General features: G+C 70.9%; 40 protein-coding genes and 1 pseudogene (2 of these 41 only partly in view). 31 read left to right on the forward strand and 10 right to left on the reverse strand.

All coding sequences use genetic code 11. From position 1 onward, the window contains the following. The 3 genes from ACF08F_RS31330 to hflX form a co-directional block, all read left to right on the forward strand. A protein-coding gene (locus ACF08F_RS31330) for a RelA/SpoT family protein (RefSeq protein ID WP_392301902.1) crosses the window boundary here: on the forward strand, nucleotides 1-2,198 show its 3' portion. 43 nt of this gene lie to the left of the window's left edge; only the last 2,198 of its 2,241 coding nucleotides appear in the window; the start codon falls outside the window, past its left edge; it ends in the stop codon at nucleotides 2,196-2,198. Nucleotides 2,199-2,310: 112 nt separating this feature from the next. Next, nucleotides 2,311-3,801 (forward strand): M1 family metallopeptidase, encoded by a 1,491-nt coding sequence (locus ACF08F_RS31335; protein WP_392301903.1) that lies wholly within the window; start codon nucleotides 2,311-2,313, stop codon nucleotides 3,799-3,801. A gap of 140 nt (nucleotides 3,802-3,941) precedes the next feature. Then, nucleotides 3,942-5,438, forward strand: a complete 1,497-nt coding sequence (gene hflX, locus ACF08F_RS31340) for a GTPase HflX (RefSeq protein ID WP_392301904.1) — start codon at nucleotides 3,942-3,944, stop codon at nucleotides 5,436-5,438. 99 nt (nucleotides 5,439-5,537) lie between these two features. Here the strand turns inward: hflX and ACF08F_RS31345 are convergent, their stop codons facing one another. Together ACF08F_RS31345 and ACF08F_RS31350 are read right to left on the reverse strand one after the other, a co-directional pair. Beyond that, nucleotides 5,538-6,710: a trypsin-like serine peptidase gene (locus ACF08F_RS31345; protein ID WP_392301905.1), complete on the reverse strand. Its 1,173-nt coding sequence runs from the start codon at nucleotides 6,708-6,710 to the stop codon at nucleotides 5,538-5,540. A 100-nt stretch (nucleotides 6,711-6,810) separates the two neighbouring features. Next, a complete protein-coding gene (locus ACF08F_RS31350) occupies nucleotides 6,811-7,986 on the reverse strand; it encodes a trypsin-like serine peptidase (protein ID WP_392301906.1) in 1,176 nt (391 codons plus the stop codon). A gap of 324 nt (nucleotides 7,987-8,310) precedes the next feature. Here ACF08F_RS31350 and ACF08F_RS31355 point away from each other — a divergent pair, with 324 nt between their 5' ends. From ACF08F_RS31355 to ACF08F_RS31375, 5 genes are all read left to right on the forward strand, one after another. After that, the gene (locus ACF08F_RS31355; RefSeq protein ID WP_392301907.1) at nucleotides 8,311-9,747 is read left to right on the forward strand and encodes a diaminobutyrate--2-oxoglutarate transaminase family protein; all 1,437 of its coding nucleotides are present in this window, start codon (nucleotides 8,311-8,313) and stop codon (nucleotides 9,745-9,747) included. Between the two features lie 38 nt (nucleotides 9,748-9,785). Beyond that, the gene (locus tag ACF08F_RS31360) at nucleotides 9,786-11,645 is read left to right on the forward strand and encodes an IucA/IucC family protein (protein ID WP_392301908.1); all 1,860 of its coding nucleotides are present in this window, start codon (nucleotides 9,786-9,788) and stop codon (nucleotides 11,643-11,645) included. A gap of 53 nt (nucleotides 11,646-11,698) precedes the next feature. Continuing rightward, on the forward strand, nucleotides 11,699-12,418 hold the full coding sequence (locus tag ACF08F_RS31365) for a GNAT family N-acetyltransferase (protein WP_392301909.1): 720 nt from the start codon (nucleotides 11,699-11,701) through the stop codon (nucleotides 12,416-12,418). Nucleotides 12,419-12,479: 61 nt separating this feature from the next. Continuing rightward, on the forward strand, nucleotides 12,480-14,309 hold the full coding sequence (locus ACF08F_RS31370) for an IucA/IucC family protein (RefSeq protein ID WP_392301910.1): 1,830 nt from the start codon (nucleotides 12,480-12,482) through the stop codon (nucleotides 14,307-14,309). Between the two features lie 50 nt (nucleotides 14,310-14,359). Beyond that, a complete protein-coding gene (locus ACF08F_RS31375) occupies nucleotides 14,360-16,333 on the forward strand; it encodes an ATP-dependent DNA helicase (protein WP_392301911.1) in 1,974 nt (657 codons plus the stop codon). 83 nt (nucleotides 16,334-16,416) lie between these two features. On the opposite strand, the gene lexA is transcribed toward ACF08F_RS31375, so the two are convergent. Further along, nucleotides 16,417-17,205, reverse strand: coding sequence for a transcriptional repressor LexA (gene lexA / locus ACF08F_RS31380; RefSeq protein WP_024754934.1), 789 nt, complete (start codon nucleotides 17,203-17,205; stop codon nucleotides 16,417-16,419). Between the two features lie 450 nt (nucleotides 17,206-17,655). Between lexA and nrdR the strand changes: the two genes are divergently transcribed. From nrdR to ACF08F_RS31395, 3 genes are all read left to right on the forward strand, one after another. Further along, nucleotides 17,656-18,165 carry a transcriptional regulator NrdR gene (nrdR, locus tag ACF08F_RS31385; RefSeq protein ID WP_392301912.1) on the forward strand — a complete coding sequence of 170 codons (510 nt, stop codon included), beginning with the start codon at nucleotides 17,656-17,658 and terminating at the stop codon, nucleotides 18,163-18,165. 172 nt (nucleotides 18,166-18,337) lie between these two features. Continuing rightward, the gene (locus ACF08F_RS31390; protein ID WP_392301913.1) at nucleotides 18,338-21,238 is read left to right on the forward strand and encodes a vitamin B12-dependent ribonucleotide reductase; all 2,901 of its coding nucleotides are present in this window, start codon (nucleotides 18,338-18,340) and stop codon (nucleotides 21,236-21,238) included. Nucleotides 21,239-21,415: 177 nt separating this feature from the next. Then, nucleotides 21,416-22,177 (forward strand): GNAT family N-acetyltransferase, encoded by a 762-nt coding sequence (locus ACF08F_RS31395; protein WP_392301914.1) that lies wholly within the window; start codon nucleotides 21,416-21,418, stop codon nucleotides 22,175-22,177. 9 nt (nucleotides 22,178-22,186) lie between these two features. Here the strand turns inward: ACF08F_RS31395 and ACF08F_RS31400 are convergent, their stop codons facing one another. Continuing rightward, complete coding sequence (locus tag ACF08F_RS31400) at nucleotides 22,187-22,717, reverse strand: TerD family protein (RefSeq protein WP_392301915.1); 531 nt, start codon at nucleotides 22,715-22,717, stop codon at nucleotides 22,187-22,189. Between the two features lie 124 nt (nucleotides 22,718-22,841). Here ACF08F_RS31400 and ACF08F_RS31405 point away from each other — a divergent pair, with 124 nt between their 5' ends. The 4 genes from ACF08F_RS31405 (at nucleotide 22,842) to ACF08F_RS31420 (ending at nucleotide 26,029) form a co-directional block, all read left to right on the forward strand. After that, nucleotides 22,842-23,693, forward strand: a complete 852-nt coding sequence (locus ACF08F_RS31405; protein ID WP_392301916.1) for an arylamine N-acetyltransferase — start codon at nucleotides 22,842-22,844, stop codon at nucleotides 23,691-23,693. A gap of 42 nt (nucleotides 23,694-23,735) precedes the next feature. After that, nucleotides 23,736-24,341, forward strand: coding sequence for a YdbC family protein (locus ACF08F_RS31410; RefSeq protein WP_392301917.1), 606 nt, complete (start codon nucleotides 23,736-23,738; stop codon nucleotides 24,339-24,341). Nucleotides 24,342-24,445: 104 nt separating this feature from the next. Next, nucleotides 24,446-25,105: a histidine phosphatase family protein gene (locus ACF08F_RS31415; RefSeq protein WP_392301918.1), complete on the forward strand. Its 660-nt coding sequence runs from the start codon at nucleotides 24,446-24,448 to the stop codon at nucleotides 25,103-25,105. 12 nt (nucleotides 25,106-25,117) lie between these two features. Further along, a complete protein-coding gene (locus tag ACF08F_RS31420) occupies nucleotides 25,118-26,029 on the forward strand; it encodes an ADP-ribosylglycohydrolase family protein (protein ID WP_392301919.1) in 912 nt (303 codons plus the stop codon). 232 nt (nucleotides 26,030-26,261) lie between these two features. Here the strand turns inward: ACF08F_RS31420 and ACF08F_RS31425 are convergent, their stop codons facing one another. Further along, nucleotides 26,262-27,815 (reverse strand): MFS transporter, encoded by a 1,554-nt coding sequence (locus ACF08F_RS31425; RefSeq protein ID WP_392301920.1) that lies wholly within the window; start codon nucleotides 27,813-27,815, stop codon nucleotides 26,262-26,264. A 134-nt stretch (nucleotides 27,816-27,949) separates the two neighbouring features. Here ACF08F_RS31425 and ACF08F_RS31430 point away from each other — a divergent pair, with 134 nt between their 5' ends. The 3 genes from ACF08F_RS31430 to ACF08F_RS31440 all read left to right on the forward strand — a co-directional run bounded on the left by ACF08F_RS31430 (nucleotide 27,950) and on the right by ACF08F_RS31440 (nucleotide 30,081). Next, entirely contained in the window at nucleotides 27,950-28,576 is a 627-nt protein-coding gene (locus ACF08F_RS31430) for a TetR/AcrR family transcriptional regulator (RefSeq protein ID WP_392301921.1), read from the forward strand. A 52-nt stretch (nucleotides 28,577-28,628) separates the two neighbouring features. After that, nucleotides 28,629-29,339, forward strand: coding sequence for a ribonuclease HII (locus ACF08F_RS31435; protein ID WP_392301922.1), 711 nt, complete (start codon nucleotides 28,629-28,631; stop codon nucleotides 29,337-29,339). 109 nt (nucleotides 29,340-29,448) lie between these two features. Beyond that, nucleotides 29,449-30,081, forward strand: coding sequence for a hypothetical protein (locus tag ACF08F_RS31440; protein WP_392301923.1), 633 nt, complete (start codon nucleotides 29,449-29,451; stop codon nucleotides 30,079-30,081). Nucleotides 30,082-30,159: 78 nt separating this feature from the next. On the opposite strand, the gene ACF08F_RS31445 is transcribed toward ACF08F_RS31440, so the two are convergent. After that, nucleotides 30,160-30,789 (reverse strand): hypothetical protein, encoded by a 630-nt coding sequence (locus ACF08F_RS31445; protein WP_392301924.1) that lies wholly within the window; start codon nucleotides 30,787-30,789, stop codon nucleotides 30,160-30,162. Nucleotides 30,790-31,165: 376 nt separating this feature from the next. On the opposite strand from ACF08F_RS31445, the gene ACF08F_RS31450 reads away from it, so the two are divergent. From ACF08F_RS31450 to ACF08F_RS31510, 13 genes and pseudogenes are all read left to right on the forward strand, one after another. Next, a complete protein-coding gene (locus ACF08F_RS31450; protein WP_392301925.1) occupies nucleotides 31,166-33,325 on the forward strand; it encodes a RecQ family ATP-dependent DNA helicase in 2,160 nt (719 codons plus the stop codon). A 212-nt stretch (nucleotides 33,326-33,537) separates the two neighbouring features. Further along, nucleotides 33,538-34,911 (forward strand): DUF4192 domain-containing protein, encoded by a 1,374-nt coding sequence (locus ACF08F_RS31455; protein ID WP_392301926.1) that lies wholly within the window; start codon nucleotides 33,538-33,540, stop codon nucleotides 34,909-34,911. Nucleotides 34,912-35,026: 115 nt separating this feature from the next. Continuing rightward, nucleotides 35,027-37,099 carry a glycogen debranching N-terminal domain-containing protein gene (locus tag ACF08F_RS31460; RefSeq protein WP_392301927.1) on the forward strand — a complete coding sequence of 691 codons (2,073 nt, stop codon included), beginning with the start codon at nucleotides 35,027-35,029 and terminating at the stop codon, nucleotides 37,097-37,099. A 109-nt stretch (nucleotides 37,100-37,208) separates the two neighbouring features. Continuing rightward, nucleotides 37,209-38,003: an NUDIX domain-containing protein gene (locus ACF08F_RS31465; protein ID WP_392301928.1), complete on the forward strand. Its 795-nt coding sequence runs from the start codon at nucleotides 37,209-37,211 to the stop codon at nucleotides 38,001-38,003. Nucleotides 38,004-38,124: 121 nt separating this feature from the next. Then, the gene (locus tag ACF08F_RS31470) at nucleotides 38,125-39,960 is read left to right on the forward strand and encodes an ATP-binding cassette domain-containing protein (RefSeq protein WP_392301929.1); all 1,836 of its coding nucleotides are present in this window, start codon (nucleotides 38,125-38,127) and stop codon (nucleotides 39,958-39,960) included. Between the two features lie 160 nt (nucleotides 39,961-40,120). Then, on the forward strand, nucleotides 40,121-41,008 hold the full coding sequence (locus tag ACF08F_RS31475) for a FadR/GntR family transcriptional regulator (protein ID WP_392301930.1): 888 nt from the start codon (nucleotides 40,121-40,123) through the stop codon (nucleotides 41,006-41,008). A 377-nt stretch (nucleotides 41,009-41,385) separates the two neighbouring features. Then, complete coding sequence (locus ACF08F_RS31480) at nucleotides 41,386-42,933, forward strand: RNA polymerase sigma factor (RefSeq protein WP_390485930.1); 1,548 nt, start codon at nucleotides 41,386-41,388, stop codon at nucleotides 42,931-42,933. Between the two features lie 116 nt (nucleotides 42,934-43,049). Continuing rightward, entirely contained in the window at nucleotides 43,050-43,946 is an 897-nt protein-coding gene (locus tag ACF08F_RS31485; RefSeq protein ID WP_392301931.1) for a tyrosine-type recombinase/integrase, read from the forward strand. A gap of 425 nt (nucleotides 43,947-44,371) precedes the next feature. Then, nucleotides 44,372-44,677, forward strand: coding sequence for a hypothetical protein (locus tag ACF08F_RS31490; protein ID WP_392301932.1), 306 nt, complete (start codon nucleotides 44,372-44,374; stop codon nucleotides 44,675-44,677). Then, complete coding sequence (locus tag ACF08F_RS31495; RefSeq protein ID WP_392301933.1) at nucleotides 44,667-44,990, forward strand: hypothetical protein; 324 nt, start codon at nucleotides 44,667-44,669, stop codon at nucleotides 44,988-44,990. The genes ACF08F_RS31490 and ACF08F_RS31495 overlap by 11 nt, the downstream gene beginning before the upstream one ends. After that, nucleotides 44,987-46,462 carry an AAA family ATPase gene (locus ACF08F_RS31500; RefSeq protein ID WP_392301934.1) on the forward strand — a complete coding sequence of 492 codons (1,476 nt, stop codon included), beginning with the start codon at nucleotides 44,987-44,989 and terminating at the stop codon, nucleotides 46,460-46,462. The genes ACF08F_RS31495 and ACF08F_RS31500 overlap by 4 nt, the downstream gene beginning before the upstream one ends. 115 nt (nucleotides 46,463-46,577) lie before the next feature. Next, entirely contained in the window at nucleotides 46,578-46,730 is a 153-nt protein-coding gene (locus ACF08F_RS31505) for a hypothetical protein (protein WP_392301935.1), read from the forward strand. Between the two features lie 1,011 nt (nucleotides 46,731-47,741). Further along, a pseudogene (locus ACF08F_RS31510) lies at nucleotides 47,742-47,894 on the forward strand (RNA polymerase subunit sigma-24); the annotation flags it as partial. A gap of 636 nt (nucleotides 47,895-48,530) precedes the next feature. Here ACF08F_RS31510 and ACF08F_RS31515 read toward each other — a convergent pair. The 4 genes from ACF08F_RS31515 to ACF08F_RS31530 all read right to left on the reverse strand — a co-directional run. Beyond that, on the reverse strand, nucleotides 48,531-49,502 hold the full coding sequence (locus ACF08F_RS31515) for a hypothetical protein (protein WP_392301936.1): 972 nt from the start codon (nucleotides 49,500-49,502) through the stop codon (nucleotides 48,531-48,533). A 121-nt stretch (nucleotides 49,503-49,623) separates the two neighbouring features. After that, a complete protein-coding gene (locus ACF08F_RS31520; protein WP_392301937.1) occupies nucleotides 49,624-52,980 on the reverse strand; it encodes a DUF499 domain-containing protein in 3,357 nt (1,118 codons plus the stop codon). 79 nt (nucleotides 52,981-53,059) lie between these two features. Next, the gene (locus tag ACF08F_RS31525; RefSeq protein ID WP_392301938.1) at nucleotides 53,060-55,849 is read right to left on the reverse strand and encodes a DUF1156 domain-containing protein; all 2,790 of its coding nucleotides are present in this window, start codon (nucleotides 55,847-55,849) and stop codon (nucleotides 53,060-53,062) included. Beyond that, a protein-coding gene (locus ACF08F_RS31530) for a helicase-related protein (protein WP_392301939.1) crosses the window boundary here: on the reverse strand, nucleotides 55,846-57,671 show its 3' portion. The gene runs 1,618 nt beyond the window's last position; the window shows 1,826 of its 3,444 coding nt (coding positions 1,619-3,444); the start codon falls outside the window, past its right edge; its stop codon occupies nucleotides 55,846-55,848. The genes ACF08F_RS31525 and ACF08F_RS31530 overlap by 4 nt, the downstream gene beginning before the upstream one ends.

Genomic DNA, 57,671 nt, shown 5'->3' on the forward strand with positions numbered 1-57,671 from the left:
CCGTCACCGACACGACCGTCCGCAGACGCGGACGCGCCCGCCTCGACCTGCGCCGCCTCGGCCGCGCCGCCCTGCTGGGCGCCACCGCGGGACCGGCCCCCCGTGACCGGCTGCCCGACGCCATCAGCCATGTCGCCGAGGCGCACCGGGCCCACCACCCCGAGGCCGAGCTCGCGGTGCTGCGCCGGGCCTACGTGCTCGCCGAGTCCTCGCACCGCGGCCAGTTCCGCAAGAGCGGCGAGCCGTACATCACGCACCCGCTCGCGGTCACGCTCATCCTCGCCGAACTCGGCGCGGAGACCACCACCCTGACCGCCTCCCTCCTCCACGACACCGTCGAGGACACCGAGGTGACGCTCGACCAGGTGCGCCGGGAGTTCGGCGACGAGGTCGCGTACCTCGTCGACGGCGTCACCAAGGTCGAGAAGATCGACTACGGCGCCGCCGCCGAGCCCGAGACCTTCCGCAAGATGCTCGTCGCCACCGGCAACGACGTCCGGGTCATGTCGATCAAACTCGCCGACCGCCTCCACAACATGCGCACCCTCGGCGTGATGCGCCCCGAGAAGCAGGCCAGGATCGCCAAGGTCACCCGGGACTTCCTCATCCCCCTGGCCGAGCGGCTCGGCGTCCAGGCGCTCAAGACCGAGCTGGAGGACCTCGTCTTCTCGATCCTCCACCCCGAGGAGTACGAGAACACCCGGGCGCTCGTCGCCGAGAACTCCCACGCGGGCGACGCCCTCGACGCCGTCGCCGAACAGGTCGGCGCCGTCCTCCGCGAAGCCGGCATCGGAGCCGAGGTCCTCGTCCGGCCCCGGCACTTCGTGTCGGTCCACCGCGTCCGCCTCAAGCGCGGCGAGCTCCGCGGCTGCGACTTCGGGCGGCTCCTCGTCCTCGTCGCCGAGGACGCCGACTGCTACGGGGTCCTCGGCGAGCTCCACACCTGCTTCACCCCGGTGATCTCCGAGTTCAAGGACTTCATCGCGGCCCCCAAGTTCAACCTGTACCAGTCGCTGCACACCGCGATCGCCGCCCCCGACGGAGCCGTGGCCGAGGTCCTCATCAGGACCCACCGGATGCACACGGTCGCCGAGGCCGGAGTCGTCGCGCTCGGCAATCCGTACGCGGGCCAGGAACCGTACGCCGGCCCGGCAACGCCCCCGGGGCGCCCCGGCCCCGCCACCGCCGCCGTCCCCGTCCTCACCCCCGACTCCGCCCCCACCCCCGACCCGCAGCCCGAGGACGGCGAGCGCGTCGACCCCACCCGCCCCGGCTGGCTCTCCCGGCTCCTCGACTGGCAGCAGTCCGCCCCCGACCCCGACACCTTCTGGAGCTCGCTCCGCGCCCACCTCGCCGAGGACGACGAGATCACCGTCTTCAGCGCCGACGGCAGTGCTCCCGGCCCGATCAGCCTGCCCGCCGGGGCCAGCTGCGTCGACGCCGCCTACGCCCAGCACGGCGAGGCCGCCCACGGCTGTCTCGGCGCCCGGGTCAACGGCCGCCTCGCCCCCCTGGGCACCGTCCTCGGCGACGGCGACACCGTCCAGCTGCTGCTCGCCCAGGACACCGTGTCCGGGCCCTCTCCCGAATGGCTCGACCACGCGCGTACCGCCGCCGCGCGGATCGCGATCACCGGCTGGCTCCAGGCCCACCCCGAGGCGGTCGCGGCCCCCGCGGAGACGGGCCCCCGGCCCCAGGTCAACGTCCCGGCCGACCGCCGCTCCGGCGCCGTGCTCCACGCCGACCTGGACGGCGAGCCCCCCGCCACCGTCCGCCCCGCCGGGTGCTGCACCCCCGTACCGCCCGACGAGATCACCGGATTCCGGGTCCGCGGCGGCTCGGTCACCGTCCACCGGGCCGGCTGCGCCGCCGTCGAGACCATGCGCGGCGTGGGCCGCGAGCCCGTCACCGTCCGCTGGGGCGACACCGCCCAGTGCCGGGTCACCCTCGTCGCCGAGTCCTTCGGCCGGCCGCACCTCCTCGCCGACCTCACCGAGGCCATCGCCACCGCCGGGGCGGCCGTCGTCGCCGCGACCGTCGAGCCGCCCAGCGAACAGCGGGTCCGCCACACGTACACCCTCCACCTCCCCGACGCCGCCGGCCTCCCCGCCCTGATGCGGGCCATGCGCGACGTGCCGGGCGTGTACGACGTGAACCGCGCCCGGCGGCGGGGGAGGACGGAGCCCCGCGACTCCTGACACGCGGCACGACCGGACGTGACCCCCTTCGGGTGGCGGGCGAGCGCGCCGCCCGCCACGGCGGGGGAAGCCCTGGTAGCCGTAGGGCCAGTCCTCCGGAAAGGCCTGGCCCATGCCGCTCGTCCGAAACCCCCTGCCCCGCGCGCGGTGGCTCCGCGCAGCCGTCCTCGTCGCCGCCTCGACCGGGCTCGTCGCCGCCGCGCTGCCCGCCCCGGCGCCGCTCGGCATCGGCGACCCGCTCTTCCCGCACCTCGGCAACCCCGGCTACGACGTCCTCGCGTACGACCTCGACCTCACCTACCCCGGGGTCAACACGAAGCCGCTCGCCGCCGTGACCCGGATCGACGCGCTCGCCACCGCGGACCTGGAGCGGCTCAACCTCGACTTCACCCACGGGACCGTCTCCGCCGTCACCGTCGACGACCTGCCCGCCGCGTACACCGGCAGCGGCGAGGACCTGGTCATCACCCCCGCCGTGCCGATCGACGCCGGTGAGCGGATCGAGATCACCGTCACCCACACCAGCGACCCCACCGGCCCGGCCGCCACCGGCGGCTGGGTGCGCACCGGCGACGGCCTCGCCATGGCCAACCAGGCGGACGCCGCCCACCGGGTCTTCCCGTCCAACGACCACCCCGCCGACAAGGCGTACTTCACCTTCCGGATCACCGCCCCCAGCGCGCTCACCGCCGTCGCCAACGGCCTGCCCGCCGGCCGGGTCGAACGCGGCGCCACCACCACCTGGACGTACCGCACCCGCCACCCCATGGCCACGGAGCTCGCCCAGGTCTCCATCGGCAGCTCCGCCGTCGTACGCCGGACCGGCCCCAGGGGCCTGCCCGTACGGGACGTCGTGCGGACCGCCGACCGAGAGCTGCTGGAGCCCTGGCTCCGCAAGACCCCCGGCCAGCTGGAGTGGATGGAACAGCGGGTCGGCCCGTATCCCTTCGAGACGTACGGCGTGCTCGTCGCCGACGCCGAGACGGGCTTCGAGCTGGAGACGCAGACCCTCTCCCTCTTCGAGCGCCGCCTCTTCACGGACACGCGCTACCCCGAGTGGTACGTCGACTCGATCATGGTCCACGAGCTCGCCCACCAGTGGTTCGGCGACAGCGTCTCGCCCCGCACCTGGTCCGACCTCTGGCTCAACGAAGGACACGCGAGCTGGTACGAGGCCCTGTACGCGGAGGAGAAGGCCGGCAGGTCCATGGAGCTGCGCATGAAGGCGGCCTACGCGGCCTCCGACGGATGGCGGGCCGACGGCGGCCCGCCTGCCGCCCCCGAGCCGCCCTCGCCCGGCCACAAGATCAGCCTCTTCCGGCCCGTCGTCTACGACGGCAGCGCCCTCGTCCTCTACGCCCTCCGGCAGGAGATCGGCACCGAGGCCTTCGAGCGCCTGGAGCGCCGCTGGGTCGCCGACCACCGGGACTCCACCGCCACCACCGCCGACTTCGTCGCCCTGGCCGGCGAGATCGCCGGACGGGACCTCACGGCCTTCCTCCGTGACTGGCTGTACTCGGCGAAGACCCCGCCCATGCCCGGGCACCCCGACTGGCGCTCCCGCCCGGCCGAGGAGGTCAGGACGGCGGCGAAACCCGCGTGACGGGCGCGGCCGCGCCGTGCCACCATCATCAGGTCGGCGACGCCGCCGGCACCGGGAATCTTCCGGTGCCGTCACGCGTTGCGACGGATACAGATTCAACTTCGTCGCGGTCACGCGACGTCATTCGACGTAAGGACCCAATGACCTCCTCCTCTTCTTCCCCTTCCCAGGACGAGCAGCGCTTCGCGGAGACGAGCCGTACCGAGAGCCTTCGGGCCGATGCCCTGATGGAAGAGGACGTCGCCTGGAGCCACGAGATCGACGGAGAGCGGGACGGCGACCAGTTCGACCGCTCCGAGCGCGCGGCGCTGCGCCGCGTGGCGGGCCTCTCCACCGAGCTCGAGGACGTCACCGAGGTCGAGTACCGACAGCTGCGCCTGGAGCGCGTCGTGCTGGTCGGCGTCTGGACCTCGGGGACCGTGCAGGACGCGGAGAACTCCCTGGCGGAGCTCGCGGCCCTCGCCGAGACGGCGGGCGCCCTCGTGCTCGACGGCGTGATCCAGCGCCGTGACAAGCCCGACCCGGCGACCTTCATCGGGTCCGGCAAGGCGCGCGAGCTGCGTGACATCGTGGTCGAGACCGGCGCCGACACCGTCGTCTGCGACGGCGAGCTCAGCCCCGGCCAGCTCATCGCCCTCGAAGACGTCGTCAAGGTGAAGGTGGTCGACCGGACCGCCCTCATCCTCGACATCTTCGCCCAGCACGCCAAGTCCCGAGAGGGCAAGGCGCAGGTCGCGCTCGCGCAGATGCAGTACATGCTGCCGCGACTGCGAGGCTGGGGTCAGTCGCTGTCCCGTCAGATGGGTGGCGGCGGCGGTGGTGGCATGGCCACCCGTGGTCCCGGTGAGACCAAGATCGAGACCGACCGGCGCCGCATCCGCGAGAAGATGGCGAAGATGCGCCGGGAGATCGCGGAGATGAAGACCGGCCGCGACATCAAGCGGCAGGAGCGCCGCCGCAACAAGGTGCCGTCGGTCGCCATCGCCGGATACACCAACGCGGGCAAGTCCTCCCTGCTCAACCGCCTCACCGGGGCGGGCGTGCTCGTGGAGAACGCCCTGTTCGCCACCCTCGACCCGACCGTGCGCCGGGCCGAGACGCCCACCGGCCGGGTCTACACCCTGGCCGACACCGTCGGCTTCGTCCGGCACCTGCCGCACCACCTGGTCGAGGCGTTCCGCTCCACCATGGAGGAGGTCGGGGACTCCGACCTCATCCTGCACGTGGTGGACGGCTCCCACCCGGCTCCGGAGGAGCAGCTGGCCGCCGTGCGCGAGGTCTTCCGGGACGTCGGCGCGGTGAACGTCAAGGAGATCGTCGTCGTCAACAAGGCGGACGCCGCGGACCCGCTGGTCCTCCAGCGCCTGCTGCGGATGGAGAAGCACTCCATCGCCGTCTCGGCCCGTTCGGGCCAGGGCATCGAGCAGCTGCTCGCGCTCATCGACGCCGAACTGCCGCGCCCCGAGGTCGAGCTCGAAGCCCTCGTGCCGTACACGCAGGGCGGACTCGTCTCCCGGGTGCACGCCGAGGGCGAGGTGGAGTCCGAGGAGCACACCCCGGAGGGCACCCTGCTGAAGGCCCGGGTGCACGAGGAGCTGGCGGCGATGCTCGCGCCGTACGTCCCCGCCGCGCACTGACCCACGGCGAACGATCACAGAGGGCGCTGCTCCCTCCCCCGACGGGGAGGGAGCAGCGCCCTCTCTCGTGATGCGATGCCGTACGCGGTGCCCCTCGGGTCAGCGGGCGAACTTCTTGCTGACCATCTCGTGCGCCGCCTTCGCGCCCCGGCCCAACTGCGGTCCGGCGAGCCAGCCGTTGCCGCCGGCCGGGCCGATCGAGGTGTTCGACACGAGGGCCGTCTTCCCGTTCGGCAGCACACGGAACCAGCCGCCGCCCGAGGAACCGGCGGTCATCGTGCAACCGATCCGGTACATCGTCGGCGTGGCCGGGGCCGTGGTGAACCGCGTCGCGCGGTCGAGGCACTTGTGCATGATCAGCCCGTTGTACGGAGGCGCCTGTGGGTAGCCCCAGGCGCCCATCGTCCCGGCCTGCGCGGCCGTCGGCGCGGAGAAGTCGACCGGCAGCGCGGCGCCGACGGTCTCCTCCAGCGACTTGCCGCCCCGCTCGGGCTGCACGTGCAGCACGGCGTAGTCGTAGGGCCAGGCCTGGTTCGAACCGCCGCGCTGGATCCACTCGCCGGAGGTCACCGCCCAGTCGGCCCAGTACTGGCCGTAGGGCGCGATCTCGTGCGGCTGCGCGTTGCGCAGGGCGGAGGCCGACTTGCCGAGGTCGTTGTAGGCCGGCACGAACGTGATGTTGCGGTACCAGCCGCCGCGCTGCCCCGCGTGGACGCAGTGCCCGGCCGTCCAGACCATGTTGGACTTCCCGGGCCGCCGCGGGTCCTTCACGATGGTGCCGGAGCAGACCATGTGCCCCTCGGGCGAGTCGAAGAAGATCTTCCCGACCGGGGCCGCGTTGCGGTGGTACGGCGTCTTCTCGCGCTGCGCGTTGACGGGCCGGGGCGTCGGGTCGGTGCCGCTCGTGCCGGCCTGAGCGGTGATCGTCTGCTCCGGGCTCTTCGCCGACTGCATCCGCGTCGGGTCCCAGAGGCCGTCGATCACCGGGTTCACGAAGTCCTCGGCCTCACGGAGCCAGGTCGAGCTGTCCCAGTTCTTCCACTCGCCGTCCTTCCACTTGTCCAGGTCGACGCCGTGCTTCTTGAGCTTGTCGGCGAGGTCCTTGGCGAGGTCGTCACCGCCACCGGCGCCGTCGGCGGCCGGTGCGGAGCTGCTCGCCCCCGCGGCGGGGCCGTCGGCGGCCGGGGTCTCGGTGGGGCCGCAGGCCGTGGCGGTCAGCGCGAGCGCCGCGGCCACGCCGAGAGCGGCGGGTATGAGTCGTACAGAACGCATGACGTGCATTCCCCCTGTGAGGTGTTCCGCGTCCGGGACGTGAGCCGCCGACCGGACATGGGTGGAGGCGGGACCCAGGGGCCCCGCCTCCGTGCCGTTGCTACTGTCCGGCGTACTTCTTGCTGACCTCGTCGAAGATGGCCTTGGCCTCAGGTCCGAGTCGCGGACCCGCGAGCCAGCCGGCCGTGGCCGGGCCGATCGAGGTGTTCGACACCAGCGCCGGCTTGCCGTCGCTGCCCTGGGCGACCCAGCCGCCACCGGACGAACCACCGGTCATGGTGCAGCCGATGCGGTACATCGTCGGCTGCTCCGCCTTCAGCGACAGCCGGCCCGGCTTGTCCTGGCACTGGAACATCTTCTGGCCGTCGAACGGCGGCGCCGCCGGGTAACCGGTCGCCGTCAGGCTCGCGATCTTCGGCACGGCCGGCGCGTTGAACTCCACCGGAAGGGCAGAACCGACCGTCTCCTCCAGCGACTTGCCCGAGCCGCCCTTCTCCGGGGTCACCTGGATGACCGCGAAGTCGTACGGGGCGCCGGCGCCGCCGGTGGAAGCGCCCTCGGCGATCCACTCGTCGGAGGTCTTGACCCAGTCCGCCCACCACACGCCGTAGGGCGCGATCTGCTCCCGCGTCGCCTTCTCCAGGTCGGAGGTGGGCAGCGAGGCGTCGTTGTACGAGGGCACGAAGGCGATGTTGCGGTACCAGCCGCCCTGCTTGCCCTTGTGCACGCAGTGACCGGCCGTCCAGACCATGTTGGACTTGCCCGGGTGGGCCGGGTCCTGCACCACGGTGGCCGAGCAGACCATCGAGCCCTCGGGGCCGTCGAAGAAGACCTTCCCGGCCTCAGGGGCGTTGGCGTGGTACTTCGGGGCGACGGCCTTCGCCTTGACCGCGGCGGGAGTCGGGTCGGTGACGCCCTCGTCACCGGAGATGTCCTCCTCCTCGACCGGCTTGTCGGGGCGCTCGGCATCCCGCATGCGGTCCGGGTCCCAGAGGTCCTCGATGATCGGGTTGACGAAGTCCTTGGCCTCACGGAGCCACTTGTCGCGGTCCCAGTTCTTCCACTCGCCGTCGCGCCACTTGTCCAGGTCGATCCCGTGTTCCTTCAGACGCTCCTTCAGGTCCTCCGGAATCTTGATCTTGTCGGCCGGGCTCAGGCTCGTGGGCGCGCTGGGCTTGTCTCCCGCGTTCTCCTCGGTCGGGCCGCAGGCCGTCGCGGTGAGCGTCAGCGCCGCGACGGCGGAAGCCGCCATCAGCAGCGGACGAATCGATCGCATCTCGTGATCCCCCTGGGACTACATAAACGTGTGTGCAATGGGTGAACGGCGGTCGCGTCCTCACGGACGGCGACCGACGGCCCCCAACTATGCCGGTGCCGGAGGGGACGGTACCCGCCCCGCCGCCGGTTCCGACTGTCGTTCAGCCGTTGCCGTGCCGTGATCCGGGACACGCCAAGTTCTTGCCACCGGCCCGTGATCCCCGGCAGTTCCCGTCGTTGGTACGTACGGGGGACACAACGACGGCGTTCAGGGCGGCCCTTGAGGCGGCTCCGCGACGTCCCGATGTGCAACGCAACCGTTACAGCGGGAGGACACCGAGCCGTGGCCGTGACCGAATCAGCTCCTGCCGTCGCACCGGCCGCGCACGTGCGGAACACGACGGGCGACAAGCCGGACCAGGGCGGCGGGTACGAGGCGATCCTGCGCCGCCAGTCGCAGCGCGAGTCCGCCGCGCGCACCTACGCCCGCTCGCTGCCGATCGTCCCCGTGCGGGCCCGCGGCCTGACCATCGAGGGCGCCGACGGCCGCCGTTACCTCGACTGCCTCTCCGGCGCCGGGACGCTCGCCCTGGGACACAACCATCCCGTCGTCCTGGAAGCGATCAGGAAGGTCCTCGACTCGGGCGCCCCGCTCCACGTCCTCGACCTCGCCACCCCCCTCAAGGACGCCTTCACCTCGGAGCTGTTCGCCACCCTGCCGACCGAACTCGCCGACGACGCCCGCATCCAGTTCTGCGGACCGGCCGGCACGGACGCCGTCGAAGCGGCCCTCAAGCTCGTCCGCACCGCCACCGGCCGCGACGGACTCCTCGCCTTCACCGGCGCCTACCACGGCATGACCGCCGGAGCCCTCTCCGCCTCCGGCGGGGCGACCGACGTCCGCGTGACCCGGCTGCCCTACCCGCAGCAGTACCGCTGCCCCTTCGGCGTCGGCGGCGACCGCGGCGCCGAACTCGCCGCCCGCTGGACCGAGAGCGTCCTCGACGACCCCAAGAGCGGTGTCACCACCCCCGCCGGAATGATCGTCGAAGCCGTCCAGGGCGAAGGCGGCGTCATCCCCGCCCCCGACGACTGGATGCGGCGGATGCGCCGGATCACCGCCGACCACTCCGTCCCGCTCGTCGTCGACGAGGTCCAGACCGGCGTCGGCCGCACCGGTGCGTTCTGGGCCGTCGAGCACAGCGGTGTCGTGCCCGACGTGATGGTCCTCTCCAAGGCCATCGGCGGCTCCCTCCCCCTCGCCGTCATCGTCTACAGGTCCGAGCTCGACGCCTGGGAACCCGGCGCCCACGCCGGCACGTTCCGCGGCAACCAGCTCGCCATGGCCGCCGGAACGGCCACCCTCGCGTACGTCCGCGAGAACAGACTCGCCGAACGGGCCGGCATCCTCGGCGCCCGTATCCTCGGCCAACTCCAGGGCCTCGCCGCCGCCCACCCCTGCGTCGGCGACGTCCGCGGCCGGGGCCTGATGATCGGCGTCGAACTCGTCGACCCCGATGCCGCCGGCCCGGACGACCCCGTCCCGCCCGCCGCACCCGCCCTGGCCCTCGCCGTCCAACAGGAGTGCCTCGCCCGCGGACTCATCGTCGAACTCGGCGGCCGCCACTCCGCGGTGGTCCGCCTCCTGCCCCCGCTCACCCTCACCGACGAGCAGGCCACCGCGGTCCTCGACCGCTTCGCCGACGCCCTGGCCGCGGCCGAACGGGCCCACACCCCCACGACGGGCGCCCCCCGGAACACCTCAGGACCGTCCCACTGACCCCGGACCGCCCCCGGCCCCACCCCAAGGAAGCCCCCGTGAACGCCACCCCCAGCTCCCCGGCGACCGAGACCACCGCGCCCCTCGCCGTCGAGGAACCCACCGTCCCGCGGCAGCACTTCGGACCTTACGACCCGCAGCCGTCCCGCCCGGCCACGGTCACCGCCGGAGCCACCGCTCCCGACCCCCTGGACGACCCCGACCCGCAGCGCGCCGCGGACGTGGCGACCGTCGAGAACCTGCTCCGCTGCTGGATCCGCGAGAAGAACCTGACCGCCCCCGACTCCGCCACCCTGCGCGTCCCCCTCGACGCCAGCGGCACCGCCCTCCTCGTCCCCGTCCGCTACTGGTCGGCCACCGGCTGGCACCGCTTCGGCGCCCCCACCCTCGAAGGACTCCCGGCCTCCGCCCCCACCGTCGACGCGGTCACCGTCGCCGCCCTGCTCAGCCGCGAGACCGGCCGCCCCGAAGGCACCGAACTCGTCGGCCGGGTCGCCGACTCCGCCCGGCGCACCGCCGACTTCCTCACCGAGAGCCGCCGCGACCCCCGCCCCCACCCGGACGCCGACCTCTTCCTCTCCGCCGAGCAGTCCCTGCTGCTGGGCCACCCCCTGCACCCCACCCCCAAGAGCCGCGAAGGACTCTCCGAGGCCGAGGCCCGGCTCTACTCACCCGAACTCCACGGCTCCTTCCCCCTCCACTGGGTCGCCGTCGACCCCACCGTCCTCGCCTCCGACTCCGCCTGGACCGAGCAGGGCCGCCACGTCACCGCCGAACAGCTCACCGCCGGCCTCGCCGAGGGACTCACCCTCCCCGCCGGCACCGCACCCCTGCCCCTGCACCCCTGGCAGGCCCGCGAACTCCTGCACCGCTCCGAGGTCCGCGAGCTCCTCGCCGCCGGCCTTCTCCACGACCTCGGCCTCCACGGCACCCCCTGGCACCCCACCTCCTCCGTCCGCACCGTGCACCGCCCCGGCGCACGGGCGATGCTCAAGCTCTCCCTCGGCCTGCGCATCACCAACTCCCGCCGCGAGAACCTCCGCAAGGAACTCCACCGCGGCGTCGAGGTCCACCGGCTCTTGCGCACCGGCCTCGTCGACGAGTGGCAGGCGGCCCACCCCGGCTTCGACATCGTCCGCGACCCCGCCTGGCTCGCCGTGAACACCCCGGACGGCACCCCCGTCCCCGGGCTCGACGTCATGATCCGCCACAACCCCTTCGGACCCGGCGACGACGCCGTCTGCATCGCGTCCCTCACCACCCCCCGTCCCTGGCCCGGCGCCACCACCATGCGCTCCCGGCTCGCCGACGTCATCGGCAGGCTCTCCACCCGCACCGGCCGCCCCACCACGGCCGTCGCCGCCGAGTGGTTCCTCCGCTACCTCGACCAGGTCGTCCGCCCCGTCCTCTGGCTCGACGGACACGCCGGCATCGCCCTGGAGGCCCACCAGCAGAACACCCTGGTGCTCCTGGACCCGGACGGCTGGCCCGTCGGCGGCCGCTACCGCGACAACCAGGGCTACTACTTCCGCGAGTCCCACCGCGCCGAGCTGGAGAGCCGACTCCCCGGCATCGGGGCCCACAGCGACACCTTCGTCTCCGACCAGGTCACCGACGAGCGCTTCGCCTACTACCTCGGCATCAACAACATCCTCGGACTGATCGGCGCCTTCGGTGCCCAGCACCTCGCCGACGAGCGCGTCCTCCTCGCCGCCCTCCGCAGCTTCCTCACCTCCGCCACAAGCCTCGGCTCCCCCCTGCCGCACCGCCTCCTGGAGGCCGCGACCCTGCGCAGCAAGGCCAACCTCCTCACCCGTCTGCACGGCCTCGACGAGCTCGTCGGGCCGGTCGACACCCAGTCCGTCTACGTCACCGTCACCAACCCCCTCCGCACCTGAACCCGCCGCCGGGGTACAAGCCCCGAGCGCACCGCCGAGAGGAGAGCGACACCGTGCCACCCACAGGACCTTCCTTAGAACCCCGCGGGGACGACACCCTCGACCTCAGGGTCGACGACCTCGTCGCCCTCCTCGCCACCGGAGCCCGGCCACCCACCGCCGGCACTCCTTCCGGAGGCGATCCCGCCGACGGCGCCGAAGGGGACCTCCTCGACTCCGTCGCCGGCTGGCCCCCGACCACTACCCCCTTCGGCACCTTCCGGCTCGTCCCCGTCCACCTCGACCGCGACCTGGCGCTCATCACCCGGTGGATGAACGACCCCGCGGTCGCCGCCTTCTGGGAGCTCGCCGGCCCCGAGACCGTGACCGCCGAGCACCTCCGCGCCCAGCTCCAGGGCGACGGCCGCAGCGTCCCCTGCCTCGGCGTCCTCGACGACGCACCCATGAGCTACTTCGAGATCTACCGCGCCGACCTCGACCCGCTCGCCCGGTACTACCCGGCCCGTCCCCACGACACCGGTATCCATCTCCTCGTCGGAGGCGCCACCGACCGAGGCAGGGGCGTCGGCACCGCCCTCCTGCGCGCCGTCGCCACACTCGTCCTCGACCACCGTCCCCGATGCACCCGGGTCGTCGCCGAACCCGACATCCGCAACACCCCCTCCGTCTCGGCCTTCCTCGGCGCCGGCTTCCGTCGCGCGGCGGAAGTCGACCTCCCCGACAAACGGGCCGCACTCATGATCCGCGACCGCACCCATCGTCACTCTCTGTGAAAACCCTTCTGCCTTACATACACCGCTCGACCCACAGCGGTTCCCACTCCGAGGAGTCCTCGTGTCGACGTCCCCTGCACCCCACGACTCCGCACAGCCGGCCACGCCCCTCGCCGCCACGCCGGCACCCGAGCTGCTCGCGCCCCCCGAGCTGACCGCCGCCACCTGGAACCGGGTCTCCGCCCGCCTCCTGGCCAAGGCCCTCGGCGAGTTCGCCTACGAGGAGATCGTCGAACCCGTCCCGGCCGACGACGGCGAACCCGACCGTCACGCCCTCACGCTCGACGACGGCACCACGCTCACCTTCCGCGCCCGCCGCGGCGCCTACGGCAGCTGGTGGGTCGACGCCGACTCGATCGGTCACGAGGGCCGGCCCATGACGGACCCCCTGGACTTCCTGGTCCGCGCCCGGAGACTCCTCCAGCTCGACGGCGCCACCCTCGGCCACCTCATCCGCGAACTCTCCGCCACCCTCGCCGCCGACGCCCGCCTCGACCGCACGGCCCTCACCGCCGACCGGCTCGCCGACCTGTCCTACGCCGATCTCGAAGGCCACCAGACCGGCCACCCCTGGCTCGTCCTCAACAAGGGCCGCATCGGCTTCTCCGCCACCGACGCCGCCCTCTGGGCCCCCGAGGCCCGCCGCGCCACCCGACTGCCGTGGATCGCCGTCAGCAACCGGATCGCCGCCTACCGCGGCGTCGCCGGCCTCGAGACCCCCGACCGCCTCTACGCCCAGGAACTGGACCCCGAGGTCCACGCCGCCTTCCGCGCCGAGCTCGCCGCCCGGGGCCACGAACCCGACGGCTACCTGCTGCTCCCCGTCCACCCCTGGCAGTGGGACGAGGTCCTGCTCCCGCTGTACGCCCCGGCCGTGGCCGCCGGCACCGTCGTCCCGCTCTCCGCCGACGGCGACCTCCGCCTGCCACAGCAGTCCGTCCGTACCTTCCTCAACACCAGCCGCCCCGACCGGCACACCGTCAAACTCCCGCTGTCGGTGCTCAACACGCTCGTCTGGCGCGGACTGCCCACCGAGCGCACCGTCGCCGCACCCGCCGTGACCGCGTGGGTCCACGGGCTGCGCGACGGCGACGCGTTCCTGCGGGACGAGTGCGGTGTGGTCCTCCTCGGCGAAGTCGCGTCCGTCACCGTGGAGCACCCCCTCTACGACCGACTGCCCGAAGTCCCTTACCAGTACAAGGAACTCCTCGGCGCGATCTGGCGCGAGCCGCTCCGACTGCCCCCCGGCGAGCGCGCCCGCACCCTCGCCTCGCTGCTCCACACCGATCCGAACGGCCGGGCCTTCGTCGCCGAGCTCGTCGAGCGGTCAGGACTGGCTCCCGCCGTCTGGCTCCAGCACCTCTTCGGCGCCCTCCTGCCCCCGCTGCTGCACTTCCTCTACCGGTACGGCACGGTCTTCTCGCCGCACGGCGAGAACGCGATCGTCGTCTGCGACGGTGAGGACGTCCCCGTACGTCTGGCGATCAAGGACTTCGTCGACGACGTGAACATCAGCGCCCAGCCGCTCCCCGAGCACGACACCATGCCGGCCGACGTCCGCGCGGTCCTGCTCACCGAGGAACCCGACTTCCTCACCCAGTTCATCCATTCGGGGCTCTTCGTCGGTGTCTTCCGCTATCTGGCGCCGCTCTGCGAGGAACAACTCGGCGTCCCCGAGACGGAATTCTGGTCCCTCGTCCGGGCCGAGATCCTGCGGCACCAGGCACGCTTCCCCGAGCTGAAGGAACGGTTCGAGCTCTTCGACCTCCTCACGCCCCGGATCGAGCGGCTCTGCCTCAACCGCAACCGTCTGCACCTGGACGGCTACCGCGACCGGCCCGAGCGCCCGCACGCGGCCGTCCACGGGACCGTCCCCAACCCGCTCTCGTGAGGCGAGCGTGTGACCGGGCTGTCAGTGCCGCCCCGTAGGCTGGAAGCGCTATGACGAAGCCATCCCTCCCCGACCTCCTCCACGCCGCCGTCTCCGCCGTCGGCGGCACGGAGCGCCCCGGCCAGGTCACCATGGCCGAGGCCGTGGCCGAGGCCATCGACGACAATTCCCACCTCCTCGTCCAGGCCGGAACCGGCACGGGCAAGTCGCTCGGCTACCTCGTGCCGGCGCTGGCCCAGGGGGAGCGGGTCGTGGTCGCCACCGCCACCCTGGCGCTCCAGCGCCAGCTCGTCGAGCGTGACCTTCCCCGGACGGTCGACGCGCTGCATCCGCAGCTGCGCCGCCGCCCGCAGTTCGCCATGCTGAAGGGCCGGTCGAACTACCTCTGCCTGCACCGGCTCCACGAAGGCGTACCGCAGGACGAGGAGGACGGCCTGTTCGACCCCTTCGAGGCGGCTGCTCCCACCAGCAAGCTGGGCCAGGATCTGCTGCGCCTGCGCGACTGGTCCGACGAGACCGAGACGGGCGACCGGGACGACCTGACCCCGGGCGTCTCCGACAAGGCCTGGTCCCAGGTCTCGGTCTCCTCCCGGGAGTGCCTGGGCGCGAGCAAGTGCGCGTACGGGGCGGAGTGCTTCGCCGAGGCGGCCCGCGAGCGCGCCAAGCTCGCGGACGTCGTCGTGACCAACCACGCGCTGCTTGCCATCGACGCCATCGAGGGCGCCCCCGTGCTCCCGCAGCACGAGGTGCTGATCGTCGACGAGGCCCATGAGCTGGTCTCCCGGGTGACCGGAGTCGCCACCGGCGAGCTCACCCCCGGCCAGGTCAACCGGGCCGTGCGCCGGTCCGCGAAGCTGGTCGACGAGAAGGTCGCCGATCAGCTGCAGACCGCCGCCGAGGGTTTCGAGCGGGTCATGGAGCTCGCTCTGCCGGGGCGCCTGGAGACGATCCCGGAGGACCTCGCGTACGCCCTGATGGCGCTGCGCGACGCGGCCCGCGCCGTGATCACGGCCCTGGGGTCCACCCGGGACCGGTCCGTGCAGGACGAGGACGCGGTCCGCAAGCAGGCCATGGCCTCCGTGGAGACCGTGCACGGCGTCGCGGAGCGGATCACGCAGGGCTCGGAGTACGACGTCGTCTGGTACGAGCGGCACGACCGCTTCGGTGCCTCCCTGCGGGTGGCTCCGCTGACGGTCTCGGGCCTGCTGCGGGAGAAGCTCTTCACGGAGCGCTCCGTCGTCCTGGCCTCGGCCACCCTCAAGCTCGGCGGCGACTTCAACGGGGTCGGCGCCTCGCTCGGCCTCGCGCCCGAGGGCACCACGGGCGACGACCTGCCGGTCTGGAAGGGCATCGACGTCGGTTCCCCGTTCGACTATCCGAAGCAGGGCATCCTGTACGTCGCCAAGCACCTCTCGCGGCCCGCGCGGGACGGTGAGCGGGGCGACATGCTCGACGAGCTCACCGAGCTGATGGAGGCGGCCGGCGGCCGCACGCTCGGCCTCTTCTCCTCGATGCGGGCCGCCCAGCAGGCCGCGGAGGAGCTGCGCAGCAGGATTCCGGAGCTGCCCATCCTGCTCCAGGGCGAGGACACGCTCGGTGAGCTGATCAAGAACTTCGCCGCGGATCCGAAGACCTGCCTCTTCGGCACGCTGTCGCTCTGGCAGGGCGTGGACGTTCCGGGCGCCAGCTGTCAGCTGGTGGTCATGGACAAGATCCCGTTCCCCCGGCCGGACGACCCGCTGATGAGCGCGCGCCAGAAGGCGGTCGAGGAGGCCGGTGGCAACGGCTTCATGGCGGTCGCGGCCACGCACGCGGCCCTGCTGATGGCGCAGGGTGCCGGACGGCTCGTGAGGGCGACGGGCGACCGGGGTGTCGTCGCGGTGCTCGACCCCCGGCTGGCCACGGCCCGGTACGGCAGCTACCTCAAGGCCTCGCTGCCCGACTTCTGGTACACCACGGACCGCAACCAGGTGCGGAAGTCGCTGGCGGCGATCGACGCGGCGTCGAAGGCGGCGGGCGGCTGATCCCCTGCCGTGCGTCTCCACGCACGGCAGGGCCCCGGGACCGGCGCAGTGGGTCCCGGGGCCCGGTCAGAGCCGGCGAGGTGTCACACCCGCCGGAGGACCGCCACGACCTTGCCGAGGATGGTGGCCTCGTCGCCGGGGATGGGCTGGTACGCGGCGTTGTGCGGGAGGAGCCAGACGTGCCCGTCCTCGCGCTTGAAGCGCTTGACGGTGGCCTCGCCGTCGAGCATGGCGGCGACGATGTCGCCGTTCTCCGCGACGGGCTGGCGGCGGACGGTGACCCAGTCGCCGTCACAGATGGCGGCCTCGATCATCGAGTCGCCGACGACCTTGAGGACGAACAGCTCGCCGTCGCCGACCAGCTGCCGGGGGAGCGGGAAGACGTCCTCGACGGACTCCTCGGCCAGGATCGGGCCGCCGGCCGCGATCCGGCCGACCAGGGGGACGTACGACGCGGCGGGCTTGCCCGTGGTGTCCGTCGGCTGCGTGCTCGGCTGGTCCGAGCCGCGCACCTCGTACGCCCGGGGGCGGTGCGGGTCCCGGCGGAGGAAGCCCTTGCGCTCCAGGGCCATGAGCTGGTGAGCCACCGACGACGTGCTGGACAGTCCCACGGCCTGGCCGATCTCGCGCATCGACGGCGGGTAGCCGCGCCGCTGGACCGAGTCGCGGATGACCTCGATCACCCGGCGCTGCCGGTCGGTGAGGCCGGAGCTGTCGGCCCTGATGCCTGGAGGTCGCCCGGGAAGGGCGCGGGCGGGGCGCCCGGGCTCCTCGCCGTTCATGGCTGCGTCATTCATGGCGTGCACCGGCTCGAGTCGGCCCTGGGAGCGGTCCTGGGCGGTGATGGTGGCACTGTCTGCGGTGGTGGTCACGTCGTCGGCCCCTCTCGAATTTGTCTCCCTGGCTGGCACAACGGTAGTGGCTTTCGAAAGGTTGCGCCAAACACACGTTCGAGTGAAAATTCGTAGATTGCCCTACGCGTGTATGCGTGGGGGTGTATGAGTACCGTCACTCCGCAGCACCCCGTGAGCCCAATTCGGTCATTACGGTAACCTTCGCCGCTGGGTCGCGGACATCCGGTGTGCCCTCCCAGTGTCGCACCGGCGCGCGCCGGGCCGTGGGAGCGGGGGAACCGCGACACGCGCGGGGGTCGGAAACGCCCCCAACCCAAGATCTAGTGGTTGGATGGCACCGACCACCCAGGGGTAGTGGTCCCCGGTCTGCCGGGGGCGCTCGCATCACCTATGCTGGAGGTCGCTTCGCAGGGCCTTGACCGGCCGGGCGAGGCTCATCAGTCGTGCCGTGAGGGAGGGTCGGAAGCCATGCACTGCCCCTTCTGCAGGCACCCCGACAGCCGTGTCGTCGACAGTCGCACCACCGACGACGGGACGTCGATCCGACGCCGCCGCCAGTGCCCCGACTGCTCCCGCCGTTTCACCACGGTGGAGACGTGTTCGCTCATGGTCGTGAAGCGGTCCGGTGTCACCGAGCCCTTCAGTCGCACCAAGGTCATCTCGGGTGTGCGCAAGGCGTGCCAGGGGCGACCGGTCACCGAGGACGCCCTCGCCAAGCTCGGCCAGCGGGTCGAGGAGGCGGTGCGCGCCACCGGCAGCGCCGAGCTGACCACCCACGACGTGGGTCTGGCCATCCTCGGCCCCCTGCAGGAGCTCGACCTCGTCGCGTACCTGCGCTTCGCGTCCGTGTACAAGGCCTTCGACAGCCTCGAAGACTTCGAGACCGCCGTCGTGGAACTCCGCGAGCGGTCTCCCGCTGAGAACCGCGGGACCGGTGCGACCCCCGAGGTCCCCGTTCCCGCCACCGCCGCCGACTGATCGGCGGCCCGGGTCGACCACGGCCCGGCGATCGGCCGCCGAGCGGCCCGACAGACGTGCCCCGGGTGACCCGTGAGGTCCTCGTGGCAGCAGTACCGAAAGACGTACAGAAGACGGTGCCCTGGGACTTTCTGGGTGCCAAAGTGTGTTTTGCCCGTATATGGGAGGCGGCATGACAGAGACGGCGAGCGGCCCGGCACGTGGTTCCCGCAACAAGGGAGCCAAGTCGGCGAGCAAGGGCCTGCGTATCGAGCGCATCCACACCACCCCTGGCGTGCATCCGTACGACGAGGTGGCCTGGGAGCGTCGTGACGTCGTCATGACCAACTGGCGCGACGGCTCGATCAACTTCGAGCAGCGTGGCGTCGAGTTCCCCGACTTCTGGTCGGTGAACGCGGTCAACATCGTCACCAGCAAGTACTTCCGCGGAGCCGTCGGCACCCCGCAGCGCGAGACCGGTCTCAAGCAGCTCATCGACCGCATCGTGAAGACGTACACGAAGGCCGGCGAGGAGTACGGCTACTTCTCGTCGCCCGCAGACGCCGAGATCTTCGAGCACGAGCTGGCCTACGCCCTCCTGCACCAGATCTTCAGCTTCAACTCGCCGGTCTGGTTCAACGTCGGCACCCCCCAGCCCCAGCAGGTCTCCGCCTGCTTCATCCTGTCCGTCGACGACTCCATGGAGTCCATCCTCGACTGGTACAAGGAAGAGGGCATGATCTTCAAGGGCGGCTCCGGCGCCGGCCTGAACCTCTCCCGTATCCGCTCGTCCAAGGAGCTGCTCTCCTCCGGCGGCAACGCCTCCGGCCCGGTCTCCTTCATGCGCGGCGCCGACGCCTCCGCGGGAACCATCAAGTCGGGCGGCGCGACCCGCCGCGCGGCCAAGATGGTCATCCTCGACGTCGACCACCCCGACATCGAGAACTTCATCGAGACCAAGGTCAAGGAGGAGGAGAAGATCCGCGCCCTCCGTGACGCGGGCTTCGACATGGACCTGGGCGGCGACGACATCACGTCCGTCCAGTACCAGAACGCCAACAACTCCGTCCGCGTGAACGACACGTTCATGAAGGCCGTCGAGTCCGGTGGCAAGTTCGGTCTCACCTCCCGCATGACGGGCGAGGTCATCGAGGAGGTCGACGCCAAGGCGCTCTTCCGCAAGATGGCCGAGGCCGCCTGGGCCTGCGCCGACCCGGGCATCCAGTACGACGACACGATCAACCACTGGCACACCTGCCCCGAGTCCGGCCGCATCAACGGCTCGAACCCGTGCAGCGAGTACATGCACCTGGACAACACGTCCTGCAACCTCGCCTCGCTGAACCTCATGAAGTTCCTCAAGGACGACGGCAAGGGCAACCAGTCCTTCGACGTCGAGCGCTTCGGCAAGGTCGTCGAGCTCGTCATCACCGCGATGGACATCTCCATCTGCTTCGCCGACTTCCCCACCGAGAAGATCGGCGAGAACACCCGCGCCTTCCGCCAGCTCGGCATCGGCTACGCCAACCTCGGCGCCCTGCTGATGGCGACCGGCCACGCGTACGACTCCGACGGCGGCCGCGCCCTCGCCGGTGCCATCTCCTCCCTGATGACCGGCACCTCGTACAAGCGCTCCGCCGAGCTCGCCGCGGTCGTCGGCGCCTACGACGGCTACGCCCGCAACGCCGAGGCGCACCAGCGCGTCATGCAGCAGCACGCCGACGAGAACACCAAGGCCGTCCGCATGGACGACCTGGACTCGCCGATCTGGGCCGCCGCGACGGAGGCCTGGCAGGACGTGATCAGCCTCGGCGCCAAGAACGGCTTCCGCAACGCCCAGGCCTCGGTCATCGCCCCGACCGGCACCATCGGTCTCGCGATGTCCTGCGACACCACCGGCCTCGAGCCCGACCTTGCCCTGGTCAAGTTCAAGAAGCTCGTCGGCGGCGGCTCGATGCAGATCGTCAACGGCACCGTCCCGCAGGCTCTGCGCCGCCTGGGCTACCAGGAGGAGCAGATCGAGGCGATCGTCGCCCACATCGCCGAGCACGGCAATGTGATCGACGCCCCCGGTCTGAAGACCGAGCACTACGAGGTCTTCGACTGCGCCATGGGCGAGCGCTCCATCTCCGCGATGGGCCACGTCCGCATGATGGCCGCCATCCAGCCGTGGATCTCGGGCGCCCTCTCCAAGACCGTGAACCTGCCGGAGACGGCCACGGTCGAGGACGTCGAGGAGGTCTACTTCGAGGCCTGGAAGATGGGCGTCAAGGCGCTCGCGATCTACCGCGACAACTGCAAGGTCGGCCAGCCGCTCTCCGCGAAGAAGAAGGAGGACGAGAAGGCCGAGGTCACCGCGAAGACCGAGGCGACGATCCGCGAGGCCGTCGAGAAGGTCGTCGAGTACCGTCCGGTCCGCAAGCGTCTGCCCAAGGGCCGTCCGGGGATCACCACCTCCTTCACCGTGGGTGGCGCCGAGGGCTACATGACCGCCAACTCCTACCCGGACGACGGTCTCGGCGAGGTCTTCCTCAAGATGTCCAAGCAGGGTTCGACCCTCGCCGGCATGATGGACGCCTTCTCCATCGCCGTCTCCGTCGGTCTGCAGTACGGCGTCCCGCTGGAGACCTACGTCTCGAAGTTCACCAACATGCGCTTCGAGCCGGCCGGCATGACGGACGACCCGGACGTCCGGATGGCGCAGTCGATCGTCGACTACATCTTCCGTCGCCTGGCGCTGGACTTCCTGCCCTTCGAGACCCGCTCCGCCCTCGGCATCCACTCCGCCGAGGAGCGTCAGCGCCACCTCGACACCGGCTCGTACGAGCAGGCCGAGGAGGACGAGGTCGACGTCGAGGCGCTGGCCCAGTCCGCGCCCCGCACCCAGGAGCTGAAGGCCGTCGCGGCCCCGATCCCGGCCCCGAAGACGGAGGTCCCGGCCGCGAAGCAGGCGCACACCTCGGCGGAGCTCGTCGAGATGCAGCTCGGCATCAGCGCCGACGCCCCGCTCTGCTTCTCCTGCGGTACGAAGATGCAGCGCGCCGGCTCCTGCTACATCTGTGAGGGCTGCGGCTCCACCAGCGGCTGCAGCTGACAGCGAGCGCATGCGCGTCAGGGGCGGCGGTGAGCCACCGCCACCCGGGATGCTGAGCCTCACCTGAGAGAGGGTGTCGACCATCGGTCGGCGCCCTCTCTCGCGTCATCCGTCCCTCGATCCGTCTCTCGCGTAATTCGGGGGCGGCAGGGGTGCACCGCTTCCTAGGCTCAGACCATGCCGAGCCCGGAAATCCAGCGCATCCGCGCCTTCCTGTCCGCCTTCGCCCGCCGTCAGGCAGGGCGCACCGTCGACCTCCCCGGCGGGTTCGCCGCCCTCGACGACGTCTTCCGGCACTCCCGCGGGAACAACCAGGTCGTCATCGACGCGGACGTCGACCCCGAGGCGCTGCCCGCCCTGGCCGACCAGGCGCTGGGGCATCTGCCGCACCGCCTGATCTCCGTCCTGGACGACGCGGCCGGCGAAGCGTGTGCCGAGCGCCTGGTCCGGGCCGGATACACGCACTCGACCCTGCTGGTCATGGTGCACGAGGGCCCGGTGGCGACCGGGGGATCCGCCGAGGTGGTCGACCTCGAAGCGCTGCGCCGTCCACTCGCCAGGCGCTGGCGGGGCTACCTTCCGGACGTCGACGGCGAGGTCGTCCGGCACCTCGTCGAACGACGCGAGGCCCGCCGCCGTGGGGCCGACGCCGTGCACTTCATCGGCTCCCGCACGGACGAGGGCGAGGTCGCAGCCTGGGCCGATCTCTATCTGGAGCCGGCGACCGGGCTGGCACAGCTGGAGGACCTGATGACCTCGGAGGAGCACCTCAGGCGCGGCCACGCCGACGCCGTCGTGGCCACCGCCCTGGCTCTGGCCGCGGCGGAGGGCTGTGGCACCCGCTTCCTGACCGCCTTCGCAGCGGACTGGCCGCGCCACTGGTACGAGCGCCGCGGCTTCACCGTCGTCGGCCGCACGCACTGCTTCGAACGCGGCTGAGCCCGCCCGTCAGGCCGGCAGGGAACCGAGGACCTTCGCGAAGGCGCGGGGGTCGGCGTCGAAACCGCGGCTGATCGAGCGGTACGACCAGCCGTCCGTGCCGTCGCGGGTGAACTCCACGACCGTCGCCGACAGGGCACCCGCCACGTCCGCGAAGTCGTGGGTCAGGAGGTCGGTGTACCCCTCGCGGACCCGTATGCCGGTGTTGGCCATGTCGCCGAAGGTCAGCCTGCCGCCGCCCTGCTGCACGGTCACGCCCACCACCACGCGCGCGTAGTGGGGCGCCAGCCGGTCCAGCTCCAGCGTCATCGCCTCGTCGTAGCCGAAGCCCTGGCCCGTGCGGCTGTCGCGGTGGAGCGTGATCGTGCCGTCGGGGGAGCGGCTGCCGAAGTGCACCAGGTAGGCCGGGGATCCGTGCGGGTCGTCCGCCGTGAAGACGCCGGCGACGATGTCCAGGTCGTGGGCCGGCGCACCCGACGGGGCAGGGTCCCACTTGAGCGTGACCTCGACCTTCGCCACGCCCTTGTTGAGTCCGCTCATGGTGCTTCCCCTCTCCCCGCACGCCCCCGCGCACGCCTCGCCTCGACGGTCCCCCGCCACGCGTGAAAGCCCGTGGTCGCCGGGAGATTGCTCATGGTGTCATGGGCCTACGACAGTGGACCCGATGGTGGAGGGGGAGAGCGGTTTGTGGAGTGGTGACGAGCTGGATCTCGACGCTTATCTGGCTCGAATCGGCTACGACATCGGACGCGACGGGGAACTCTCCACCGATCTGCGGACGTTGAAGGCGGTACACCGGGCGCACGTCCGGTCCATCCCCTTCGAGAACCTCGACGTGGCTCTCGGCCGACAGGTCCCGCTGGATCTGAAGAGCCTCCAGGCCAAGCTCGTCGGCCGACGCCGAGGCGGCTACTGCTACGAACAGAACTCGCTCCTCGCGGCGGCGCTGGAGCGGATCGGCTTCCCGGTGGCCGGGCGCGGAGCGCGCAACCGTACGCGGGGCGCGGCGCTGCTCCCCGTCACCCACGCGCTGCTGGTCGTCCAGGTGGAGGGCGAACAGTGGCTCGCCGACGCGGGGTTCGGCTGGCAGGGGCCCTTGGAGCCGGTGCCGCTGCGTGAGGGTGCGAGCGTGGAGCAGGGCGGCTGGTCGTTCGGGGTCGGCGCGGAGGACGAGGGCATCCACGTCCTGCGCTCGCTCCGTCCGCACGGGTGGACCGATCTGTACGCGTTCTCCCCGCAGACCCTGTACCCCGGTGACTTCACGGTCATGAACCACTTCAGTTCCAGCCACCCGGAGTCCCGCTTCCTCGGTCAGGTCGTGGCGCAGCGACCCGGGGCCGGCGTCCGAAGGGCGCTGGTGCGCGAGACGCTGACGAGCATGGGCACGGACGGTGCCACCGAGGAACGAGTGGTGACGGCCGCCGAGTTGGCGGCGACCCTGGAGACGGTCTTCGGCATCGAGCTCGACGACGAGGAGCGAGCGGGGCTGGAGCGACTGCACGCGGCGGGAGTCTGACGCGCACTGCCGGGGCGCTGCCCGGGCCCGTACGATGGCGCGGTGCTGGTCAAGTGGATTCGCTGCACCGTGGTGGACCGACGAGGGTTCGAGCGGGGACAGCGAAAATGGGCGGGGCTCCTCGGCGAGCCGGGATTCCGGGGCCAGGGCGGCGGGTGGAGCCGGTCTCGGCCGGACGTCGCGCACATCTTCTCGTTCTGGGAGAGCCGGGCCTTCTACGACTCCTTCATGGCGCGGTCCCACGATCGTCTGGCGGCCTCGCAGGTGGGTACGTACAGAGACATCCAGGCCAAGCTCTTCGACCACCGCTTCGACGTGAAGACGGGGTTCGAGCCGAAGTTCGCCGATGCCGATGTGGCACGGGTGGCGCACTGCCGTGTCCACGAGGACCGCGCCGAGCACTTCGCGCTCATGCAGGAGAAGGTGTGGAACCCGGCGATGGCCGGATCCCCCGGCATGCTGCGGGGCCTGTTCGGCGAGGCACCGGGCAGCGAGTTCCTGGTGCTCTCGATGTGGAGGTCCGCCGCGGAGCACGGCAAGTACCGGGTGGAGCGTGTCGAGCGGCTCGGCCTGCGGGCCAGGACCGACGCCGACGTGGCGGCTCTGACCGGCGACGTGGTGCAGCTCGACGCGGCCTGGACGGTCTGAGCGCGCCCGACTCCGCCGGATCCGCGCGCGCGGACCTACGCCGGATGGGCTCCGGCGGGGACCTCGGCCGAGCCTCCCGTCGGCCCGCGATCTAGGGTCGGGGTATGGCACGACCGCGGCGCATCGTCCTCGTACGGCACGGAGAGTCCGAGGGCAATGTCGATGACACGGTGTACGAACGCGAGCCCGATCACGCGCTCAGGCTCACCGAGACCGGGTGGCGGCAGGCGGAGGAGACGGGGGAGCGGCTGCGCGACCTGTTCGGGGACGAGCAGGTCAGCGTCTACGTCTCGCCGTACCGCCGCACGCACGAGACCCTCCGGGCCTTCAGGCTGCCCCGGGAGCAGATACGGGTGCGGGAGGAGCCCCGACTGCGGGAGCAGGACTGGGGCAACTGGCAGGAACGGGAGGACGTACGCCTGCAGAAGGCGTACCGGGACGCGTACGGGCACTTCTTCTACCGGTTCGCCCAGGGCGAGTCCGGGGCGGACGTCTACGACCGGGTCGGGGCCTTCCTGGAGAGCCTCTACCGCAGCTTCGAGGCCCCCGACCACCCGCCGAACGTCCTGCTCGTCACCCATGGGCTGACCATGCGGCTGTTCTGCATGCGCTGGTTCCACTGGACGGTCGCGGACTTCGAGTCCCTGTCGAACCCCGGCAACGCCGAGGCCCACACCCTGCTGCTCGACGAGGGCGGGAGATACCGGCTGGACCGGCCGTTCGAACGCTGGCGTACCCCGGAACCGTACGGGCACACCGGATAGAGTGGATGAGCGATGACCGCTGACTCCTCATTCGACCGGCGCTTCGACCGCGCCCTGGCCAGCCTGCGCGGGCTGTCCGTGGGAGACGCCCTGGGCTCCCAGTTCTTCGTACCCGCCCACTACCCCCTGCTGAAGCGGCGCGAGCTGCCGCCCGGCCCCTGGCAGTGGACCGACGACACCGAGATGGCCTGCTCCGTTCTCGCCGTCCTCGCCGGCCACGACCGCATCGACCAGGACGCCCTCGCCCTGTCCTTCGCGAACCACCACGACTTCGACCGGGGCTACGGTCCCGCGGTCAACCGGATGCTCCGGCTCATCCGGGAGGGCGGGGACTGGCGGGAGCTGTCCGCCGCCCTCTTCAACGGCCAGGGGTCCTGGGGCAACGGCGCTGCGATGCGCATCGCCCCGCTCGGCGCCTGGTATGCGGACGACCCCGAGCAGGCGACGCACCAGGCGGAGATCTCCGCGTACACGACCCACCAGCACCGCGAGGCCGTGGTGGGCGCGATGGCCGTGGCGGCCGCCGCCGCCCTCGCCGCCGACCCGGCCGGACCGCCCACGCCCGAGGCGCTGCTCGACGGGGTCGTCGCGCTGGTGCCGCGCAGCGCGGTGGGAGCGGGCCTGCGCCGGGCGCGCGACATGCTGGACTACGGCGACGCGGGCACGGTCGCCGCGGTGCTGGGAAGCGGCCGGCGGACGAGCGCCCACGACACCGTGCCGTTCGCCCTCTGGTCGGCGGCGCGGGCCCTGGGCGACTTCGAGCGGGTGTTCTGGACGACCGCGCAGGTCGGCGGCGACGTCGACACGACCTGCGCCATCGCCGGGGGCGTCGTGGCCTCCGCGGTGGGCGGGACCCCGCCCACCGCGTGGCTGCTGCAGACCGAGGACCTTCCGGAGTGGGTCCCGGACGGATCGGCCGTCTGAGGCTGGCGATGGCCCCCGGCCCGGGTAAGGGGTCGGGGGCCGTCGACGTGTTCGGCGGCGTACGGGCTCACGCGACCGGTCCCGCTCACGCGGCCGTGCGGCGCCGACCGGGGTGTGTACGGACTCACGCGACCGGTCCCACCCACGCGGGCGAGCGGCGCCGACCGGGCGGGCACACAGCTCTGCACGTGGCGTACGAGGCTCTGTCGCGGGTCGGCGTACCCGCCCCTCGTCACGCCACCGGGCCGCCCGCCTCCGCCCGGCCGCTGAGCGCTTCCAGGTCGCTCTTGCGGACCCGGATCACCAGCACCGCCGTGACCAGCGCGATCAGCACCATCCCGACGGCGGCGGTGAACGCCGAGGCGATGCCCGAGGTCAGCACCTCGTGGCCCCAGGGTGCGGGCAGCTCCCCCGTCTTCGCGAGCTCCGCCTGCTGTTCGGGCGTCGCGTTCGCGAGGAAGTCGGGCGCCTGCTTCTCGCCCTCCTCGCGGCTCGCCGTGCCGAAGACGGTGACCAGGATCGACAGGCCGAGCGAACCGCCGACCTGCTGGGTCGCGTTGAGCAGGCCCGACGCGGCGCCCGCCTCGTGCTGGGCCACCCCGGAGACGGCCGTGAGCGTGAGCGTCACGAAGTTGAGCCCCATGCCGAAGCCGAACAGGACCATCGGCCCGAGGACGGCACCGGCGTAGCTGCTGTCCGAGCTGATGAACGTCAGCCAGAAGAGCCCGACCCCGGTGATCGCCGAGCCGCCCACCATGAACGGCTTGGGTCCGAGGACCGGCAGCAGCCGCTGCGCGAGCCCCGCGCCCGTGACGATCGCGACCGTCACCGGCAGGAAGGCGAGGCCGGACTGGATCGGGCTGTACCCGAGGACGTCCTGGACCCACAGGACGATGAAGAAGAACATCCCGAACATGGCGGCCGAGAGGCTGAGCATGATGACGTACGTGCCCGAGCGGTTGCGCTCGGCGAACATCCGCAGCGGGGTGATCGGCTCCTTGGCCCTCGACTCCACGATCCCGAAGGCCACGAGCAGGACCACGGCCGCGACGAACGAGCCGATGGTCAGCGAGTCCTTCCAGCCCTTCTCGGACGCGCGGATGAAGCCGTAGACCAGGGCTGCCATGCCGAGCGTCGACGTCAGGGCGCCCGCGATGTCGAAGCGGCCCGGGTGACGCTCGGACTCCGCGATGTAGCGCGGGGCGAGGAAGGCGATCAGCAGGCCGATCGGCACGTTGACGAAGAGGACCCAGCGCCAGTCGAGCCACTCGGTGAGCATGCCGCCCGCGAGCAGCCCGATCGCGCCACCACCGGCGGACACGGCGGCGAACACGCCGAACGCGCGGTTGCGCTCCGGTCCTTCGGGGAAGGTCGTGGTGATCAGCGCGAGCGAGGTCGGCGAGGCGATGGCGCCGCCGACGCCCTGGAGGGCGCGCGCGGCGAGCAGCTGCCAGGGCTCCTGGGCGAAGCCGCCGAGCAGCGAGGCGAAGGTGAAGACGAGGATGCCGGCCATGAAGACCCGGCGGCGCCCCAGGATGTCTCCCGCGCGTCCGCCGAGCAGCAGCAGCCCGCCGAAGGTGAGCGTGTAGGCGCTGAGCACCCATGAGAGGTCGGTGGTCGAGAAGGAGAGCGCGTCCTGGATGTGCGGCAGGGCGATGTTCACGATGGTGGCGTCGAGGACGACCATGAGCTGGCAGGCGGCGATGACGGCCAGGGCGATACCCGGTCGGCCTCCGGCGCGAGCAGGGCCGTTCTTGGTCTGTGTGTCCACCGGAGAAGTTGTCACTATGGATCCCCCACGGAAGAATTAGTGAACGCACCCGTTCACTGTGCTTCACGGTAGTGAGTCCCCCTCAGTGAACGCAACCGTTCACTGAGCGCTGTCGGTGCCCGATCTACTTGCTCAACGGAGAGATCCTGATGGTTACTTCGCGCTCCACGGCCGCCGCCCGGCCGGAGGGGGCGTCGCCGCGACGCCGTGGCGCCGTGCTGGAACGAGCCATTCTGGAGGCCGCGCTCGAACAGCTGGGCAGCGTCGGCTGGAACGGCCTGACGATGGAGGGTGTCGCGGTCGGCGCCCAGACGGGCAAAGCCGCGGTGTACCGGCGCTGGCCGTCGAAGGAAGACCTCGTCGCGGACGCCCTCCAGGCCGGGCTGCCGACCCTCGACGAGGCGCCCGACCTCGGGAGCGTCCGCGAGGATCTGTACGCGCTGTGCCTCCGGATCCGGGACGTGATGTTCTCCAGGCCCGGCCATGCACTGCGCGCGGTCCTTCACGAATGCGACGCAGAGTCCGCGCAGCGGTTCCACGAGCTGATCGTCGCGGGGGTGACCGAACCCTCCACCCGACTCTTCGAGGATGTGCTGCGGCGCGGAATTGAGCGCGGTGACGTGAGGGCGGACGCCGTCGACGGCCTGGTGCTCGACGTGGTCCCCGCCCTGATGATGTACCGCTCCAAGGTGTGCGGAAGCGAATGGTCGGACGATGAGATCGCCGACATGATCGACCGGGTCATGGTTCCGCTGCTCCGCGCCGGGACCACCTGAGGGGAATCCGGGTATCGCGGGCGGCGCCGGGCGGCGTAACCTGGCTGGCGCCATGCCGTACGAACCTCCCACCCACACTGTCGAGCGATCGCTCCGAGCGACCACCGGCGCCAGGATCGTCGCCGGAGTCGACGAGGTCGGGCGCGGGGCGTGGGCCGGCCCCGTCACGGTGTGCGCGGCCGTCACGGGACTGCGCCGCCCGCCGACCGGACTCACCGACTCCAAGCTGCTCACCCCCAAGCGCCGCACCACGCTGGCCGCGGAGCTGGAGCAGTGGGTCACGGAGTACGCGCTTGGCGACGCCTCTCCGCAGGAGATCGACGAACTCGGGATGACCGCGGCGCTCCGGCTCGCCGCGGTCCGGGCCCTCGAAGGGCTCCCCGTCCGGCCGGACGCCGTGATCCTCGACGGCAAGCACGACTACCTCGGCAGCCCCTGGCAGGTCCGTACGGTGATCAAGGGTGACCAGTCCTGCGTCGCCGTGGCCGCCGCCTCCGTGATCGCCAAGGTCCGGCGGGACACCGCCATGGCCGAGCTCGAGGCCGGGACCGAGGGCTGCGCCGCGTTCGGCTTCGCGGCGAACGCGGGCTACCCTTCGCCGGTCCACAAGGCCGCGCTGGAGGAGCTGGGGCCCACCCCGTACCACCGCCTCTCCTGGTCGTACCTGGACGCGTTGCCGCGGTGGCGCCACCTCAAAAAGGTCCGCCTCTCCGCAGAGGCGGCCGCGCTGGAAAGCGGGGGCCAACTCGGCTTCGACTTCTGAACTTCCGGCTGCCGAGCCCTTCTCCAGGGGCCGCCGGAGCAGCCGGGGCGCGCACCCGTGCGCCCACCCGCCGACGCCCCGCGCGGCGGCGTTTGATAGACATCCACCCATGCCTCTCACCCCCGAGGAGCCTCAGATTCACGAGAGCGCCCAGGGTCCCCGCGCCACCGCGGCCGCCGGCCGTCCCGCGTCGACCCCTCGTCCCGTACCCGGCCCGCGTTCCGCGGCCTCCCCGCGACCCGGCCGCCCGGTCCCCGGCCCGGCCAGGCCCGCGCCGCCGGCCCCGCGGCCGCAGCCCGGTGCCGGCCAGTCCCCGGCCACCGGCCCGGAGAATCGTTCCGACCAGCGGTCCACTCCGCAGCTCCAGGTCATCCCGGCCCCGGCCGACGGTGCGCTGGATGCCGCCGAGGAGGCTCTGGACCTGCTCCTGGAGAGCGGCCGGGCGCCCGGCGAGGTCCTGGTCCTGACCACCGGCGACCAGCACCCGTGGACGGCTCACGAGCTGTCCTTCGGCGAAGCCGCCTACTGGGCCCAGCAGGACACCGGCGACGACGTGTTCTTCGCGGACGCGGCCGCCGTCGAGCGGGCCGCCACCCGGCCCGTCGTGATCGTCGCCGTCAATGGCGGCAGCGACGAGACCGCCGCCCGGGCCCTGCCGCTGGCGATGGCCCGCGCGGGCGTGCTGCTGATCGTCTGCGGCGATCCGGCGCGTGTCGCGGCGCTCGTCGGCGCCGGCGTCTGACCGGACCGCACCGCTCCGCACGCTGACCGACCATCTCTCCCACCGGACCGGAGCCCGGCCCGGTGGGGGACGTGATCGTCAGCGGGCGGCGACCCGGCGCAGCGGTTCGGACGCTCCGCCCGCCGTCCTCGGCGTGAGGTGGCCGACCTCGCCCGTGTCGCTCCCGAGCGGGACCGGTGTCGAATCGGAGCTCGGCCGACGGCCGCCCCGACCCTCACCGAGCACCTGCCAGCCCCCGTGCGTCAGCGTGATGTACGCGCCGCAGCGGAGCCCGTGCAACGTGCAGGCGTCCCGGAGCCCCCACATCCAGGCCCCGTCCTCCTCCGTCCAGCGCTCGTCGCCCTCGCGGCAGTAGAGCAGGACCGCGGTCCGCACCGGGGCACGGCGCCGGAGGTCGTGCGGGATCACCCGCCGCAGCTGCGCGAGGAGCGCGTTGCGGAACTCCCAGCCGTCCGCGGGCAGGGCGCGCCGGACGAACGAGGCACTGGCGGTGAGCCGCTCCTCGTGGTCCAGGACCGCCACGATCGCCGTCGAGGGTGTGGGAGTGTGGCGTGAGTGGAGGCCGCTGACGACCTCGCGGGGATTGCCGAGCAGGGGGATTCCCGCCGCGGCCCACTCGGCCGGTTCGAGCGTCCGTGAGAGGCGACTGGCGGACCCGGGCGGCGAAGTGGTCGAGGCGGCTGTGGACGGAGCGAATCCGAGGGTCACGGTCCTCCCTTCGGATACGCGCCCGCACAGCGGGCAGGGTCGGGTGAGGGCGCAGCACGGCACGGTCCTTCAGGGCCGCTGACGGGCCGTGCGGGGCGGTTTCCCAATTCTGGCGCGCCCCGAGCGCGAGCGGCAATGAGCAATTGCGGTCACTGACGGGAATGCGGCGGTATGCCTTTCATATCCCTGCCCAGTTGCCCATTGTTCACTCCCCGTTTCCCCTCCTGTTTCACCCCGAGGGCGCGAGCCCCAGCGGAAACATTCGTTCCGCCTCAGGCTGCCCCCGACCGCTCGCGCCTCGGTCGAGCGGCGTGCGAGTACGGCGTCACGCTGAGTGAGTTGGGCGATTGTCCGTGGCATCGGGTTGCATGGGGTCATGGACAACCAGGAGCTCCGCGCCGAAGCCGATGCCATCCTCGCCGAGCTCGTCGGCGCGCCGGGAGGTTCGGCGCGGCTGCGGGAGGACCAGTGGCAGGCGGTGGCGGCCCTGGTGGAGGACCGCAGGCGGGCCCTGGTGGTGCAGCGGACCGGCTGGGGCAAGTCGGCCGTGTACTTCGTCGCCACGGCGCTCCTGCGCCGCCGGGGCTCCGGCCCCACGGTGATCATCTCGCCGCTCCTCGCCCTGATGCGCAACCAGGTCGAGTCGGCCGCGCGGGCCGGCATCCAGGCGCGCACGATCAACTCGGCCAACCCCGAGGAGTGGGACACCATCTACGACGAGGTCGAGCGCGGCGCGACCGACGTGCTCCTCGTCAGCCCGGAGCGCCTCAACTCCGTCGACTTCCGTGAGCAGGTGCTGCCGAAGCTCGCGGCCACGACCGGTCTCCTCGTGGTCGACGAGGCGCACTGCATCTCCGACTGGGGGCACGACTTCCGGCCCGACTACCGGAGGCTGCGCGCGATGCTCGCCGAACTCGCCCCCGGAGTACCGGTACTGGCCACCACCGCGACGGCCAACGCGCGTGTGACGGCGGACGTCGCCGAGCAACTGGGTACGGGCGCCGGCGAGGCCCTCGTGCTGCGCGGCCCGCTGGAGCGGGAGAGCCTGCGCCTGGGCGTGGTCCGGCTCCCGGACGCCGCGCACCGCCTGGCCTGGCTCGCCGAGCACCTGGACGAGCTGCAGGGGTCGGGGATCATCTACGCCCTCACCGTGGCCGCCGCCGAGGAGGCGACCGCCTTCCTGCGCCAGCGCGGCTTCACCGTGGCCTCCTACACCGGGCGGACAGAGAACGCCGACCGGCTCCAGGCCGAGATCGACCTTCAGGAGAACCGGGTCAAGGCGCTCGTCGCGACCTCCGCGCTGGGCATGGGCTTCGACAAGCCCGACCTCGGCTTCGTGGTGCACCTGGGGTCGCCCTCGTCGCCCATCGCCTACTACCAGCAGGTCGGCCGTGCGGGACGCGGTGTCGAGCACGCCGACGTGCTCCTGCTGCCGGGCAAGGAGGACGAGGCCATCTGGCGCTACTTCGCCGACACCGCCTTCCCGCCCGAGAGCCAGGTCCGCCAGACCCTCGCGGCCCTCGCCGACGCGGGAAGGCCGCTGTCCGTACCGGCCCTGGAAGCGGCCGTGGATCTTCGCCGCACCCGGCTGGAGACCATGCTGAAGGTCCTCGACGTGGACGGGGCCGTCAAGCGGGTCAAGGGCGGCTGGACGTCCACAGGACAGCAGTGGACCTACGACGCCGAGCGGTACGCGTGGGTGGCGCGGCAGCGGGCGGCCGAACAGCAGGCCATGCGCGACTACGTGAGCACCTCCGGGTGCCGGATGGAGTTCCTGCGCCGGCAGCTGGACGACGAAGGCGCCGTCCCGTGCGGTCGCTGCGACAACTGCGCGGGCCCCTGGGCGGATTCCTCCGTCTCCTCGGAGACGCTGACCGGAGCGACGAAGGAGCTGGACCGCCCGGGCGTGGAGGTCGAGCCGCGCCGGATGTGGCCGACGGGGATGCCCGCTCTGGGCGTCGACCTCAAGGGGCGCATCCCCGCCGGAGAGCAGTGCTCCACCGGCCGCGCCCTCGGGCGGCTCTCGGACATCGGCTGGGGCAACCGGCTGCGCCCGCTGCTCGCCGACAGCACCCCCGACGGTCCGGTCCCCGACGACGTCCTGAAGGCCGCGGTGGCCGTACTCGCCGACTGGGCGCGCTCCCCGGGCGGCTGGGCGCCGAACGTCCCGGACGCCTCCGCCCGGCCGGTGGGCGTCGTCGCGCTGCCGTCCCGGACCCGCCCGCAGCTGGTGGGCACCCTCGCCAGGGGAATCGCCGACATCGGCCGCCTCCCCTTCCTGGGCACCCTGGACTACACCGGGCCGGACGGCGCCCACGCGGCTCGCCGCAGCAACTCCGCCCAGCGCCTCAGGGCGCTCTCCGGCGCCTTGACCGTCCCGCAGGACCTGGCGGAGGCACTGGCCGGCACCCCCGGCCCCGTCCTGCTCGTGGACGACAGCACCGACTCCGGCTGGACCCTCGCGGTCGCCGCCCGCCTGCTCCGCCGGGCCGGTGCGGAACAGGTCCTCCCCCTGGTCCTCGCCACCGCGGGCTGAGGCCCTCGCGAGCTGTCCTGCGCATGGCTCCGCACGCTGCCCGACGGGTCCGACGGGCAGCCCGACGGGCCGTCAAACGGTCACGAGCATAGGCGTTTCGGTGTCTTCGCGCCGCCGACCCTGTGGACAACTCCACGAGGTCGACGGTGTCGCGTTCCGGGAGTTATCCACAGGGGTTTCGCGATTCGGGAGATCACGAGACCGTCGTGACCATGAACGCGAACCACCACGAAACCAGCGGACCTTCCCGCAGCGACCGGATCGTCCTGCGCGGCCCGGCGGAACTGGCCGACGCCCTGCCCTACATGCTGGGCTTCCACCCCACCGACTCCGTCGTCCTGGTCGGCCTCCACGGCGAGCACGGCCGCTTCGGCGGTCGCGTCAGGCTCGGCATCCCGCGCTCACCCCGCGAATGGGCGTCCACCGCGGACCACCTCGCCGAGTGCCTTGTCGAGAGCGGCGAGCGGAACGGCGACCGACCGGACGGGATCGTCGTCTTCCTCTGCCAGGACCCGGAGCCCGGCGAGGCCGCCGCCAGGGTCATGGAACGGCTCCGCCCCTTCGCGCAGCGGCTGCGCACCGCCTGCGGCGCCCTCGACATCCCCGTCTACGAAGTCCTCTGCATCTCCGACGGGCTGTACTTCTCCTACTGCTGCCCCGACGACCGGTGCTGCCCGCCCGGAGGGACGCCCATGGGGCTCGCCGGCACCTCGGTGGCGGCCGCGACCGCCACCTACGCCGGAATCCAGGTACGGGGCTCGCTGCGGGACATGGAGGCCCGGCTCAAGCCCCGCGGCGTGCCCGCGGACGAACCGCAGCGCGCCGCCCTGGACGCGGCCGCCGCCTCGATCGTGCCCCGGATCCTCGAAGGCCCACCCGGCCGGGCCCGGGAAGAAGTGCGCGAGGCGACGCTGCGCACCGCCCGCGAGATCCTCCGCCGGTTCGCCGGCCCGGAGGGCCGCACACCGCCTCCCGGCGGCGTGGCGGCGGCCGACGCCGCCGACGACGCCCTGATCGGTACGGAGGAGGCCGCCGCGCTCATCCTGGGACTCCAGGACCGAGCCACCCGGGACCGGGCCGCCGAATGGATGGAGGGCTGGGAGGGCACCGCCGCCCTGCGGCTCTGGCGCGTCCTGGCCCGCCGCTGCGTCACGCCCTACCAGGAGCACGCCGCCGCACCGCTCACCCTCGCGGGCTGGACGGCCTGGTCCACGGGCGACGAGCCGACTGCCCGCGTCGCCCTGGGACTCGCCCTCGACGCCGATCCCGAGTACGTCTTCGCCCGACTGCTGCACCAGGCCTGCAACGAAGGACTCGACCCCGAGTCGCTGCGCTCCTGCCTGAGGAGCGAGCGGGACTCCCGCGCCGCTGCCGAGCAGGCCGCTCCCACGGCGACCCGCCGGGTCGCGACGCGGGCCGCCGCCCGCCCGCAGGGCGCCCGGCACGGCCTCAGGAAGCCCGGCCGCCAGGCCGGTGGCGACCGGCGGGCACCCGCCGGAGTGCGGCCGAGCGGCCCCGCCACGAGCAGGCCGAGGAGCGTGGCCCCGCGCCCCGGCGGCCGGCGGGGCAGCAGGAGCGGGCGATGACGACCGTGACCCGGCCGCCCGCGCGCGCGTTCACCTCTCTGGCGGAGACGGACGCACCCCTCCGCCGACGCCCCGCCGGCCGCCCGGACCGCACAGAGAGCACCCCACACCCGCCATGGCCCTCAGCCCCGTCCCGGCCCCCGGGCGCCCCGCAGGACACCCGAAGGGGCTCGCGCACGGACAACCGTCCGGCGCGGGCGCCACGCCCCCACGCGGGGTGCGGCCGGGCGAACTGCCCTCGGTGCACGGCGCGCTCCTCTGCGTCGCCCTGCCCGCCCTCGCCGTCTGCGCCGAGCACGGCCAGCTCACGGGAGACGGACCCGAGGGCGTGTACTCGGCGGGACGACGGCTGCTGTCCCGCTGCGTCCTGCGGGTGGCCGGGCGCGAACCCCTCGCCCTCCAGGGCCGGATGGCCTCCGCCGACCGGGCCGTCTTCCTCGGGGCCCTGCGCGTCCCGGGGGGCGCGGGACCCGATCCCGGGCTCGTCGTCGAGCGCTCACGAGGCGCCGACGGAGCCGAGCGCATCACCCTGCGCAACGCGACCTCCCGACCTCTCCGCCTCCCTGTGGAGATCGCTCTGGGCACGGATCTCGCGGACCTGGGCGCGGTCGCGGCCGGCAGGACGGGACCCGAACTCGCCCCCAGCGTCCACGGCACCGGACTGCGCTGGACCGCGACCGACGGACGATCCGTCGCCGTCACCGCGGACCCGCCGCCCATGGACGCCCTGGCGGCGGCCGGGGTCCTCCGATGGGAGGCCGAACTGGCGCCCGGAGCACCGTTCACGATCCGGCTGCAGGTGCGCGGCGACCGTACGGCCGGGGCCGCCACCGCGGGAGTCGGCACAGGACGACCGGGCGGCCACCTCGTCGCCGAGGCACGGGCGGAGGGCGACGACCCGCGCACGGGCGAGCTGCTCAGCGCCTGTGTGGAGGACCTGCGGGCGCTCCTCCAGCGCGATCCCGCCCACCCCGCCGACGTCCACCTCGCGGCAGGCGTCCCCTGGCGCTGCGGACCGGTCACCGCCGAGGCCCTCTGGGCTGCCCGCATGGTCCTGCCCCTCGGCACCCGGCTGGCCGCGACCACGCTCCGCGCGCTGGGACGCGCCCAACTCCAGGGTGCCGGACCCGAGTCCGGGCGCCTGCGGGGCCCCCTCCGGGACGCGGGCCCGTACCTCCCGCCCCGCTGCACGGGCGTCGAGGCCACGCTCGCCTTTCCCGTCGTGCTCGCGGAGGCCCGCCGCTGGGGGCTGCCCCCCGCGGACCTGGAGGAGCTCCTTCCCGTGGCCGAACGCTGCCTGGGCTGGCTGCGCCGTACCGCAGGCGCCGACGGCTTCGTGTCCGACCCGGGGCCCGCCGGTCCCTGGCGGGCCGAGACCCAGGCCCACGCGCACCGTGCGGCACTGCTCGGCGCCGACCTGCTCGACGCCTGCGGGAGACCCGGGGGAGACTCCCTGCGCGAGTGCGCGCGGACCCTGCGCGAGCGGTTCCGGCGCGAGTTCTGGCTCGACGACCCGGCAGGGGGCCGTCCCGCCGTCGCCCGTGCACCCGACGGGCGGACCTGGTCCCAGTTGGGCGGCTGGGCCGCGCACCTGCTGGACACGGGACTGCTGGGCGGCGGCGGGTACGCGCAGGGACTGCTGGACAGGGCCGAGACCGAGCAGCTGGCCAGACTGCTCGCCACCCCCGCCCTCGACTCCGGCTGGGGGCTCCGCGGGCTGGGAACCAAGGAACCCGGCCACAACCCCTTCGGCCACCGGGCCGGTGCGGTCCGGATCCACGAGACGGCGGTCGCCGTGGCCGGGCTCGCCGCTGCCGGCCACGAGAAGGAGGCCGCCTCCCTGCTGCGCGGGCTGCTCGACGCCGCGGCGGCCTTCGGGTACCGCCTCCCCGAGATGTACGCGGGGGAGCAGCGGACGGCGGGAGGGCGCCCGGTGCCGCACCCGGCCGCGTGCAGACCGGCGGCCGTCGCGGCGGCCGGAGCGGTCCAGGCGCTCGTCGCCCTCGCCGGGATCCGGCCCGATGCGCCGGGGCGTTCCGTGTCGGTCCACCCGATGCCCTCGGCGCCGCTCGGAGCGATCAGGCTGTCGGGGCTCGTGGTGGCCGGTGAGCCCTTCGCCGTGCGGGTCGGCAGGCTCGGTCTCGGTATGGTCGAGGAGGCCGCAGAGGGCCTTCAACTGGGGGTGTGACGGGATGCCGGGCGCAGACACGACGGAAGCTTCACGGCGTGGCGAAGAAGTCGTCGCAGATCCTTCCGCGAGGCGTGTTTATCGTCAGGGAGACGACTATGATCGCGGCATGTCTCCCTACGACCCGTCGGCCTATCCGCCTTTCGCTGTCACCGTCGATCTGGTCGTGCTCACCGTGCGGCGCCACGCGCTGTGCACCTTGATCGTGAAGAGAGGGGAGCCGCCGTTCCAGGGGCGGTGGGCCCTCCCCGGCGGCTTCGTGCGCGAGGGCGAGGACCTCGGCGCCGCGGCCGCCCGTGAGCTCGTCGAGGAGACCGGGCTCCGCGCACACGACCCGGGTGACCCGCCGCCCGTACCGGGCAACGGCGCGCACCTGGAGCAGCTGGCCACCTACGGGGCTCCCGACCGCGACCCGCGCATGCGGGTCGTCAGCGTCGCGCACCTGGCCCTGGCCCCGGACCTGCCCGCGCCGCGGGCGGGCGGGGACGCGAACAGCGCCCGCTGGGCCACGGTCGGGGAGCTGCTCGGCGAGGACGGGGCCGCCGGAGACGGGGAGGCCGGGGGAGAGGGAGGCCCGGGTCGGGGAGCCGAGCCGCTCGCGTTCGACCACGCCCAGATCCTCGCGGACGGAGTGGAGCGGGCCCGCTCCAAGATCGAGTACTCCTCCCTTGCCACGGCCTTCTGCCCGCCGGAGTTCACCGTCGGCGAGCTGCGGCGCGTCTACGAGGCCGTCTGGGGCGTCGCCCTCGACCCGCGCAACTTCCACCGGAAGGTGACCGGCACGCCCGGCTTCCTGGTCCCGGCCGGTGGCACCACGACCCGTCAGGGAGGGCGACCCGCACAGCTCTTCCGAGCAGGTGGAGCCACCCTTCTCAACCCGCCGATGCTGCGCCCCGAGGTCTGACCGCCCCGGTCGCACGGCGCCAGGGACGCCAGCCCTGCGCCGAAAGTCCGAAATGTAGCGTTATCTTGCTGCGGTAGCGCCGCCCTGCCGCGGAGCGGTGTCACCTACCGCGAGAGAAGCGATGCTCCAGGCAATCGGACTGACCAGCACACCCCGCCGCGATCGCCCGCCCGCCGTGGACGATCTGACCTTCGAGGCGCCGCCAGGGTCCGTGACCGCGCTCCTCGGCCCTCCGGGCTCCGGCAAGACCACCACGCTCCGGCTCATGCTGGACCTCGATCCCGGCCGGGGGATCACGTACTTCCGAGGTCGGCCGCTGCACGGCGTGGCCCATCCGTCGCGCGAGGTCGGCGTGCTCCTGGGCGACGTCCCCGGGCACCCCTCCCGCACGCTCCGCGGGCAGCTGCGGATGCTCGGCGCCGCTTCCGGAACTCCCGCCGCGCGGACCGGTGAAGTGCTGCGGTCCGTCGGGCTCGCGGGCCTCGAAGGGCGGCGGATCGGCACTCTCCCGCTCGGGGCCGAGCGCCGACTCGGCCTGGCGTGCGCGCTGTTGGCCACCCCGCACGCCCTGCTGCTCGACGAGCCGGCCGCCGGTCTCTCCGCTGCCGAGAGCGCGGGGGTCCACGAACTCCTGCGGGCGCACGCGGTCGGCGGCGGAACGGTTCTCTACACGACACAGGACCCCAAGGACGCGGCCCGCAACGCCGACCGGGTCGTCACCCTCGACCGCGGCCGGCTCCTCGCCGTCCAGGACGCGACCGAGTTCGCGCGCACCCGGATGCGCCACCGCGTCACCGTCCGCACCCCCCACGTCGCGCGCCTGGCCGCGGCCGTGACCCAGGAGGCCAGGGCCGCCCGCCGGCCGGTCGAGGCGGTCGCGGGGGAGGGCAACCTGCTGTCGGTCTACGGCAGCGACTGTGCCACCGTCGGCGACACCGCGTTCCGGCACGGCGTCGTGGTCCACCGACTCGCCGACGAGACCGGCGACACGGCGCAGGCGCCCCCGTCCACGCGCCTGTCGCCGTGCGGGCGCCCGGCCCCGGAGGCCGGCCCGTCCGGGGCCGACGCCACCGAGCAGGAATCCGACGGGCGCCCGGCGGAGTCCTCGCGGGAAGCCGGGCAGGGGTTCGGCGCCACCGCGCGCGGCGACTCGGCCGACGGGAGCACCCGCGCCCGGAAGCCGGCCCGCTCGCCCTCGCGCCCCCTGCGGTACGAGTTCCACCGGCTCGTCGGCGTGCCCAGCTCCGGGCTCGTCGTCGCGACGGTCCTGCTCGTCTCCGTGACCCTCGCCCTGCTCCTCGCGCGTGGAGGCTCGGCCGCGCTGCCCGCCGTCCTGGCCGGCTGGCCGACGATCTCCCCGCTGCCGCCCGCCGCCCTCGGGGCGGGTCTGATCGGGGCCTTCTCCTTCGGCGAGGAGTACCGCTACCCCGCGCTCACCGCGGGTCGCGGCGCCGTCCCCCGGTGGCTCGGCCTGCTGCTCGCCAAGCTCGCCGTGGCGGCGGCCGTCGCCCTCGGGCTCGGTGCGCTCGTCGCGGCGGCGGACCTGGCGGCCCTGAGGCTCGTCTACGGCGGCGACTTGATCCCCGTACCGGACAACTGGCCATCGCTCTGTGCGAGTTGGCTGGGCCTGCTCGTCGGGTGCGCCTGGGCGGGGGTGCTGGGTGCCGGGGTGTTCCGGGCCGCCGCCGCGGGCGTGGCCGCGGTCCTCGCCGTACCCGTCGCCCTCGTCCCGGTCCTGCAGCATGTGCTGACCGGTCCGTCGGTGCGCTCGGTCGCGGGGCTGCCGGCCCGGTTGCGCGAGATCGCCGGCCCGCAGTGGTCCCCGGACGCGGACCGGTGGTTGGCGGGGGCGCTGCGGGTGGTCGGGCAGCCCGCGGGAGTGGCGCTCTCGCTGATGTTGACAGGGTTGCTCTGTGCCTATGTGTTCACCGGGCTTCGCCGGAGGGCCCGTTGGTGATCACGCGCGGATCGAAAGCTTCCGGTTTCCGGGTAACTACCTTGAAAATTGCCCCCTATGTCCGAATAATCGTCAATTGTGTAGGGGGTGCCGATCACCCTTTCGTGTGCTTTTCACCAAAGACCTCAAGGGTCACGGAAGCAACGCCGACAAAGGATGCGTGAGTACCCTTGCGCACACCATGATGACCGCCGCCCGTTCCGTCGAGTCCGGCCTCGGCACCCCGGGCGATCTCGACCGCTACCCCTACGCGGAGGCGCCCGGAGCCGGCCGCGTGGGTCCGCCCTCCTGGGAGGGCGTGGACACCGACCTGGGCCGCGTCGGCCGCCGCAGCGCCGGCAGCCGGGGCCGGGGGCTCCACGGCCAGCTCGTCCAGCAGCTCGGTCAGATGATCGTCTCCGGCGACCTCGGGGCCGACCGCCCGCTCGTCCCCGAGGAGATCGGCCAGCGCTTCGAGGTCTCACGCACCGTCGTGCGCGAGTCGCTGCGCGTGCTGGAGGCCAAGGGCCTCGTCAGCGCCCGCCCCAACGTCGGCACCCGGGTACGGCCCGTCAGCGACTGGAACCTCCTCGACCCCGACATCATCGAGTGGCGCGCCTTCGGCCCGCAGCGCGACGACCAGCGCCGCGAGCTGAACGAGCTGCGCTGGACCATCGAGCCCCTGGCCGCCCGGCTCGCCGCCGGACACGGTCGCGAGGACGTCCAGCAGCGCCTCGCCGACATGGTCGAGATCATGGGCCACGCGTACGCCCAGGGTGACGGGATCACGTTCTCCCGCGCGGACACCGAGTTCCACTCCCTGCTCATCCAGCTCGCCGGGAACCGCATGCTGGAGCACCTCTCCGGCATCGTCGGCGCCGCGCTCCAGGTCTCCGGAGGCCCCGTCACGGGCTGCGACCGCCCGGGCGAGGCCTGCCTCGGCCACCACGCCAGGATCGTCGACGCGCTGGCGACGGGGGACGCGCAGGGTGCCGAAGCCGCCATGCGCCAGCTGCTGACCGTCCACCCCGAGGTGGAGCGCGTCGTTCCCGCCCCCCGCGAACACTGACCGCGGGCCGTGGCCGGGAGCGCGGAGGCGCGCGCATCGCGTGCCGCCGGGTCCGAGCGCGGTCCGGGGAGCCCGGTCGGGTCTCCCCGGATGGCGCCAGGGTTCCGGCGGCGCGAATGTGTCATGATTTACCACTTCGGCCGTTTCGCCGTGAATGAGGTGTGACTCGGGCCACGAAGATTGGGCGTAACACTCCTCCGAGCCGTGCGATGACCTAAGAGGTGACAGCCGAGGAAGGAATACAGCAGCCGTTGAGGGCGCTGTGCAGTTCCCCGGCCCAGCCCGCGCCGTCGGCACATGTCCCGCCGACGGTCGTCGGCTCCGGCCCTCTCCAGGGCGGGGCCGGAAGCCGTTTCCATCGTTCCGAGAGGTTGTTCGTGTCGGCCAGCACATCCCGTACGCTCCCGCCGGAGATCGCCGAGTCCGAGTCTGTGATGGCGCTCATCGAGCGGGGAAAGGCTGATGGGCAGATCGCCGGCGATGACGTGCGTCGGGCCTTCGAAGCCGACCAGATTCCGCCAACCCAGTGGAAGAATGTTCTGCGCAGCCTCAATCAGATCCTCGAGGAAGAGGGTGTGACGCTGATGGTCAGTGCAGCGGAGTCGCCGAAGCGCGCCCGCAAGAGCGTCGCTGCGAAGAGCCCGGCCAAGCGCACCGCCACCAAGACCGTCACTGCCAGGACGACCGTGACGAAGACGACCGTCACGGCCGCGACGGCTGCCGCGACGGACGGCGACGACCTGGCCGACGAGGCCGGATCGCCCGCCAAGAAGGCGGCCGCGAAGAAGACCGTCGCCAAGAAGACGGTGGCCAAGAAGACCGTCGCCAAGAAGACGGCGGCCAAGAAGACCACGTCCAAGAAGGACGCCGACGAGCTCGTCGAGGGCGAAGAGCTCCTCGAGGACGTCGCACCCGGCAAGGGCGAAGAGGAAGAGACCGAGGGCGAGAGCAAGGGCTTCGTCCTGTCCGACGAGGACGAGGACGACGCTCCGGCGCAGCAGGTCGCCGTCGCCGGTGCCACCGCCGACCCGGTCAAGGACTACCTGAAGCAGATCGGCAAGGTCCCGCTGCTCAACGCCGAGCAGGAGGTCGAGCTCGCCAAGCGCATCGAGGCCGGTCTGTTCGCCGAGGACAAGCTGGCGAACTCGGACAAGCTCGCTCCGAAGCTCAAGCGCGAGCTGGAGATCATCGCCGAGGACGGCCGTCGGGCCAAGAACCACCTCCTGGAGGCCAACCTCCGACTGGTGGTCTCCCTGGCCAAGCGCTACACCGGCCGCGGCATGCTCTTCCTGGACCTGATCCAGGAGGGCAACCTGGGTCTGATCCGCGCGGTCGAGAAGTTCGACTACACCAAGGGCTACAAGTTCTCCACGTACGCCACCTGGTGGATCCGTCAGGCGATCACCCGCGCCATGGCCGACCAGGCCCGCACCATCCGTATCCCGGTGCACATGGTCGAGGTCATCAACAAGCTCGCGCGTGTGCAGCGCCAGATGCTCCAGGACCTGGGCCGCGAGCCCACCCCGGAGGAGCTGGCCAAGGAGCTCGACATGACCCCGGAGAAGGTCATCGAGGTCCAGAAGTACGGCCGTGAGCCGATCTCCCTCCACACCCCGCTGGGCGAGGACGGAGACAGCGAGTTCGGTGACCTCATCGAGGACTCCGAGGCGGTCGTGCCGGCCGACGCGGTGAGCTTCACGCTCCTCCAGGAGCAGCTGCACTCCGTGCTCGACACCCTCTCCGAGCGTGAGGCGGGCGTCGTCTCGATGCGCTTCGGCCTCACCGACGGCCAGCCGAAGACGCTGGACGAGATCGGCAAGGTCTACGGCGTGACGCGAGAGCGGATCCGTCAGATCGAGTCGAAGACGATGTCGAAGCTGCGCCACCCGTCGCGTTCGCAGGTCCTGCGCGACTACCTCGACTAGGAGCTGACCGCGATCAAGGCCTCGACCTGCACGCATGTGCAAGTCGGGGCCTTTTTCGTAGGAGCGCAGCGCTCCCAGCCCAGATATCTCGCGCCGCAGAGGCATATGCTTGCGACATGAGCGCAAATCTGGACATAACGTTGCTTCTCGACTCTTGGCTGCTTCATCTCTCTGCCGAGCGGAAGAGCGCGCAGACGCGCAAGACCTATCGCGATGGAGTCCGCGCGTTCCTGCGGTGGTGCGGGGCGGCGGATCGCCCTCCGGTCCTCGACCGGCCGACCGTGAACGCCTTCGTCTCGGCCTTGCTGGACGGTGGTGCAGAGGCGTCCACGGCGCGGTCGCGGCAGCTGGCCGTGCGCCGTTTCTCTGCATGGCTTGCCGAGGAGGGCGAGATCGCTGACGATCAGCTCGTGAGTCTCAAGCCGCCAAAGCTTGATCACAAGGTCGTGGAGGAGCTCGACGATGGCCAGTGCCGGCTGCTGATCAAGGCGTGCGTTGGCCAGGATTTCCGTGACCGTCGCGACGAGGCCATCGTCCGGTTGATGATCGAGACTGGTGCGCGGGCGGGTGAGATCGTGGCCATGGAGATCAGGGATGTGGATCTCAAGGCGGGCATGGCGGTCGTCAGGCGTGGCAAGGGCGGCAAGAGTCGAACTGTGCCCTTCGGTGCACAGACCGGCCGTGCCATCGACCGCTACCAGCGGGCTCGCCGGACGCACCGGTTGGCCGAGACGCCTAACCTGTGGCTGGGGGACAGGAGCAAGGGCTTCACCTATCAGGCGTTGTACAGCGCGCTGAAGGTGCGAGCCGAAGCGGCTGGGATCCCGGACTTTCATCCGCACGTTCTCCGCCACACGGCTGCCGGGCGATGGCTTGCCCGGGGCGGTTCCGAGGGCGGACTCATGGCCGTAGCGGGATGGTCGCGCCGCGACATGATCGACCGGTACACCCGTTCGACGTCCGAGCGTCGTGCGGCCGAGGAGGCTCGCCGACTCAATCTGGGGGATCTGTGAGATACCTACCCCCCACGCAGCGTAGCCGCGCGCCGAGCGGCTCACCTTTTTCGCAACCCGAACAGATCGCGATGATGCTACGTTGCACCGCTTGCCGAAGGAAAGTGGCTTACATCACGGCGCGAGGCGATCTTGAATGGTGGAGGGGCGATCACCACGAAGATTGCGGCGTATTCGACTTCGACTCGGTGAAGGGAAAGACCGCACCGCTTCTCCGCAAGTACGACAGGACTGGCGAGCAGCAGCGAGCGGTCAACATCACGCCGCGTTCCGCATAGCGCGTGTTACGCTCGATGGTCCAGCGCCTCACACGCTGAGGAACCGTCGGCGATCGATGCTGCACGCGGCAGCGACTTGAACCGGTGGCCTAGTACAGGCCGAATGGCGGACCGGGAAGATCCTGAAGGATAGGACTTCCTGCTGCCATGACCGCGCATTCCATGAGCGCTGCCGAGCGTTCCATGCTCGCTCAGATTGCGGCCCATACGCTGTGGGCCAACTGCGAAGACCCCGCCGCACACACTGCCCCTGCTCGCAAGGCGTTCCTCGACCGCTTCGAGCGTGAGGTGGACCCTGACGGCACTCTCACCACCGCAGAGCGCGCACGCCGTGCTGAGCACGCACGACGGGCGTACTTCAAGCGCCTCGCCCTGGCGTCCTCACGCGCCCGTGCCGCCAAGGCTGCCGCCCGCCGAGTCACCGGGCCCCGAGGCGGTCGCGATGCCGAATGACGAGAAGCCTCGGTACTCGGACGCCGGAGGCGCCCAGAGCTACGACATCAGCGTCGTGACCTTCCTCGGGCAGCGGGCCCTGGTCGTGCAGCCGGCCATCCCCGACTCCGCCCCCGCCATGTTCAAGAACGGGCTTGCTATCCGCCGTGCTGCCAACCTGCACGGGCAGTGTCCTGACTGCGAGGCCCGCCCCCAGATGCCGAACCGCGAGGAGCGCCGAGCTCTGAACCGGGCCGGCGAGGCAGCGCAGGCGATCTTTTGCCACGAGGAGTGGTGCGGATGTCTGACCGACGACGAGGGCGGTGCTGTGTGAGCAGCTTCAGTCAGCCTGCCATCGACACAGTTCTCCCCCAGGTCGAGATTCCGCAACGGGAGTCGACTCAGTCTCCGTGGGATGCCGCCGGGTGGAACGCCGGAGCGTGGTTCGCCGCTGCCTATGGCCTCGCCCACGCTTCCGCCGAGGAACGAACGTCGAAGTACGACTTCTGGTTCGGTCCGGCTTCCGACAGCAACTGGGTCCGCCAGGCATTCACGAAGGTCGTCCTGGCCGAGAGAGCCCGCCTCAAGGCAGACCAGGATGGGCAGCAGACGAAGTTCGACGACCTGGAGCGGATGAAGACCACCGCCCGCGAGAGGATCAAGCGGGAGAAGGCCGAACGTCGGATCACCGGCGAGCTGTCCCCGGCCGCCGAGGTGTTTCTGAAGACGCTGAAGGCCGGCGTGCTGAGCGCCGACGACCTGGATGCCATGAAGGACCCCGACCCGATCGTGCCGGGGTGGCTTTACGGCGACTCCCTGAACTGGATCGCCGGCCCCTCGGGCACCTTCAAGTCGTTCATTGCGCACGACCTTGCCGCGCGGTACGGGAAGCCAGAGGCGACCTATCACGGCATCCCCATGGCCCACGGCAAGGCGCTGTACATCGCCGCCGAGGGTGCGTCCATGTTTAAGCATCGGAAGAACGCCTGGCAGAACTTCAACGGCAGGGTCGAGAACGTCTTCTACTACCCGGCCCCGATCCAGCTTGCCGACTTCGAGGAGCAGATGCCCGCGCTGATCGCGTACGCCAAGGCGGAGCGCTTCGGCATGGTCATCTTCGATACCCAGGCAATGTGCACCGTCGGTCAGGACGAGAACACCGCCGAAGGCATGGGCGTCATCATCAACGCCGGCCATAGTCTCCGTGAGGCTACCGGCGGGTGTGTGATCCTCGTCCACCATTTCGACAAGAAGGGCAATGGCATGCGCGGTTCCGGCGCCCAATATGCCGCCGCCAACACCGTTGTCGTCACACTGCGGGCCAGCGACGAGATGACCGTCAAGCTGTCCACGAAGAAGTCCGACGGCGGCAAGTCGAAGGACGACGAGGGTCGCGACGACATCACACTCCGGCTGGACAAGTGGGAGCCCAGGGATGGGGGTCATGGGTCGCTGTGCCCGAACAGGGAGATCATCGACGACTGGACCCGCCATGTCACGGAGAACCTTCCCCAGGTCGACCGTGAGCGCATGGGCATGCTGGAAATCATGGAAGAGTTCGCCCATGACGGCGGTGCACTGGTGGGTGACCTGCGGGACGTGATGAACCAGCTGAACCCTAAGGAGGGCGCCGCCTGGAAGTCGAACGACGCTCGGTCGCACGTCGGTGCCCTTATCCGGAAGGGCTGCGCCGAGAGGAAGGGTGCGCGCTACATCATCACTGAGACTGGCCGCAAGGTGCTCATTCGCTGGCGTGAGGAGCGTCCTGCGGCGGAAACCCCGGATGATTTCCGAGGGCGCGCCTGAGCCTCGCACAGTCCCACGCAGTCTGGCACCGTCCATCACCACCGTCGGTCATCACCATCCCCCTATTGCATAGGGGGAGGATCGATGGTGAAGTGGTGACGGCGACGGTGCCTCGATGGTGATGAATGATGAAATACCTGGTCAGGGCCTTGATCGGATGATGCCAGCGATGGTGATGCCTGATGACGGCCATGGTGACTGCACCCTCATCAGCACCCCCACGATGGTGACGATTTCGGTCGACCCCACCACCGATGCCACCATCTAGGCGTCACCAACAGCAGGTCAGACGGATGACTCGTCTGCCGCTGGCTGGCTATGGTCAGCGTCGGCCGGAACAGTGAATGTCACGTAGGTGCAGCGCCAATATTCACGGCGAAGTGCGGCTCATTGGAGAAGCGCTGCTGTATACGACCGTGAACTGCTTCAGCACCCGTCTGTATGCGACCAGATGCGCCTGAGCGTCTTGGCGCCGTTCTGGATCGGCCTCGGTCTGACCAGCATGTGCAGCGCACCACCGAAGCATGCCATCGGCAGCAATGGTCAACATGTGACACACAGCCCTGGCTCACTCCACTGACGTCGATGACACGCGAAAACGTAGTGCGGCACATCGAAGCTTGCGCTCACGCTGAGTATCCATTAGTCGATGGAGAGTAGCCGCCCCAGGTTGAACAGCGCCCGACGGTCAGCATCTGAGGGCAGAGCGCACGCATAGATTTCGGCTTGCACGAGAGCATCCGCCCGGTGCTCAGAAGCTACACCCGTATGCCCTCGACCGTGCCGTGTGCCTGAGCTCGATCGCTGGCGTACGCGCAGACAACGCTCAATGCCACGCCAACCAGGCCAGCCGCGGCGCCGGCGACCGTCGCCCCCTCTTCGTCCCATGGCGAAGCAGTGTGGCAGAACCCTCATGGGCCTGACCGCCAATCAGCCGGAGCCAGGAGCACTCAGGCCGAGGCCACACGCCGCAGCGAAGGCACGCCTGCCTACTTGGGTGGAGGTCGCTCCGGCAAAGACGGCCGCAGCGGCCACTTGCTAGCCCTCTTCGCCCCCAGCACACGCAGCGATGAACTGCCGAAGGCGGGGGGTGGGGGCACGACGTGTCTCCGGGCCGGCGGTCGACCCCGACCCGTCGACCGTTTCTCTCCCCGATGTGAAATTCCCACATGGTGCAGGTTGACCACCTCCAGGAAGCCGGCCAGCCCCATCGCACTGCGTCCAGCAGGGACCTCACAGAATTTGCCCATCGTCGGGGCTGGACGGCGGGCCTCACCGCCCCCGTCACGCCGCGGTGGCGGCCTACCCACTTCAGCAGTGAGACGGCGTCTTCGTGACGGCGGCACGGCTCTACGCCGAGGCGGCCCGGAAGGCATCCAGCATCGTCGAGCGTGATTACCTGATGTGTAAGGCCGCCCTGCTCAATACTCGCTGCGGGTCATCGATCAGTGGCTGTGCGGCTGCTTCCTGCGTCTTACGTCCGCAGTTGCTGAGGGTCCGGCCGATCTGCCAAGTCCCGGTCCGTGGCCTTGATCACTGAGTCGAACAGCCAAAGCAGCCGATACGACCGAGCTACGCCAAGTAGAAGCGCTCCCTCCACCATCCAGTGGATGCCGCCGGGATCGGTCTCCGTGGTGTCCAGCACTGTGGCCAGTAGGCAGACACCCGCGATCAAGAGGGTTGCCGAGAGAACACTGACCCAGTTCCGCCGGAATTGGGATGCCAAAGGCGCGGCAGTTCGCAGTGTCCGCATACGCCTCCCCGTAGCAGCTGCGTACTGCGAGATTGCCGCTGTAACGAAGCTGCCGACCAAAGCTACGACGGTGGCACCTGTCGTGTATATCTCCAAGCGCTGTTCACGGTCGGGCGCGCCCAAGATGTCGCCGCGTCCGGTCAGTGTGACCAGCAGACCATGAGCACCGAGGATGAATGCGGTGAGCACCCAGTCCGTTGCTGGCGATGATCGCCATCGCTGCAGCGATCTACGTGTTGTCTCCACCAGACTCGGCATTGCCACCCCTCCCCCGTACCGCCGCCGCCAGGGCTTTCGTCCCAGCTGCCTTCCAGGCTAGAGGTCGGCACTGACAGCGGCACGCAGTACTCGTTCGTGCTCGTGGGAGACCCGCTCCAGCTTGTTCAAAGCCACCTGGAGATCGATGGCGTGGCCGTTGCTGGAGGAGAACGGCACGACACATTTCGCGGTGATGCGCTCGCTCACGAAGTCGATCTTCTCGTCATCGGCCTCGCTGTGCCACGCTTCCATGCGGGCGCGGGCGCTGGCGGCGTCGACGATGTCAGAGTTGTCCAGCCAGTCCTCGACATCATTGGCGAACACCCGGGTGGAATCGAGGAGCCGGTTGTGCCCGCGGGCGCGGCGGCGCGGCGTGAGCGTGCGGGACTTCTTCGGCACTTCCAGGGTCAAGGTGATTACCATGTCCGGGTTGTCCTCGTGTAGGCGGCTGAGGGCGGTGCCGAGGTCGGAGCTGGCGCGCAGGGCGGTGGGGCTGTCGTAGGGCTCAGGGGCGATCCGTACGTTTAGCCTCTCGATAGCCACGGCGTGCTGGAGCTTCTCTCGGGAGCGGGCGTTGACCACCGGTCGCAGCTCGAGGTTGCGCACATCGGGGGCTGCTCGCACATCCTCGAGCCAGCGCCTGATGGCTTGGGATCGGGGGGCGGAGATACCTCCGGCCATGGTGGCGATGACGTTGCCGAAGGGGAGGAAGTACACCGTGGTGACGTCCACCAGTTCCTTGTCGGCGGCGAGTTGAAGGTGGCTAAGGGTGCCGTCGACGTGGTCGATGAGCTGTGGCACGTCCTGACGGCCCTTGGCAAGGAGCAGGTGCGGGGCGGTCTGGTGGGAGTCGACGGCGCCGATCAGGATGTCGTCGCCCGAGCGGACGGTGCGCTGCGGAGGCGGCTGGCTGCACAGCGCGCGAATCCGCTGAGCCCAGTCGCGGTGTGGGAGACGGGAGTGCGCCGGGGCGTCAGCGTCGGCGATTTCGTAGAAGTGGACGATTCTGTCTCGGTTGCGCGCGGCCATGCGTGAACTCCCCCTGTACGATCTCGAACGACATCGGAAACCAGCGTACCGAGAGCACAAGTGGGTGCCGAAACGATCAGGCCGGGCCGGGTGATTGCCACCCCGGCCCGGCCTGTCGATCCTACTCCTCCTCGAAGTGGGCTTGCAGTTTCAGGGTGTTGGCGTTCTCGGTGAGGGTGCGCACTTTATCCGCCGGGAAGCCTCCCTGCGCGGTCGCCTGGATTTCGACCGTGATCTCGACGTCGGCGCCAACGGCTTCGAGGTGCTGGAGGATCTCGAAGGCGAACTTGGTGGCCTGCTTGCTGTACTGCTCGGTACCGAGACGGGCGTGGGCGTAGAAGCGAGTCGGGACCCGGGGTAGCGGGGTCGGTGCCGGAGCCCCGGCGCCCGGCATGGAGCGCGTTGGAGTCGCTGTAACGCCGCTTGTGCCCTGGTCGGCGTCGCTGGCGTCGGCCCCGTGCGGGTCGGCCGGTTCCGGCCGCCGGACTGCGGCCGCGGCGCGGTCGGCCGCCTCCTGGGCGAGAGCGAGGTCGGCCCGCACGAGGAGGGTGCCGTCCGTGATCTGGCCGAACGAGACTCCCCGGCAGGGCAGGACGAGGCCCTGGTAACGGTCTGCGGCGGGGTCGTGGCCTGTGGCGAGGGCGAAGCCGTCGTTCTCCCAGGTGATGTGGTTCAGGACGTCCTCGATGCCCTGGTCGAGGACGCTGCGGTCGCGCAGCCGGTTCATGTAGGGATACTTGGTGTGCAGCTCCCACAGGCGGCCGACGGAGATGTGGCCGTCACGGTTCCAATCCTGGGCCAGCGCGTCCGTGATGCGCTGGTGGAGGACGGCGGGGGCCTGCTGGAGGTAGAGCATGCCCTCGCGCTTGAGGCGGTCGCCGACGTGGGGGGCGGCATCGTCAATGGTGGACAGGTCGACCTTGATGTCGACCCACTCGATCTTGGCTCCGGGGGTCTGCTCGGGGATGAGGATCCACCTGTAGGCCTTCGCGAGGCGTAGGGCGACCGTTTCGTCGGCCCTCTCCATACGGGTCCTGGCCTGCGTCTTCTGGCTGTCCGTCAGATCAAGCTGGACGTGCTGCTGGAGGACCTCCTTCCAGCCCAGGTACTCGCGGACGGCCTCGTCGACCTCCTCGATCTCCTTGCGGTCGGGTGCGAGGAAGACGAGTGCATTGCGGTGCTGGCGGGTTCCCGAGCGGTATTGGTCGAGGGCCTCCTGCGCGAAATGCAGGGCGTCGGTGTCGGGCACGCTCTTGGCGCTGCGGTGGGTGAAGCGGGGGTGCAGCAGGACCAGGCGGGCGGTGTCGTTGTCCGCGATCTCACTGGCAGGCAGGGGGGCGACGTGGACGCCGTTGAAGTTGCCGCGCACGCTTTGCAGGGGGCTGAGTCGGCGCACCACGTCCGCCCACACCTTGTCGGGGTCGTCGAGGAGCTTCTCGGCCTCGTCCTTGGCGGTGCGGGTGATGTTGGCGTGGGTGTCGTACCAGTGGCGTTCGCCGTCGCCGTAGAGGTAGGTAGAGCGGTCGGCGAGGGCGTTGAGCGCGGTGCGGAAGTTGCCCAGCGGCTCGCCTGGGATGGCCATGCCGAGCCGGATGTGCGCCTCGGACAGGCCCTTGCGGGCGGCGTTCACGCGGGGCGCGGAGCCCATGAAGACGGTACGGGCGACACGGCGACTCATGCCGCGCTGGCCGAGGACCGTCTTCTCGGCGTCGACGGCGGCCGGGGTGGAGTCAGGCCCGTCGACATCGGCGTCGATGATCGGCTTCCAGCGGTCCTCCAGGTAGTACGTCAGCTCCTGGTTGACGCGAGTGTCGTGTATCGGCACGTCGCCGGGCATGATCATGGGGCTCTGGTTCTGGTCTCGCCACAGGGCGTGGATGACGGTGCTCATCAGCCGCAGCACGCCCCGGGTCCGCTGGAACTTTGGAAGCGTGGACCAGTCCTCGTAGAGCCGGGCAAACAGCTCCGGGTGGATCGGGTACGTCGACTTGATCCGCCGCTCGTAGTCCATGGTGTCGCAGCCGGCTGGGAACTCGCGCTTCTCAGTGCCGTAGAACTGCATGTACAGCCGCGCCACCTTGTTGATCTCGGCCTGGACCTCGCTGGTGGGGGTCTGAAAGAGGCGGCGACGCACGATTTCGAAGGACTCGTCGGAGCTGGCAGGCCGCCACGCGTCGGCCTTGCGGTGGACGACGTTCTGCAAACGCTCCAGCGCGATCCGGTTGTTCTCCCCGCCGATGTCGTACTGGTCGGCGGCGCTGATTTCACCGGTCGTGGAGGCCGGGATGGACACCAGCAGCTGGGCCCCGTCGACGGAGGCAACGGCCTCGGTCAAGGACTGGGCGAAGGAGAAGTGCGTCTCGAAGGAGCCGGCGGTCAGGCCGTCATTGCCGAGCAGAGGGCCCGCGTACTGCACCCATTCGTCGATGAGGATGACACAGGGCGCGTAGGCGGCGATCAGGTTCTGGAGCAGGGCAGTGCCGGGGCTGGTGCTGGTGCGGTCCGCCTCGGCGATGATGTCGTACGCCTGCCTACCGCCGAGTCCCCAGGCGAGCTGGCCCCACATGGTGTTGACCGTGGTGCCGTCGGGCTTGACATCGGCCTGCCCGATGCCCAGTTCGTTGCCGACCAGCACAGCGCGGTGCACCGGACCGCCGGGCAATCCGCCGCCGGGCGCGGCGGCGATCAGCTCCTGCAGGTCCTGAGGAAGCCGGCTCACCTTCAGGCCTGGCGCGTACAGGTGATACAGCGCCATCATCGAGTGGGTCTTACCACCGCCGAAGTTGGTCTGGAGGTTGATGACCGGCGCAGCGTTTGAGTCGCCGCTGATCCGGCGCAGCGACTTGGTGAGCAGTTCTTCGAGGCCCTCGGTGAGGTACGTCCGCTGGAAGAACTCCTCCGGCTCGGTGTACTCGGCGGCGCCCTCACCGCGCGCCACCCGCCACAGGTCGGCGGCGAACTCGGAGGCGTTGAAGTCACCGCGCGCCACGTCCGGGTGCGGGGTGAGTACCTCGCGCCAGGGCCTCAGCCCCTCGGCTGCCACGCTCGGCACGGCACGCGCACGACGGGCTGCCTTTTTGGTCTCCTCCTCGGTCACCTGGCGTTGCAGCGTCTGCCGGGACTGCCGGATCTCGTCGACGAGCTTGGCGTCCGCGTGCACGGCCTGCAGCAACCGTTCCCCCGTGTCGAGCGCACGCAGGGTGTCGTCGGCGGAGAACGACGCGCTGTGCGCCCATCGGTTGCGTACGTCGTTCAGCTCGCTGGCGAACCCTCGGGCGCTGCCTGGCAGCAGGTGTCGGAAGTAGCTGCTCCAGTACCGCTGAAGTAGATTCAGCAAGAACTGCGGATCCTGCTTACCGATCTGCTTGCCCTGGCTCCTGGCCTCGCTCTCCGCGTCCTCGAACCAGGTCTCGCCCTGCCGCTTGATCATCTCCCGTTCCAGGAAGGGCAGCAGCCCCTCTGCGAGAGTCTCGATCATGCGCTGGACACGGTCTCGGTTACTCACCGCCATGATGCGGGTGTCCTGCCTTTCCGGCCGTCGAATCTTGTGCGGGCGTTCAGAAGAGAGGCTGGTGCGTGGGCTTGCTCGGGCCGCGCTTTTCGGCCGCGCGGGCTTCCGTTTGGAGGTCGGACCAGGAACTGGCCAGGTTGTTGAACCGCTGCCCGCTCTCCGACCAGCGGCGCCGGTCGCAGATGCTGTACAGCAGGTGGGCCAGGTCGCGGATGGTGTCCTCGTCGAACTCCCCGCGCCGCCGGATCCCGGCGAGCAGCTCACCGGCCGGCCCCAGGCCGGACCCAGAGCCCTTGCCCTCCAGCAGGCGGGACAGATGCATGGCCGCTTCCCACACAGAGATCCGGGCGTCGGTCTCCGGGTCGTACGACTCCGGCAGCTCGGCCGGGGCGACGAGCCACACCTTGCTGTCCCCGGACTTGGTGATCTGGGCATCCTGGAGCCCCTTCACCGACACGTTGTACGCCTTCGCGAGCGTCTCGGCGTCTCCAAAGGTGCCCTTCCCCCACTGGAACTGATCGAACCAGCGGATCGCCCACCGGGTGTCCTGGTCAAATTCGCCCTCCTGCTCGTTCAGTACGTCAGCCAGGACGTCGTTGATGAGCCCGAGTGCGGTGCGTACGCGCATCGCGGAGCCGTCGGGTTCGGTGACCTTGGCGTACCTGGAGAACACGGCGATACCGGGGCCGATCGCGGACTGGGGGAGGTCGACGGGGGCGAGGTTGCCCTCCTGCAGCTTCCGCAGCTTGTCCGGGAGTTCGCTGCGTAGGGCGCGGAGGAAGCCGCGGCGGTCAGTGGTGTCGGCGGTGGCGTGGCGGGGACGGCAGGCTAGGACCACGGAGGAGGCCAGGGCATTGGTGCCGATGCCAATAGAACGGCCGGAACGCTCAGTACGGACCGGCCAAGTGGCGGTGACTGTCCAGCCGGCCTGGATCAGACCGTTCAGCATGGTCTCCCAGCCAGTCGAGGCGATGCCGTCCTCGTCGTCGGACTCCGCCTGCTTGAACGCGTAGTAGACGGCGAGGGGGTAGTCCGGGTGATGGCCCGCGCGCATGTGCGTGAACGTCTCGATGAATCCCTGCTCAAAGTGCCGGTCGGCGGCCTCCCGGCTTCCGTTGTGACGGAATGGGGTCGCAATGAGCTCAGGTTCTTTCGGGGTGAGAATCGTGCTCATGGCCTCGGGGTAGATGTCGCCCAGGGACCGGCGGAGCCACACGTAGAAGAAGTCGGAGAGGTCGGCGTAGCCGATGTTGTCGTAGTAGGGGGGGTCGGTGTTGATGACGGGACTCGCCGAGAGATCGACAGTTCGGGCGTCCGCTTGCTGCGCCCATGCCGAGCCTGCAGCTGGCAAGGCGTCGATAGTCCGTCCGATCGAAACGGCAGCTGTTTCCAGGTCACCGGCTGCACCAGCGAAGGGATTTGATTCAGCAAAGTCCCAGACCATGGGAAGCGCTTGACGAGCGAACGTAGAGCGAGTTGCACCCGTGCCGTGAGACGAGCGCCAAGAACAAATGGTGGACAAGTCGTCCGCCACAGCGCTCACGAGGAAACCGAGGTAAAGCGCCACTGCCTTCCCGTACTCAGCTGCCTCAGCCTTCTCCATCCCCGCCTTCCGCGCGTCCCGCTCGACCTTCTCGAGGGCTTCGCCGACCAGATCACTGAACGTGGTCAGGGCAAGCAGCTGCCGGTTCGTGAACAGGTCAGCATGCTTACGCATCCCGTACGCCTGGACACGAAAGCTGAGCGCCTTCTCTGGCAATTCGGACTCCGGCACATTTGGCGGCCGCACCACATCTGCTGCTTCCGCCTGCTGCTGCGTAGGCCGCAAATACACCCGCTGCCTCTTCCCCTCCGCGACCACAGCCATCATCATCGCGCCCATTCGCCCGGCCGCGCCCTCGGCCCGGACATACTTGAGCGTGGCCCGGTCACCGCACACCAGGCACTCGGCACCCTTCCCATCCACGGTTCCGGCGCGGGGCTCGCCCTTAGGGCCACCGATCGTGAAGGTCACCGTCCCGTCCTCGGCCTCGGGGACGACGTACGCGGGACGGCCCTTGTTCTTGCTCAGCCAGAATGACCGAATCAGCGGCATCTCCACCCCGCAAGCCGGGTTCGGACAAGTCACTGTCCGCGCCCACAGCCAGGCGATGACCGCAGCCTCGCTTCCATCCTCCAGCTTGGCCTTCGGATAGTGGGCTCCAATACGAGCGTGTGCCTGCGCCCGCATCCACTTGCCGTACTGCCGCACATCCTCGGCAAGCCCGCTAGCCCCAGGCCAGTCGTCGGTACGCAGCTCAGCGTTCGGGGAGACAGGCCGCCGCCCCGCCCACCTCGGCGGAATCTCGATCAGCGCCTTGTTGATGACCACCGGAACCGGATTCAGGTCGCTGGCGTGCGCCTCAAGGCCGAGCCGATGTGCCTCCAACGGAATCGTGCCGCCGCCCGCGAAGGGATCGAGAACAGGGGGAACCGAGCCGCCGTTGGACTCGGCGATCTTTTTGCGAACCCTGCGCATGATCCGCTCGTCGCGGGTGGCCTCCCAGGGAACCATCTCCTCGATGAGATCGAACAGCTTCTGCCGCTCGGCCTTCTGCTCCTCCTCACCGGGGTACAGATCGGGCCGGGCCGACGGGTCATCGACAAGCTGGGCGAACAGCATCGCGCGGGCCGCGGCCAAGGGGCGCCGAGCCCACCACAGGTGGAGCGTGGACGGATGCCCATGGCGGATGGATTTCTCCCGCGCGGACTCTCGGTTGATCGCCTCCAGCGGGAGGGAGACCTCGATGAGCTTCGTGCGGCGCTCCGGGGCCGTCTCTTCGGTTGCACCGCTCACTGCGGGTTTCCTCCCTTGTTCCAGGCGTCCTGCCACGACAGCAGGAGACCCTCGGTCTTCAGGTCGCCGAAGTCGGTGTCGGCGAAGGCGTCGGTGAGGTAGCGAATCTCGTCGCGCTCCGGGCCGTGCGGGCTGACGGAGACCAGGGCGAGGCGGTGGTGTTCGCCCCGGTTCTTGGCGACGAGGACCTCGTTGCGGCTGACGTAGAAGTGTTCCGCGCCCTCCCTGCGGCCTTTGACCTCGATGTGCACGAGGTGACCGTCAAGGGTAAGGGAGCGGATGTCGTAGCCGGGATTGTTGTGGGCCATCTCCTCGGGGACGCGGCCCAGGCCGCGCTCGGCACCAAGCACCGCAGCCACGGCACGGCGATCGGTCTCGTAGCCGTCGGCGGCGTGCAGGGTGTCCAGTACGGCCCTTTCCGCCGCCGTCTCGGCGGGGCCGAGGCGACGGGCGAGCCAGCCGACGGGGACGACGAGCGCGCAGCCGGCGACGACGGGCGGCCGGGCCTGGAGGGCCTGGTCCTTGTCGAGGGCGGCGAGGCGCTGCTCGCGGCGCCGTTCGAGATCTTCGGCCCAGGCATGGGCGGTCTCGGGGCGCTGGCGGACCTTCTTGCCCTCGGCAAGGTCGAGTTCGAGTTTTCCGGCCTGGGCGTACCAGAAGCTGATCTCCTGACGGAGGCGCTGCTCGACCTGGGCGCGGGTGCGGTCGATGACCGGCAAGAGGCGTTCCCTTGTCCGGGCGAGGTGCTGGGGTACCGCCTCACGCACGGCCCACTCCATCGCGCGGGCGGGGCCGCCGGCGCGCAGCCAGTCCTCCTTGAGTAGGACCGCCGCCGCTTCAGCCTCGCGGGGGGTGGGCGGGCGGTAGTCGAGGTAGGGGGCAGGGCCGGCGTCGTGCGCAGTGCCGTCGGGGTGGAGTTCCACGAAGGCGAAGGAGCGGTCGACCGAGCGGCGGTGACCATCGACGACGTCCTGGACCAGCGCGGTCAGCAGCCGAGGGCGGGTGCCTGCGTCGGAGGCATCGACGAGGACCGTGCCCCGGGTGAGCAGGGCGCCGTGACGGTGGACCGTTTCCTCCAGTACGGCCTCGAAGAGCGGGTGGCCGGGAGCGATTAGGTCAGCGCGAGCGGCGCCCGGCACCGTGACGCGATCGCGGTCGAAGCAGACGCGCTCGTAGCGCCGTTGCACCACCCCGCCGAGGCCCTGCCCGAAGCGCGCCGTGTCACGCAGGACAGCAGGTATGTGGGTGATCTCGTACCGACCGCCTTCCCGGGCCCTCAGGTGGCCACCGAGGCGGTCGAAGGCGTCGCGGAAGAAAGCTCGCACGTAGTGCGGGTGCAGCCGCTTAGCCTGGGCCTCTTCCATCCGCAGCCGTACCGTCTGGACGTCTTCCAAGCCCATCACATGGGCGTCGAGTGCCAGACCTTTGATCAGCTCGATGGCGCGCTCACCGACCCGGGCGTCGATGACCTGGTCGAGCCTGCTCTTGATCTCGGGCTGGTCGCCGTAGCGGATAGCCTGGAGGAGGAGTCCGCGCAGCGGTTCGCCCTCGAAAAGCTCGCCCAGAACGTTGTAGACCTTGCCGTCGTACGCCTTCGACTGCTGTTCGATCTTGTCGAGGAGCCGTTGGAAGACCTGGCCCTCGCGGGTGTCGGCGGCGACCAGGTTCCACAGGTGGCAGACCTCGGTCTGGCCGATGCGGTGGATGCGGCCGAAGCGCTGCTCGATGCGGTTGGGGTTCCACGGCAGGTCGTAGTTGACCATGAGGTGGGCGCGCTGCAGGTTCAGGCCCTCGCCGGCGGCGTCGGTGGCGATGAGGACGC

Origin of the sequence: Streptomyces sp. NPDC015130, from assembly GCF_043080005.1 — a bacterium.
GTDB lineage: Bacteria > Actinomycetota > Actinomycetes > Streptomycetales > Streptomycetaceae > Streptomyces.

Coding starts and splice junctions, on each gene's coding strand:
- ACF08F_RS31485 (WP_392301931.1), top strand. CDS start 43,050: ATGAGCGCAAATCTGGACATAACGTTGCTTCTCGACTCTTGGCTGCTT.
- ACF08F_RS31435 (WP_392301922.1), top strand. CDS start 28,629: ATGCCGTACGAACCTCCCACCCACACTGTCGAGCGATCGCTCCGAGCG.
- ACF08F_RS31350 (WP_392301906.1), bottom strand. CDS start 7,986: ATGCGATCGATTCGTCCGCTGCTGATGGCGGCTTCCGCCGTCGCGGCG.
- ACF08F_RS31460 (WP_392301927.1), top strand. CDS start 35,027: ATGGCCCTCAGCCCCGTCCCGGCCCCCGGGCGCCCCGCAGGACACCCG.
- ACF08F_RS31505 (WP_392301935.1), top strand. CDS start 46,578: ATGGTGATGAATGATGAAATACCTGGTCAGGGCCTTGATCGGATGATG.
- ACF08F_RS31345 (WP_392301905.1), bottom strand. CDS start 6,710: ATGCGTTCTGTACGACTCATACCCGCCGCTCTCGGCGTGGCCGCGGCG.
- ACF08F_RS31395 (WP_392301914.1), top strand. CDS start 21,416: ATGCCGAGCCCGGAAATCCAGCGCATCCGCGCCTTCCTGTCCGCCTTC.
- ACF08F_RS31520 (WP_392301937.1), bottom strand. CDS start 52,980: ATGATCGAGACTCTCGCAGAGGGGCTGCTGCCCTTCCTGGAACGGGAG.
- ACF08F_RS31335 (WP_392301903.1), top strand. CDS start 2,311: ATGCCGCTCGTCCGAAACCCCCTGCCCCGCGCGCGGTGGCTCCGCGCA.
- ACF08F_RS31490 (WP_392301932.1), top strand. CDS start 44,372: ATGACCGCGCATTCCATGAGCGCTGCCGAGCGTTCCATGCTCGCTCAG.
- ACF08F_RS31405 (WP_392301916.1), top strand. CDS start 22,842: ATGGTGGAGGGGGAGAGCGGTTTGTGGAGTGGTGACGAGCTGGATCTC.
- ACF08F_RS31450 (WP_392301925.1), top strand. CDS start 31,166: ATGGACAACCAGGAGCTCCGCGCCGAAGCCGATGCCATCCTCGCCGAG.
- ACF08F_RS31495 (WP_392301933.1), top strand. CDS start 44,667: ATGCCGAATGACGAGAAGCCTCGGTACTCGGACGCCGGAGGCGCCCAG.
- nrdR (WP_392301912.1), top strand. CDS start 17,656: ATGCACTGCCCCTTCTGCAGGCACCCCGACAGCCGTGTCGTCGACAGT.
- ACF08F_RS31430 (WP_392301921.1), top strand. CDS start 27,950: ATGGTTACTTCGCGCTCCACGGCCGCCGCCCGGCCGGAGGGGGCGTCG.
- ACF08F_RS31400 (WP_392301915.1), bottom strand. CDS start 22,717: ATGAGCGGACTCAACAAGGGCGTGGCGAAGGTCGAGGTCACGCTCAAG.
- ACF08F_RS31415 (WP_392301918.1), top strand. CDS start 24,446: ATGGCACGACCGCGGCGCATCGTCCTCGTACGGCACGGAGAGTCCGAG.
- ACF08F_RS31465 (WP_392301928.1), top strand. CDS start 37,209: ATGTCTCCCTACGACCCGTCGGCCTATCCGCCTTTCGCTGTCACCGTC.
- ACF08F_RS31515 (WP_392301936.1), bottom strand. CDS start 49,502: ATGGCCGCGCGCAACCGAGACAGAATCGTCCACTTCTACGAAATCGCC.
- ACF08F_RS31455 (WP_392301926.1), top strand. CDS start 33,538: ATGAACGCGAACCACCACGAAACCAGCGGACCTTCCCGCAGCGACCGG.
- ACF08F_RS31440 (WP_392301923.1), top strand. CDS start 29,449: ATGCCTCTCACCCCCGAGGAGCCTCAGATTCACGAGAGCGCCCAGGGT.
- hflX (WP_392301904.1), top strand. CDS start 3,942: ATGACCTCCTCCTCTTCTTCCCCTTCCCAGGACGAGCAGCGCTTCGCG.
- ACF08F_RS31375 (WP_392301911.1), top strand. CDS start 14,360: ATGACGAAGCCATCCCTCCCCGACCTCCTCCACGCCGCCGTCTCCGCC.
- ACF08F_RS31470 (WP_392301929.1), top strand. CDS start 38,125: ATGCTCCAGGCAATCGGACTGACCAGCACACCCCGCCGCGATCGCCCG.
- ACF08F_RS31390 (WP_392301913.1), top strand. CDS start 18,338: ATGACAGAGACGGCGAGCGGCCCGGCACGTGGTTCCCGCAACAAGGGA.
- ACF08F_RS31420 (WP_392301919.1), top strand. CDS start 25,118: ATGACCGCTGACTCCTCATTCGACCGGCGCTTCGACCGCGCCCTGGCC.